Annotated in this window: 55 protein-coding genes, 1 tRNA gene and 2 pseudogenes (2 of these 58 cut by a window edge); 37 read left to right on the top strand and 21 right to left on the bottom strand. The window is 64.2% G+C overall.

Annotated elements, in window-relative coordinates; all coding sequences use genetic code 11:
- The 3 genes in view from LB545_RS02205 to LB545_RS02215 are tightly spaced (at most 36 nt apart) and all read left to right on the top strand, a layout consistent with a single transcriptional unit that may run on beyond the window.
- A protein-coding gene (locus tag LB545_RS02205; RefSeq protein WP_140513961.1) for a heme biosynthesis protein HemY crosses the window boundary here: on the top strand, positions 1–1,580 show its 3' portion. 22 nt of this gene lie to the left of the window's left edge; 1,580 of the gene's 1,602 nt are visible here — the last part of the coding sequence; the start codon falls outside the window, past its left edge; it ends in the stop codon at positions 1,578–1,580.
- Positions 1,581–1,616: 36 nt separating this feature from the next.
- On the top strand, positions 1,617–2,096 hold the full coding sequence (locus LB545_RS02210; protein WP_224704345.1) for a TerB family tellurite resistance protein: 480 nt from the start codon (positions 1,617–1,619) through the stop codon (positions 2,094–2,096).
- A 13-nt stretch (positions 2,097–2,109) separates the two neighbouring features.
- On the top strand, positions 2,110–2,847 hold the full coding sequence (locus tag LB545_RS02215) for a glutamine amidotransferase (protein WP_411961444.1): 738 nt from the start codon (positions 2,110–2,112) through the stop codon (positions 2,845–2,847).
- 21 nt (positions 2,848–2,868) lie between these two features.
- Here the strand turns inward: LB545_RS02215 and LB545_RS02220 are convergent, their stop codons facing one another.
- Both LB545_RS02220 and LB545_RS02225 read right to left on the bottom strand, forming a co-directional pair.
- Positions 2,869–3,099, bottom strand: a complete 231-nt coding sequence (locus LB545_RS02220; protein ID WP_140492627.1) for a hypothetical protein — start codon at positions 3,097–3,099, stop codon at positions 2,869–2,871.
- Between the two features lie 85 nt (positions 3,100–3,184).
- Entirely contained in the window at positions 3,185–4,423 is a 1,239-nt protein-coding gene (locus LB545_RS02225; RefSeq protein ID WP_140580174.1) for an MFS transporter, read from the bottom strand.
- 843 nt (positions 4,424–5,266) lie between these two features.
- Here LB545_RS02225 and LB545_RS02230 point away from each other — a divergent pair.
- The 3 genes from LB545_RS02230 to LB545_RS02240 all read left to right on the top strand — a co-directional run bounded on the left by LB545_RS02230 (position 5,267) and on the right by LB545_RS02240 (position 6,504).
- Positions 5,267–5,602 (top strand): hypothetical protein, encoded by a 336-nt coding sequence (locus LB545_RS02230; RefSeq protein WP_140625404.1) that lies wholly within the window; start codon positions 5,267–5,269, stop codon positions 5,600–5,602.
- Positions 5,603–5,682: 80 nt separating this feature from the next.
- On the top strand, positions 5,683–6,063 hold the full coding sequence (locus tag LB545_RS02235) for a hypothetical protein (RefSeq protein WP_224518940.1): 381 nt from the start codon (positions 5,683–5,685) through the stop codon (positions 6,061–6,063).
- Positions 6,064–6,096: 33 nt separating this feature from the next.
- Positions 6,097–6,504, top strand: a complete 408-nt coding sequence (locus tag LB545_RS02240) for a lysozyme inhibitor LprI family protein (RefSeq protein ID WP_140816392.1) — start codon at positions 6,097–6,099, stop codon at positions 6,502–6,504.
- 41 nt (positions 6,505–6,545) lie between these two features.
- Here LB545_RS02240 and LB545_RS02245 read toward each other — a convergent pair whose 3' ends face one another.
- The 6 genes from LB545_RS02245 to LB545_RS02270 form a co-directional block, all read right to left on the bottom strand.
- Positions 6,546–6,740, bottom strand: a complete 195-nt coding sequence (locus LB545_RS02245) for a hypothetical protein (protein ID WP_224618118.1) — start codon at positions 6,738–6,740, stop codon at positions 6,546–6,548.
- A 110-nt stretch (positions 6,741–6,850) separates the two neighbouring features.
- On the bottom strand, positions 6,851–7,312 hold the full coding sequence (locus tag LB545_RS02250) for a MucR family transcriptional regulator (RefSeq protein WP_140492615.1): 462 nt from the start codon (positions 7,310–7,312) through the stop codon (positions 6,851–6,853).
- Positions 7,313–7,528: 216 nt separating this feature from the next.
- On the bottom strand, positions 7,529–8,233 hold the full coding sequence (locus LB545_RS02255) for an ROK family protein (RefSeq protein WP_140492612.1): 705 nt from the start codon (positions 8,231–8,233) through the stop codon (positions 7,529–7,531).
- Between the two features lie 16 nt (positions 8,234–8,249).
- Complete coding sequence (gene zwf / locus LB545_RS02260; RefSeq protein WP_140492609.1) at positions 8,250–9,626, bottom strand: glucose-6-phosphate dehydrogenase; 1,377 nt, start codon at positions 9,624–9,626, stop codon at positions 8,250–8,252.
- 22 nt (positions 9,627–9,648) lie between these two features.
- Complete coding sequence (gnd, locus tag LB545_RS02265) at positions 9,649–10,665, bottom strand: phosphogluconate dehydrogenase (NAD(+)-dependent, decarboxylating) (RefSeq protein ID WP_140492606.1); 1,017 nt, start codon at positions 10,663–10,665, stop codon at positions 9,649–9,651.
- A gap of 42 nt (positions 10,666–10,707) precedes the next feature.
- The gene (locus LB545_RS02270) at positions 10,708–13,125 is read right to left on the bottom strand and encodes a glucan 1,4-alpha-glucosidase (protein ID WP_224704346.1); all 2,418 of its coding nucleotides are present in this window, start codon (positions 13,123–13,125) and stop codon (positions 10,708–10,710) included.
- A gap of 208 nt (positions 13,126–13,333) precedes the next feature.
- On the opposite strand from LB545_RS02270, the gene LB545_RS02275 reads away from it, so the two are divergent.
- From LB545_RS02275 to LB545_RS02295, 5 genes are all read left to right on the top strand, one after another.
- Positions 13,334–14,347, top strand: a complete 1,014-nt coding sequence (locus LB545_RS02275) for an ABC transporter substrate-binding protein (RefSeq protein ID WP_140492600.1) — start codon at positions 13,334–13,336, stop codon at positions 14,345–14,347.
- A 49-nt stretch (positions 14,348–14,396) separates the two neighbouring features.
- Positions 14,397–15,860 carry a sugar ABC transporter ATP-binding protein gene (locus LB545_RS02280; RefSeq protein WP_140580179.1) on the top strand — a complete coding sequence of 488 codons (1,464 nt, stop codon included), beginning with the start codon at positions 14,397–14,399 and terminating at the stop codon, positions 15,858–15,860.
- A gap of 1 nt (position 15,861) precedes the next feature.
- Positions 15,862–16,836: an ABC transporter permease gene (locus LB545_RS02285; protein ID WP_140513969.1), complete on the top strand. Its 975-nt coding sequence runs from the start codon at positions 15,862–15,864 to the stop codon at positions 16,834–16,836.
- A gap of 3 nt (positions 16,837–16,839) precedes the next feature.
- The gene (locus LB545_RS02290; protein WP_224704347.1) at positions 16,840–17,787 is read left to right on the top strand and encodes an ABC transporter permease; all 948 of its coding nucleotides are present in this window, start codon (positions 16,840–16,842) and stop codon (positions 17,785–17,787) included.
- Between the two features lie 145 nt (positions 17,788–17,932).
- Positions 17,933–20,005, top strand: coding sequence for a 3-hydroxyacyl-CoA dehydrogenase NAD-binding domain-containing protein (locus tag LB545_RS02295; RefSeq protein ID WP_224704348.1), 2,073 nt, complete (start codon positions 17,933–17,935; stop codon positions 20,003–20,005).
- 27 nt (positions 20,006–20,032) lie between these two features.
- Here LB545_RS02295 and LB545_RS02300 read toward each other — a convergent pair whose 3' ends face one another.
- Positions 20,033–20,839, bottom strand: a complete 807-nt coding sequence (locus tag LB545_RS02300; protein WP_140650136.1) for a helix-turn-helix transcriptional regulator — start codon at positions 20,837–20,839, stop codon at positions 20,033–20,035.
- 119 nt (positions 20,840–20,958) lie between these two features.
- Between LB545_RS02300 and LB545_RS02305 the strand changes: the two genes are divergently transcribed.
- From LB545_RS02305 to LB545_RS02330, 6 genes are all read left to right on the top strand, one after another.
- Positions 20,959–22,095, top strand: coding sequence for an ABC transporter ATP-binding protein (locus tag LB545_RS02305; protein ID WP_140513973.1), 1,137 nt, complete (start codon positions 20,959–20,961; stop codon positions 22,093–22,095).
- The gene (locus LB545_RS02310) at positions 22,076–23,239 is read left to right on the top strand and encodes a PotD/PotF family extracellular solute-binding protein (RefSeq protein WP_224704349.1); all 1,164 of its coding nucleotides are present in this window, start codon (positions 22,076–22,078) and stop codon (positions 23,237–23,239) included. The genes LB545_RS02305 and LB545_RS02310 overlap by 20 nt, the downstream gene beginning before the upstream one ends.
- 77 nt (positions 23,240–23,316) lie before the next feature.
- The gene (locus LB545_RS02315; RefSeq protein WP_140685395.1) at positions 23,317–24,174 is read left to right on the top strand and encodes an ABC transporter permease; all 858 of its coding nucleotides are present in this window, start codon (positions 23,317–23,319) and stop codon (positions 24,172–24,174) included.
- Positions 24,174–24,986 (top strand): ABC transporter permease, encoded by an 813-nt coding sequence (locus LB545_RS02320; protein ID WP_140673908.1) that lies wholly within the window; start codon positions 24,174–24,176, stop codon positions 24,984–24,986. The genes LB545_RS02315 and LB545_RS02320 overlap by 1 nt, the downstream gene beginning before the upstream one ends.
- Positions 24,987–24,996: 10 nt before the next feature.
- Positions 24,997–25,758, top strand: coding sequence for an SDR family NAD(P)-dependent oxidoreductase (locus LB545_RS02325; protein ID WP_140492572.1), 762 nt, complete (start codon positions 24,997–24,999; stop codon positions 25,756–25,758).
- A 323-nt stretch (positions 25,759–26,081) separates the two neighbouring features.
- Positions 26,082–26,786, top strand: a complete 705-nt coding sequence (locus LB545_RS02330; protein ID WP_140559247.1) for a hypothetical protein — start codon at positions 26,082–26,084, stop codon at positions 26,784–26,786.
- Positions 26,787–26,815: 29 nt separating this feature from the next.
- Here the strand turns inward: LB545_RS02330 and LB545_RS02335 are convergent, their stop codons facing one another.
- Positions 26,816–27,010, bottom strand: coding sequence for a hypothetical protein (locus LB545_RS02335; RefSeq protein ID WP_224704350.1), 195 nt, complete (start codon positions 27,008–27,010; stop codon positions 26,816–26,818).
- Between the two features lie 231 nt (positions 27,011–27,241).
- Between LB545_RS02335 and LB545_RS02340 the strand changes: the two are divergent.
- From LB545_RS02340 to LB545_RS02375, 8 genes and pseudogenes are all read left to right on the top strand, one after another.
- Positions 27,242–27,659: pseudogene (locus tag LB545_RS02340) on the top strand (glycosyltransferase); the annotation flags it as partial.
- A gap of 5 nt (positions 27,660–27,664) precedes the next feature.
- Complete coding sequence (locus tag LB545_RS02345) at positions 27,665–29,038, top strand: glutamine synthetase family protein (protein ID WP_140524685.1); 1,374 nt, start codon at positions 27,665–27,667, stop codon at positions 29,036–29,038.
- Between the two features lie 2 nt (positions 29,039–29,040).
- Complete coding sequence (locus LB545_RS02350) at positions 29,041–30,339, top strand: NAD(P)/FAD-dependent oxidoreductase (RefSeq protein WP_181165198.1); 1,299 nt, start codon at positions 29,041–29,043, stop codon at positions 30,337–30,339.
- Positions 30,340–30,537: 198 nt separating this feature from the next.
- Complete coding sequence (gene pcaF, locus LB545_RS02355; RefSeq protein ID WP_140628211.1) at positions 30,538–31,743, top strand: 3-oxoadipyl-CoA thiolase; 1,206 nt, start codon at positions 30,538–30,540, stop codon at positions 31,741–31,743.
- Positions 31,744–31,893: 150 nt separating this feature from the next.
- Positions 31,894–32,925, top strand: coding sequence for a BMP family protein (locus LB545_RS02360; protein WP_140492560.1), 1,032 nt, complete (start codon positions 31,894–31,896; stop codon positions 32,923–32,925).
- Positions 32,926–33,112: 187 nt separating this feature from the next.
- A pseudogene (locus LB545_RS02365) lies at positions 33,113–34,363 on the top strand (ABC transporter ATP-binding protein); the annotation flags it as partial.
- Positions 34,364–34,602: 239 nt separating this feature from the next.
- Positions 34,603–35,658: an ABC transporter permease gene (locus tag LB545_RS02370; RefSeq protein ID WP_140728673.1), complete on the top strand. Its 1,056-nt coding sequence runs from the start codon at positions 34,603–34,605 to the stop codon at positions 35,656–35,658.
- The gene (locus tag LB545_RS02375) at positions 35,655–36,599 is read left to right on the top strand and encodes an ABC transporter permease (protein WP_224704351.1); all 945 of its coding nucleotides are present in this window, start codon (positions 35,655–35,657) and stop codon (positions 36,597–36,599) included. Before LB545_RS02370 ends, LB545_RS02375 begins: the two co-directional genes overlap by 4 nt.
- A 43-nt stretch (positions 36,600–36,642) precedes the next feature.
- On the opposite strand, the gene LB545_RS02380 is transcribed toward LB545_RS02375, so the two are convergent.
- On the bottom strand, positions 36,643–37,410 hold the full coding sequence (locus tag LB545_RS02380) for an SDR family NAD(P)-dependent oxidoreductase (RefSeq protein WP_140492551.1): 768 nt from the start codon (positions 37,408–37,410) through the stop codon (positions 36,643–36,645).
- A gap of 292 nt (positions 37,411–37,702) precedes the next feature.
- On the opposite strand from LB545_RS02380, the gene LB545_RS02385 reads away from it, so the two are divergent.
- Both LB545_RS02385 and LB545_RS02390 read left to right on the top strand, forming a co-directional pair.
- Positions 37,703–37,858, top strand: coding sequence for a hypothetical protein (locus LB545_RS02385; protein ID WP_140492547.1), 156 nt, complete (start codon positions 37,703–37,705; stop codon positions 37,856–37,858).
- A 137-nt stretch (positions 37,859–37,995) separates the two neighbouring features.
- Positions 37,996–38,943, top strand: a complete 948-nt coding sequence (locus tag LB545_RS02390) for an LLM class flavin-dependent oxidoreductase (protein WP_140580189.1) — start codon at positions 37,996–37,998, stop codon at positions 38,941–38,943.
- A gap of 117 nt (positions 38,944–39,060) precedes the next feature.
- Here the strand turns inward: LB545_RS02390 and LB545_RS02395 are convergent, their stop codons facing one another.
- A complete protein-coding gene (locus LB545_RS02395) occupies positions 39,061–39,747 on the bottom strand; it encodes a cysteine hydrolase family protein (RefSeq protein WP_140625393.1) in 687 nt (228 codons plus the stop codon).
- Between the two features lie 185 nt (positions 39,748–39,932).
- On the opposite strand from LB545_RS02395, the gene LB545_RS02400 reads away from it, so the two are divergent.
- Genes LB545_RS02400 through LB545_RS02415 form a run of 4 tightly spaced genes read left to right on the top strand, consistent with a single transcriptional unit; the run spans position 39,933 to position 43,163 of the window.
- The gene (locus LB545_RS02400) at positions 39,933–40,757 is read left to right on the top strand and encodes an ATP-binding cassette domain-containing protein (protein ID WP_140513983.1); all 825 of its coding nucleotides are present in this window, start codon (positions 39,933–39,935) and stop codon (positions 40,755–40,757) included.
- 55 nt (positions 40,758–40,812) lie between these two features.
- Positions 40,813–41,733 (top strand): tonB-system energizer ExbB, encoded by a 921-nt coding sequence (gene exbB / locus LB545_RS02405; protein WP_140513984.1) that lies wholly within the window; start codon positions 40,813–40,815, stop codon positions 41,731–41,733.
- Positions 41,734–41,745: 12 nt separating this feature from the next.
- Positions 41,746–42,213 carry a TonB system transport protein ExbD gene (gene exbD, locus LB545_RS02410; protein ID WP_224704353.1) on the top strand — a complete coding sequence of 156 codons (468 nt, stop codon included), beginning with the start codon at positions 41,746–41,748 and terminating at the stop codon, positions 42,211–42,213.
- Positions 42,210–43,163 (top strand): energy transducer TonB, encoded by a 954-nt coding sequence (locus LB545_RS02415; protein WP_224704354.1) that lies wholly within the window; start codon positions 42,210–42,212, stop codon positions 43,161–43,163. The genes exbD and LB545_RS02415 overlap by 4 nt, the downstream gene beginning before the upstream one ends.
- A gap of 74 nt (positions 43,164–43,237) precedes the next feature.
- Here LB545_RS02415 and LB545_RS02420 read toward each other — a convergent pair whose 3' ends face one another.
- The 5 genes from LB545_RS02420 to LB545_RS02440 all read right to left on the bottom strand — a co-directional run bounded on the left by LB545_RS02420 (position 43,238) and on the right by LB545_RS02440 (position 46,777).
- Positions 43,238–43,561, bottom strand: a complete 324-nt coding sequence (locus LB545_RS02420; protein ID WP_224704355.1) for a hypothetical protein — start codon at positions 43,559–43,561, stop codon at positions 43,238–43,240.
- 250 nt (positions 43,562–43,811) lie between these two features.
- Complete coding sequence (locus LB545_RS02425) at positions 43,812–44,063, bottom strand: hypothetical protein (protein WP_224704356.1); 252 nt, start codon at positions 44,061–44,063, stop codon at positions 43,812–43,814.
- 69 nt (positions 44,064–44,132) lie between these two features.
- The gene (locus LB545_RS02430) at positions 44,133–45,227 is read right to left on the bottom strand and encodes a SagB/ThcOx family dehydrogenase (RefSeq protein WP_224655812.1); all 1,095 of its coding nucleotides are present in this window, start codon (positions 45,225–45,227) and stop codon (positions 44,133–44,135) included.
- 402 nt (positions 45,228–45,629) lie between these two features.
- On the bottom strand, positions 45,630–46,376 hold the full coding sequence (locus tag LB545_RS02435; protein ID WP_140524635.1) for a helix-turn-helix domain-containing protein: 747 nt from the start codon (positions 46,374–46,376) through the stop codon (positions 45,630–45,632).
- Positions 46,377–46,701: 325 nt separating this feature from the next.
- Positions 46,702–46,777 (bottom strand) — tRNA-Ala (locus tag LB545_RS02440).
- A gap of 136 nt (positions 46,778–46,913) precedes the next feature.
- Between LB545_RS02440 and LB545_RS02445 the strand changes: the two genes are divergently transcribed.
- Positions 46,914–47,204: a YggT family protein gene (locus LB545_RS02445; RefSeq protein ID WP_224704357.1), complete on the top strand. Its 291-nt coding sequence runs from the start codon at positions 46,914–46,916 to the stop codon at positions 47,202–47,204.
- Between the two features lie 13 nt (positions 47,205–47,217).
- Positions 47,218–47,535: a DUF167 family protein gene (locus LB545_RS02450; RefSeq protein ID WP_140654987.1), complete on the top strand. Its 318-nt coding sequence runs from the start codon at positions 47,218–47,220 to the stop codon at positions 47,533–47,535.
- 3 nt (positions 47,536–47,538) lie between these two features.
- On the opposite strand, the gene LB545_RS02455 is transcribed toward LB545_RS02450, so the two are convergent.
- Genes LB545_RS02455 through LB545_RS02465 form a run of 3 tightly spaced genes read right to left on the bottom strand, consistent with a single transcriptional unit; the run spans position 47,539 to position 50,285 of the window.
- A complete protein-coding gene (locus LB545_RS02455) occupies positions 47,539–48,420 on the bottom strand; it encodes a MurR/RpiR family transcriptional regulator (protein WP_140492512.1) in 882 nt (293 codons plus the stop codon).
- 24 nt (positions 48,421–48,444) lie between these two features.
- The gene (locus LB545_RS02460; RefSeq protein ID WP_224704358.1) at positions 48,445–49,512 is read right to left on the bottom strand and encodes an ABC transporter ATP-binding protein; all 1,068 of its coding nucleotides are present in this window, start codon (positions 49,510–49,512) and stop codon (positions 48,445–48,447) included.
- A 2-nt stretch (positions 49,513–49,514) separates the two neighbouring features.
- Complete coding sequence (locus tag LB545_RS02465) at positions 49,515–50,285, bottom strand: SDR family oxidoreductase (protein ID WP_224704359.1); 771 nt, start codon at positions 50,283–50,285, stop codon at positions 49,515–49,517.
- Between the two features lie 280 nt (positions 50,286–50,565).
- On the opposite strand from LB545_RS02465, the gene LB545_RS02470 reads away from it, so the two are divergent.
- The 4 genes from LB545_RS02470 to LB545_RS02485 all read left to right on the top strand — a co-directional run bounded on the left by LB545_RS02470 (position 50,566) and on the right by LB545_RS02485 (position 55,220).
- Complete coding sequence (locus LB545_RS02470; protein ID WP_140554802.1) at positions 50,566–51,798, top strand: ABC transporter substrate-binding protein; 1,233 nt, start codon at positions 50,566–50,568, stop codon at positions 51,796–51,798.
- Between the two features lie 126 nt (positions 51,799–51,924).
- On the top strand, positions 51,925–52,794 hold the full coding sequence (locus LB545_RS02475) for a carbohydrate ABC transporter permease (protein ID WP_224704360.1): 870 nt from the start codon (positions 51,925–51,927) through the stop codon (positions 52,792–52,794).
- Positions 52,791–53,615 carry a carbohydrate ABC transporter permease gene (locus LB545_RS02480; protein ID WP_140492497.1) on the top strand — a complete coding sequence of 275 codons (825 nt, stop codon included), beginning with the start codon at positions 52,791–52,793 and terminating at the stop codon, positions 53,613–53,615. The genes LB545_RS02475 and LB545_RS02480 overlap by 4 nt, the downstream gene beginning before the upstream one ends.
- Before the next feature lie 78 nt (positions 53,616–53,693).
- A complete protein-coding gene (locus LB545_RS02485) occupies positions 53,694–55,220 on the top strand; it encodes a M81 family metallopeptidase (protein ID WP_224704361.1) in 1,527 nt (508 codons plus the stop codon).
- A gap of 113 nt (positions 55,221–55,333) precedes the next feature.
- Here the strand turns inward: LB545_RS02485 and LB545_RS02490 are convergent, their stop codons facing one another.
- Positions 55,334–55,923, bottom strand: the 3' end of a protein-coding gene (locus tag LB545_RS02490; RefSeq protein WP_224704362.1) for a M3 family metallopeptidase. It continues 1,465 nt past the right edge of the window; only the last 590 of its 2,055 coding nucleotides appear in the window; its start codon lies off the right edge, out of view; it ends in the stop codon at positions 55,334–55,336.

Below are 55,923 nucleotides of genomic sequence, written 5' to 3' on the forward strand. Positions count from 1 at the left end.
TCGCCGTCGTCTTCGCGCTGGGCCTAGGCTTTGCCTGGCTGGCGGACCGGCCGGGCGACATGGTCATCACCTTCAACGGCTACCAGTATCAGGTCAGCCTGATGGTGGCGGCGGTGGCGGTGGTCGCTGTCGTCGCGGCGGTGATGATCCTGTGGTGGCTGATCAAGTCGGTCTGGAACAGCCCCTACACCATTTCGCGCTATTTCCGGGTGCGGCGCCGCGACCGCGGCTATCAGGCGCTGTCGACCGGCATGATCGCCGCCGGCGCCGGCGACGGCGCGCTGGCCCGCAAGAAGACCAAGGAAGCGGCCAAGCTGATCCGCTCCGACCAGGAGCCATTGATCCATCTGCTCGAGGCCCAGGCTTCGCTGCTCGAAGGCGACCACGAAGGCGCGCGCCAGAAATTCGAGAGCATGCTCGACGATCCCGAAATGCGGCTGCTCGGCCTGCGCGGGCTTTATCTCGAAGCCGAGCGCCTGGGGGACCGCAATGCCGCCAGGCACTATGCTGGGCGCGCCGCCGGCATGGCGCCGCAACTGGCCTGGGCGGCCGAATCGACGCTTGAAGAGCTGACCGGGCGCGGCGACTGGGACGGCGCGCTGAAGCTGGTCGAGGCGCAGAAGGCGACCCGCCAGATCGAACGTGACGCCGCCAACCGCCGACGAGCCGTGCTGTTGACCGCCAAGGCGCAGTCACTCGCCGACAGCGATCCCGCAGCTGCCCGCACGGCGGCGATAGAGGCCAATCGGCTGCAGCCGGAGTTCGCGCCGGCCGCGGTCGCGGCTGCGACGCTGCTGTTTCGCCAGAACGACGTGCGCAAGGGCTCGAAGATCCTCGAGACAGCCTGGAGGGCCGAACCGCATCCGGAGATAGCGGAGCTCTATACCCATGCCAGGCCGGGTGACGCCGTGCTCGATCGCCTCAACCGGGCGAGGAAATTGCAGGAGATGAAGAAGAACCACGCCGAATCCTCGATGACGGTGGCGCGCGCCGCGCTCGATGCACAGGATTTTGCGACTGCCCGCCGCGAAGCCGAGGCGGCGATCCGGATGGACCGCCGCGAGGGCGCCTATCTGCTTTTGGCCGACATCGAAGAAGCCGAGACGGGCGACCAAGGCAAGGTGCGACAGCTCTTGTCCAAGGCGGTGCGGGCGCCGCGCGACCCGGCCTGGGTCGCCGACGGCGTCGTCTCGGAGCGCTGGGCGCCGGTATCGCCGGTCACCGGCCGGCTTGACGCCTTCGAGTGGCGCGCCCCGATGGAGCGTCTCGGCCAGCTGATCGACAGCCGTGACGATGCGCCGGACGCCCCGGCGGTGGCGATCGAGGCGCCGGGCAGGCCGGCGCAGGAAGAGTCGGTCGAGGTGATCGATCACGCTGGCCCGGGCGGCGAGACGGCCGGCAAGCAGGCCGAGAACGATCAGGACCACGTCAGGCCGGTGACGGCGCAGGCTTTCGCCGCGGTGCCCGCCGATGCCGAGGCCGTCGAACCGGCGCAGGAACTGGCACGCCTGCCGGACGATCCCGGCGTCGATCCGGACGATGCGGCGGAAAAGTCGCCGCGCCGGTTCCGGTTGTTTTGAGTTGGCTGGGTGGCCCGGCCGTTTGGGAATGGATCGATGTTCGAACGCGTTTTGTCGTTTCTGAGGGATTTGCCGACCGGCACCGGCGCCAGCGCCAGCGCCGATGATCCGCGCGTGGCAGCCTCGGCGCTGCTCTACCACGTGATGAGCGCCGACGGCGTGCGCCAGGACGTCGAGTGGGAACGGTTCAAGGCAGTGCTGGCGCAGGCCTATTCGGTCAGCGGCAACGAGCTCGACGCGCTGGCCGCCGCCGGCGAGCGCGCCGACAACGAGGCGATCGACCTCTATGCCTTCACCAGCGTGCTGAAGCGCCACCTCGATGCCGAAGGCCGCAAGGCTTTCATCGGCCTGATGTGGGAGATCGTCTATGCCGATGGCGAGCTGCACGAGTTGGAAGACAACACGGTCTGGCGCGTTGCCGAGCTGATCGGCGTCGAACGCCAGGATCGCATCGAGGCGCGCCGCAAGGCGGCGGCCGCGGCGCCGGGGGCCCGTGGAACGTCGAGCGACGAATAGGATCCATCCGCCGATGCCGCCGATGCCGCCGCGTTCGAAGCCGAGAATCCTGATCGTGCTGCATCAGGAGAATTCGAGCCCCGGGCGCGTCGGCCACATGCTTCTCGAAGAGGGCTTCGATCTCGACATCCGCCGCCCGCCGCTTGGCGATCCCTTGCCAGAGACGCTCGACGGCCATGCCGGGGCCGTGGTGTTCGGCGGGCCGATGAGCGCCAATGACGAGGACGAGTTCGTCCGCCGCGAGACCGAGTGGCTTGAGGTTCCGCTGCGCGAGAACCGGCCGCTGCTGGGCATCTGCCTTGGCGCGCAGATGCTGGTCAACCATTTGGGCGGCAAGGTCGAGGGGCATGGCGAAGGGCTTGTCGAGATCGGCTGGTATCCGTTGAAGGCGACGGAAGCGGGCCAGAAACTGATGCGCTGGCCGGAAATGGTCTATCAGTTCCACCGCGAAGGTTTTTCGCTGCCCAGCGACGCGACCTTGCTGGCGACCGCCGAGACCTATCCCAACCAGGCTTTCCGCTACCGCGACAATGCCTGGGGCATCCAGTTCCACGGCGAATTGACCAGGCTGATGATGCAGCGCTGGGTGGTGCGCGGCGCGCACCGCTTCGAATTGCCGGGCGCCCAGCCCGGCCGCGACCATCTCGGCGGCAGGCTGATCTGGGACATGCACCTCAAGCGCTGGCTGGACGAGTTCCTGGTGCTGATTTTCGGCGGCCGACGGCGCGGTCGCGGCACAACCATCCCCTGATGGCGGGTCGTTTAACGCCTGCTAGTTCGAAAACGTCACGCTCACGCCGCGCTGACGAAAATAAGCCTGCATCAATTTGCGGCCCGAGCGGTTGTTCTGCGCCAGTTTGGTGGGATCGAACACCGCCTGCTTCATCCCCTCTCGTGCCAGCGCTGCCTTAAGCGTCGCGATATGGGCGTCGAGATCGGCATTGTCGGCCCGCAGCGACACATAGATACTCTCGGTTGCCTCAGCCACGGTCGGTTCGCTCACAGGTATCGTCCTTTGGTTGGTCGGGCGGCGGCTTAGCACGGATTCGCAGCCCGCCGATACCGGTGGACCTGAATTCGATGCCCCGTCAGTTTCGTCCATTGAGGTGCCGCACCCTTCGGAGCGCCGGGAACAGGTAGGCCCACAGGCCGGCAACGGCGATGGCGCCGACGCCGCCGATGACGACGGCCGGCACCGTGCCGATCAGCGCCGCCATGGTGCCGGCGCGGAATTCGCCGAGCTCGTTGGAGGCGCCGACGAAGACCTGATTGACGGCGTTGACGCGGCCGCGGACATGATCGGGGGTCCAGAGCTGGATCAAGGTTTCCCTGATGTAGACGCTGAACATGTCGGTGGCGCCGAGGAAGGCCAATGCCAGGATCGACAGCCAGGCGATGGTCGACAGGCCGAACAGCACCGTAAAGGCGCCGAACGCGGCCACGAAGCCGAGCATGATCAGGCCCGCGTGGTTGCGGATAGGATGACCAGCGAGCCAGATGGCGACACAGATGGCACCCACCCCTGGCGCCGAGCGCAGCAAACCAAGTCCCCAGGGACCGAGTTGCAATATGTCGCGGGCATAGATCGGCAGCAGCGCCGAGGCGCCGGACAGGAGCACGGCGAAGAGATCGAGCGAGATGGCGCCAAGCACGATCTTCTCGCCCCAGATGTAACCGAAGCCGGCGAACAGGGTCTGCATGGTCGGCTTGTCGGTCTCGCTGCGCTGTGCCGGCCTCGGTATGGTGAAGATCAGCAGCCCGGCGACGAGCATCAGCGCCGTGGCCGTGCCATAGGCCACCTCGGCCGATACGCCGTAGAGAAGGCCGCCGGCGACCGGCCCGACGATGGTCGCCGTCTGCCAGGCCGACGAGTTCCAGGCAATGGCGTTGGCGAAATCCCGGGGCGGCACCAGATTGGCGAACAGCGACGACGAGGCCGGTCCGAAGAAGGCGCGGGCGATGCCGAACATGGCGAGCACGATGAAGATTGGCAGCGGGCCACTGATGCCGCGCAGGGTCAGGATGAGCAGCGCGAGCGCGCAGATCGCCTCGAGCAGCACCGCCAGCGCCATGATCAGCCGGCGGCCGAAACGGTCGGCAACGACCCCCGTGACCAGCACCAGGAGCAGCGCAGGCAGGAACTGGACGATGCCGACAAGCCCGAGATCGAGCGGGTCGCGGGTCAGATCGTACATCTGCCAGCCGACCGCGACGGACACGATCATGGTGGCGAATGTGGTGAGGAAGCGCGCCGCCCAATAGCTCAGGAAGGAGCGATGGCGGAACGCGGCATAGCGCTGGTCCGGTGATATCTGTTCGGAGGTCATGGAACGAGGCCCCGTTAGAAGGATGGAGGCCGGCGGGGCACTTCCACGATGGACGCTGGTCCGGCCGGGGAGCCCTTTAGCCCAGTTCGACGTATGACGCGCGCAAAAAACAGGTTCTGGATCAAGGATTTTCTGACGTGTTCCATCGAACGCACACGAAACTCACCCGCCAAGACCCGGCGGGACAGGAAAGCCTATCGGGTGTCTCGAAGACCGCATGCCCCCCCATCGTGCACGCGATAACCTTGAAAGCCGATCCGTGAGCAGCATTCTTTCGGCCTGCCCACTGGCCTGGCCGAAACCTACCAATACATTGGGGTTCTGGCGATAATGTCGAGCGTAACTCCACCCTTATATATCGTCGTCCCTTGTGAATTGGAATAATAGACCATTTTATGCTGGAATAGTCGAAAAGCGTAGGCGTAACCCAGCAATCTTTTTGCTGGAGCCTTTCTGTCAATCATATTTAAGTACTTGCTAAATCAAGCAGGGTGCTTACTGGGTTATTAAGCATTCTCAAAACAGAACTCAAGATCTGGCAATTTTCCCTTGCTAGCCGGCGACATCGGCTACAACCTATGGATACATCAACCGCGCCGGCGGATCGTTGGCATGCTTGGGCGGATGGGCGCTAGGCATGGAGAGGGAAATGGACATTCGCCAAGGCGGCTCCCGCTGGGAGCGTTCCCCTCGACTTGAGGAATTGCGACAGCCGGCAGCAAAGTCGTCGAATGCCTGGACCACAGCCCGGGCGTTTCGTGGTCCGCGAAGCTTTTGTCCTCTTCGGATCGTCCCCCGATCGACGGATGAATCGCTGCCGCCGGGGAGCGAGGAGAATAAACCGTGAAACATATAGTCTATTCGGTCATCGCCAGTGTTTTACTGGCGGTCGCCGGCTGCACCACCGACGATCAGACCATCGACACCAGGCCGCAATACGACAAGCAAGGCAATCCCAATTTCGATACGCGAGGCAGATACATTGGCTGCCATGGGATCGGATGCAAAGTCGATGACCCTGGCGATGGGGATCAAAGCATCGACGACAGGCCGCAATACGACAGGCAAGGCAATCCAAACTTCGATACGCAGGGCAACTATCAGGGGTGCAATGGTATTGGCTGCCAGGTCGATGCGCCTGACGATGACAATTCATCGGGTGACGACGATTCCGACTGACAGCCACACTCCGCAAAGGAAGAGGAAAACCACCTATGTCTGAATTCGGCGACTTGGTTCGACGGCACGCCAAAATCGTCATGATCGGGCTGGCGGGGTTGATACCGACATCTGCTTTCGCGAACGATGCCTGCGACGGCGTCAAGGTCGAAGTGACGAAGGCGCGCAAACAGGAATATGCACCGCTCGTCGCTTCGGCGATGGACAATAAGTTCAAGCCCGCCCGCGCCAAGTTCATCACCATCTTGGAAAGCGGCAACTGGAGCGCCGCTTATGTCTCCACGCCTGTGAGCGATGACGGCGTGATGTTCTTCCAGACCGTCGACGGAAAGAAGCAGTTTCGTGACGTATGGGGCGGCTATGCCGATCCATCGGAAAAGCCTGGACTGGTATCCTGGGCGAAGAAGCTTGGAGCACCGGAAAAGCTGGCCAGGTGCTTCGCCGAAACCGTTACGGAATGACGATGCCGCTCACCTGCAAAGAGGACGAGACCAATGAAAACCGCAATTCTGACCACCGCCGTGGTTCTGGCCATGCCGGCTTTCGCTTTTGCCAAGGACAAGTGCGCCGGCGCCAAGGATCAGGCCACCATGAACCAGTGCGCCGATGCTTCGTTCAGGAAATCCGACAAGAAGCTCAACGAACTTTACAAGCAGATCGAAACCCGCCTGAAGGACGACGCGGATACCAAGAAGCTTCTTGTCCAAGCGCAGCAGGATTGGATCAAGTTCCGCGACGCTGAGTGCAATTTCCAGACCGCGGGAGCGGCCGGAGGCAGCGTGGTCCCCATGCTCCTCTCGATGTGCATGGATGGCCTGACGCAATCCCGGGTCAAGGATTTCGACGGTTACCTGAACTGCAAGGAAGGCGATCTGAGCTGTTCCGTTCCGGCAGCGAACTGAGCTTTCCTGCCTGCCTGCAGGCGGGGTGGAAAATCATTCCCTCAGCGCGGCGGAGATGGCGTCGAGCCCCCCTGCAATTGCGCGCTCGCCGTGGAAGAGCGCAAGATCGGGCAGCGACAGGCCGAGGTCGAATAGCTTCTGGTCGGCGATCGAATTTCGGAGAGATTGTAACGGATGCGGTCGTAGCCGTATTCCTGCGGCGCCTCTTTCTCGATCACCAGCCTGGTGTAGTTCATGGCTTTCCCAAGGCCTGTCTGCACATCCAAGCCACAAAAGCATGAAGCCTGCCAAGACGGACCGCCGGCAGGCCTCAATCAAACCATTGGCTCAGCGCCGGAATGCGCGCTCAGGCCGAGACCTTGGCTTTCCTGCCCCTGGCCGGCGCTTTCGGGGCGACGGCCTTGCGGCCGAGACCGATCGACTTAGCCAGTTCCGAACGCGAGGCCGCGTAATTGGGAGCGACCATCGGATAGTCCGACGGCAAGCCCCATTTGGCGCGGTAGGCGTCCGGCGTCAGGCCGAAATGCACGCCCAGATGACGCTTCAGCGATTTGAACTTCTTGCCGTCCTCCAGGCAGATGATGAAATCCGGCGTCACCGACTTCTTGGGATTGACCGCCGGCACGAGCGGCGCCGCCACGGGTACGGCCGGCTGGCCGAGCCCGCTGATCGAAGCGCTGACGCTGGCGATGAGGTCGGCCAGGCCGGAGGCGGGCAGGCGGTTCTTCTCGACGTAAGCCGACACGATATGGGCGGTCAGCTCGAGAAGGTCGATATCCTTGCGAGCGTCGTTGCTGTCGTCGGTCAATCTATTTTCCTCCGTCTATGGCGTATGGGGCCCGAAATCGGCACAGTTTCGGATGGGATGATGCGCAAAGTTAAAGTGCGGCGGCGTCTTTGCACGTCCCTCGCGGTTCGTCGCGATGTAGTGCGCCGGAATTCCTAGTCGGCAAATCTGCGCAATGCAACGACTTGGCCCCGCGTCACACATTATTTTGAATAACTATACTGAACTGTAATACTATCAGACGATCAGGGCCTTGTCTCGCCACAGACGAAATCCGCCTTCGAAGGCGCGTGTGTTGTCGCCGCGCCTGCTGTCGGCGGGCAAATCGCCGAGCTTGTCGACATTGCCGCCGCCGATGACGACATAATCGGGCTGCATGGCGGCGCGCAGCCGGTCGACGACGTCGAAAACGGATTTTCGCCATTTCTTCTTGCCGCGTTTTATCAGGCCGCGCTCACCGACATAGTCCTCGAAGCTCTTGCCCTTCTTATAGGGAAGATGGGCGAGTTCCATCGGTTGGGCGACGTTGTCGACGATCATCGCCGCACCCAGGCCGGTTCCCAACCCCAGGAACAGCATGCGACCGCCTTCATAGCTGCCGATGGCCTGCATCAGCGCGTCGTTGACCACCTTGACCGGTTTGCCGAACTGCGCGGCGAAGTCGAAGCCGGCCCAGCCCTTGCCGAGATTGGCGGGATCGAACAAGGGCCTGTTGTGATGCACCGGGCCGGGATAGCCCATCGAGATGACGTCGTAGGACAGTCCGTCGGCCAGCGCCTTCACCGCATCGATCATCTGCTGGGGCCTCAGGTCCGGCCCGGAATCGGCGCGGCGCTCAGCACCGCCTGAGCTGGTGAGGATCTTGACGTGCGAGCCGCCTATGTCGATCGACAGCACGATCGGATCGCCGCTCGCCGCTTTCGGCCTTGCCGTCCTGGCCATGCTGCCCTCTCCCAGCCTATTTCGATGGATTGATCCAGCCGTTCGGCGGCCCGAAGCCGTTCATGGCGGCTGCCGGCCCCCAGGTCTTCGGTTCATAAAGATGCGGCGGCGTGGTGTCGCCGAGGACCGGCCCGACGATGCGCCAGGCAAGTTCGCTGGCGTCCTGGCGGGTAAAAAGCTGGCCATTGCCGTTCATGGCATCGCCGATCAGCCGTTCATAGGGCGGCATATCGCCCTTGCTGTCGTCGAGCGCCGTCAGTTCGACCTGTTCGCCGACCATGTCGTCGCCCGCTGCCTTGCGCTGGGCGCCGATCGAGATCGCCACCTGCGGGTCGATGCGGAAGCGCACATAGTTGGCGTCGTTCGGCTTGATCGGGTCGAAGACATCGAGCGGCGGCCGCTTCAGCCGCACGATCACCTCCGTGGCATGCACCGGCATGTTCTTGCCGGCGCGGATGAAGAACGGCACGTCCCGCCAGCGCCAGGTGTCGACGAGGAAGCGCACCGCCGCGAAGGTTTCGACCGGCGAGTTGGGCGCCACGCCGGGCTCGGCGAGATAGCCGTCGAATTGGCCACGCACGATATCGTCCTTGGTCAGGGTGCGGATCGCGCGCAGCACCTGCACCTTCTCGTCGATCAGGTCGTCGGCGGAACGGCCGACCGGCGGTTCCATCGCCAGCAGCAGGAGGATGTTGAGCAGATGGTTCTCGATGACGTCCCTGACGCAGCCGACCTCGTCATAGAAGCGGCCGCGCCCATCGATGCCGAAATCCTCGGCCATGGTGATCTGCACGCTCTCGACGAAATTGCGGTTCCAGATCGGTTCCAGGAAGGAATTGGCGAAGCGGAAATAGAGCAGGTTCTGGATCGCCTCCTTGCCGAGATAGTGATCGATGCGGAAGATCGACTGTTCGTCGAACACCAGATGCAGCACTCGGTTCAGCCAGCGCGCCGATTGCAGGTCATGGCCGAAGGGCTTTTCCACCATCAGCCGCGCGCCGCGCGCCGTGCCCGATTGCTCCAGGCCCTGGACCACCGTCTCGAACATGGTCGGCGGCACCGCCATGTAGTGCAGCGGCCGCTGGGCGGTGCCCAGCGCGCTCTTCAGTTTCTCGAACGTGGCCGGGTCGCGATAGTCGCCGCTGACATAGCGCAGCAGCGAAGCGAGCTTGGCGAACACCTTCTCGTCGATCTTGCCGAGCGTATTGACGATGCCGTCGCGCGCGCGGTCCTGCAATTTCCTCAAATCCCAGGCGTCGAAGGCGACGCCGATCACCGGTTCGGTAAGCGTTCCCTTGGCGACCATGGCATAGAGGGAAGGAAATATCTTCTTGTGGGCGAGGTCGCCGGTCGCCCCGAAGAGCACCAGCGTATCGGACCGTTCCGGGCTCATGAGCGCGTCTCCCCTGCCGCCGTCACTTGCCGGCCTTCGGTTTTTCGACATGGCCGCCGAATGCATAGCGCATGGCCGACAAGAGCTTGTCGGCGAATTCGGATTCGCCTTGCGAGGAGAAGCGGTCGAAGAGGGCCGAGGACAGCACCGGCGCCGGCACGCCGGTGTCGATGGCCGCTTTCAGGGTCCAGCGGCCTTCGCCGGAATCGGACACCCGGCCGCCAAACTGGGTCAGGCCGGGATCGCTCTTCAACGCGCCGGCGGTGAGATCAAGCAGCCACGAGCCGATGACGCTGCCATGCCGCCAGACCTCGGCCACTTCGGCAAGGTCGATGTCAAACTGGTAGTATTCGGGGTTCTGCAACGGGCTGGTCTCGGCATCGGCCTCGCGCTTGACCTTGCCGGCATTGCCGGCCTTGAGAATATTCATGCCTTCGGCATAGGCGGCCATGACGCCATACTCGATGCCGTTATGGACCATCTTGACGAAGTGGCCGGCGCCGCTCGGGCCACAATGCAGATAGCCGAAGGGCGCCGTGCCGGCCGTCTTGTCGGGAGCGGGCGCACCGGCATCCGCGCCGGGCGCCAGCGTGGCGAAGACCGAATCGAGATGCCGGACCGCGTCATCGGGCCCGCCGATCATCAGGCAGTAGCCGCGATCCAGGCCCCAGACGCCGCCGCTGGTGCCGACATCGACATAGTTGAGGCCTTTGGCGGCGAGCTTGGCGGCCCGGTCGACGTCGTCGTGATAGTAGGAATTGCCGCCGTCGATGATGATGTCGCCGGGTTCCATCAGCGCCGCCACCTGATCGACGATCTTGCCGGTGATGGCCGCAGGCAGCATCAGCCACACGCAGCGCGGCTTGGCGAGCTTGCCGACGAATTCCGCCATCGATGCAGCCCCCGAGGCGCCGTCGCCGACCAGGGCCGCGACGCTTGCCGGGTTGATGTCGTAGACGACGCATTCGTGGCCGTCACGCATCAGGCGCCGGACCATGTTGGCGCCCATTCGGCCCAGTCCCATCATTCCGATCTGCATGGTCTCATCCTTGTGTCTTGAAGAGGATCTGTCGGGAAGGATCTACAGTCTGTCCTGTTCACCAATGATGACGGAGAAGTCGACATTCTCCCAATCGCCGCTGCCGGGCCAGAAAAAAGTGAAGATCAGCGTGCTCCCCTCGGGCAGGCCGGCGACCGGCAGATCAGCGAGGTGGATGCCGAAAGCATTCTCGCTGGTCGCGCTGTCATGCACGGCCGCCCAATTGTCGACGCTCCAATGGACGGTCGCCTTCGCCAAAAGCTCGAGGCGCATTGTCTTGCCGGCCGGCATGGAACGGATTTTGTTGTTGAAGCGCCATGTCCTGAACATCGAGACGATCTTTTTGTCGATGTAGCGTTCGACGCCTTGCGGCGGCATGTCGAACACCACGCCGTCGCGCAACGAGCGCAACAGCTTGATGTGCTCGGAATGCGCCCAGACCAGTGGCATGGCGCTGCCCGAGGGCTTGCCATGCAGCAGTTCGCGGTCGGGCAGGTCGGCACCGTCCCAGACCTGCTCCGGCAACAGGCCGCCCGGCCCGGCCGAGCCCTCCATTGCCGCAAGCAGCAAGGTCGCCTTGTCCTTGCGCCCAGCCGCCAACTCGTAATGGGCCCGTTCGCCGGCGAGCAGCGGCCAGGGGCGGCCTCGGCCGGTGCCGTCGAATGGCGCGCCGTCCTCGTGCTCGCCATAGCCGTCGCCGGTGTAGCGATACCAGAGCGGCCCCTGTGGCAGTTGGCGGCGCAGCTGCGCGTCGATGACCTTGACCGTGCCGACGATGCGCGGATCGTCGGCTGCCCTGAGGCCAAAGCGCACCAGCGCCAAGGCGTCCGGGCTGACGATTTCCTGCGCCGGCCGGTCGGCCTCGCCGGGCGGGCAGTTCTTGATCGGCACATAGCCGTCCTTCGGCGAACCGGCCTCGGCGCTGTCGGGCGGTGCGATGCGGACATAGTAACCCGCGACGCCGGCCGCCTCGCAACTTGCCGTGCCGGTGACATAGGTCCAGCGCTCGACCTGGTCATTCCAGCCGTCGGCGGTCTCGCGCAGATAGCTTGCTGCGTCCTGCTTGCCGCAGGCCTCCAGCATATCCGCGGCGGCAAGCAGCGCCGCGATCTCAACGGCGAGCGTGAACGGGCTGTAACCGGCGTCCTCTTCCCAGCGGTCCTCGCCGGTGACGGGTCCATTGCGCACGACATAGGCTGCGGCGCGCTCGATCATCGGCAGGAAGCCAGAGAGCATGGCGCGCGGCAAATGGCCCTGGCGCCGCAGCGCATCCGCCAGCAGCAGCGGAAAGGCGCATTCATCCATCTGGATGCCCGGCCAATAAGCTGTCCCATCGAGCCAGGCGTTCTGCGGCCAGTGGCCATCCGGCTGCTGGACGGAGCAGAGATAGTCGAGGGTTTGCAGGGCCGAAGCGGCATCGCCGGCGGCGAGAAAGCCGCCCGCCGTCTCGACCAGATCGCGCGGCCAGACCAGATGGTAACCGCCGAGATCGTCGTCGCCCTTGTCGAAGCCCCATGGGATAGACAGGCTGGCGACCGCCGCGCCCGGCATGAGCGATGACCGGTGCGTCGCCAGGACGGCGGTGGAGATCCTGTAGCTGTTCACTCCGGACGCGCCACGGCGGTCCAGCCGCAGCAGGCCAGCCTGCCATTCGCGCCATTGTTCGGCGTAGGACGTCGCCGCCGCCGCGAAACCCTGCCTGAGGCTGGCGAAGGCATTTCGAGCGGCCTCCTCGGACGTCGCCCCGAAGCCCAGCGCCAGCACGGCTTTGGAATTGTTGGCGGAAAACCCGATTTCGCCGGTCAGCGCGACATTGCCGTCCTCGGCTCCCTGAAAGGCTGGATCGAGCCGACCGGTGTTGCGCAGTTGCTGCCAGCCGTCGGAGACGCCGACATAGCCGGCCGAGCCGTTCCGCCAGGGCAGCGATGAGGCCAGCGCAAGGCAAGTGCCGCGGCCCGAGGCGAACAGCACAGGCTCTCCCTCATGGTCGCCGACCCAGGCGGTGTTGCCCATGCCGGCATTGACCAGATGCGGCGCCAGCAAGGCGTGGACGCGGTAGTCGCCCGGCGCGCCCTTGAGCGGCGTGAAGGTGATCTCCTGCAGCAAGGTGGGTCGTGCAGGGTCGGCCAGGATACGCTTCTCGATCCGGTAGGCGCCGTCATCAGCGGTGTTGACCAGCCTGTAGGCTGGCACGCCTTCTTCGAACGGTTCGATGCCATGCGCGGCATCACGTTTTTCTTCCGAGAAATATCCGTTCGGGCCGGTGACAATCAGGCCGAGGTCGCGGGTGCAGGCACTGTCGACACCGGGATAGTAGATCTCGTTCAGGATGCCATGGCTGACCGTGAACCAGACGCGGCTCGACGGCGAAAGCGCCGCGCCGACGCCGCTTTTGGCGCTTGACGTCCAGCGCGCCGGAATTCCCGGAGCCCCCGGGGGAACGATCGGCGTCACTGCCATGCGTCTGCGGCCTCCTGCCCGCATGCCTAGCCCATCCACCGAAGCCTTTTCAATCGTCGCACCGCAATGTGATCAGCGGCATCTTATGGATTGCAGTTGACAGCTCGCCGGCCTTCTGCACTTTTGTCTGACAATAGATAAAAAACAGGTACGCAAGCGCTATAGTCACCAGCAGCCATCAAGACCAGCAACTCGGGAGGAGTATGACATGAAGAAACTGTTCGTCCTGGGCACCCTTGCAGCGGTGCTCGCAGCCGGTACGGCGTTTGCCGACACCAGCGGCAAGAAGATCGCTTTCTCCAACAATTACGCCGGCAATTCGTGGCGGCAGGCGATGCTCGACAGCTACAACGCCGTCACCAAGAAGGCGGTGGCCGACAAGGTGGTCGGGGCCGCCGATGTCTTCACGACGGCCGACAAGGAAGTGCCGACCCAGGCAGCCCAGGTGCAAAACCTGATTCTACAGGGCTATGACGCCATCGTCATCAACGCCGCCTCGCCCGACGCGCTGAACGGTGCCATCAAGCAGGCCTGCGACGCCGGCATCGTGGTCGTTTCCTTCGACGGCATCGTCACCGAACCCTGCGCCTACCGCGTCGTCGTCGACTATAAGGACATGGGCAAGCAGGAAGTCGAGCATATGGCCAAGTTCCAGCCCAAGGGCGGCAACCTGCTCGAGATCCGTGGCCTCGCCGGCACCTCGATCGACGACGCCATCCATGCCGGCATCCTCGAAGGCGTGGCCGCCCATCCCGAGTTCAAGATCGTCGGCTCGGTGACCGGCGACTGGGACCAGACGACGGCGCAGAAGGCGGTGGCGACCATCCTGCCCTCGCTGCCCGAAATCGTCGGCATCGTCGACCAGGGCGGTGACGGCTATGGCGCCGCGCAAGCCTTCGCCGCCGCCGGCAAGCCGCGCCCGACCATCATCATGGGCAACCGCCAGGACGAGCTGAAATGGTGGAAGGAACAGAAGGAAAAGGACGGCTACCAGACCTGGTCGGCCTCGATCGCGCCCGGTGTCTCGACGCTCGCCTTCTGGGTGGCGCAGCAAGTGCTCGACGGCCGCAAGGACATTCCCCACGACCTGCTGGTGCCGTATCTCGCCTTCACTCAGGACGATTTCGAGGCCGCTCTGCCGAAGATCAAGGAGGGCGGTGTCGCCACGCACGAATACACACAGGAAGATGCCATCGCGGCCATCAAAGCCAATATCAAGTGAATGTCGCACACGCGTTGCCGTGCACATCGCCGACCGGATATCGTTGAGCATGCCTGAAGGGAACGCGGACATCATCAGACTGAGCGGCGCCGAAAAACACTTCGGCGCCGTTCGCGCGCTTGGCGGCGTCGACTTCACTGTCGGGCCCGGCGAGTGCGTCGGCCTCGTCGGCCACAACGGCGCCGGCAAATCGACGCTCATGCACATGGTGGCGGGCACGCTGACACCCGACAGCGGAACGATCGGCGTGCATGGTGAGGCCGAGGAGAACTACTCGGTGTCGCGGGCACAGCAGCTCGGCATACGCTGCGTGTTCCAGGAATTGTCGCTGTGCCCCAATCTCAGCGTCGCCGAGAACACGCGCATCAACCACGCCTCGCTCACCGGCTTCGGCTGGCGGCGCAAGGCGGCCGAGCTGATCACGGCCAAGCTGGACGAAATCTTTCCCGACCATGGCATTTCGGCGGCCGACATCGCCGGTGACCTTTCAATCGGACGGCGACAGATGGTGGAGGTGGCGCGCGCGTTCACGCTGACCCGCGAGCCGCTCCACCTGGTCATCCTCGACGAGCCGACGTCCTCGCTCGACGCGCACACGGCGGGTCAGCTGCTTGCCTTCGTGCGCCGCTTCGTCGCGTCGGGCGGCAGCTGCATTCTCATCTCGCATGTGCTGGGCGAAGTGCTGCAGAACGCCGATCGCATCGTCGTGATGCGCGACGGCAAGGTTGTCGGCGCCGACGCGGCGAACGCTTTCGACCGCGATAGGCTGGTCGCCACCATGGGCGGCGCCGAAGGACATCGGAGGACCGCCACCGAAATCCGGAAAGCCGAGGCCGGCCCGTTGCGCGTGCGCGCCCGGCCGGCGCGGCAGCAGGACGGCAAGGAGCTGGTGGCCCGCGCCGGCGAGATCATCGGACTTGCCGGCCTGGCCGGCCATGGCCAGACCGACCTGCTGCTGGCGATCTTCGCCGCGGCATCGCGCGCCAGGGCCGGCGTCGAGGTCACCGCACCGGTGGCGCTTGTGGCCGGCGACCGCCAGGCGGACGGCATCTTTCCGCAGTGGTCGATCGCTGAAAATATCGGCATCCGCTCGCTGGCTCGGCTGCGCAACGGGCTGCTGATCTCGCCGCGGCGAGAGGCCGAACTGGCCGGGTTCTGGCAAAAGAAGATCGGCATCCGCACGCCGGATATGAACAACAACATCTTTTCGCTGTCGGGCGGCAACCAGCAGAAGGCTTTGTTCGCCCGGGCTCTCGGCTCCGACGCCGGGATCGTGCTGATGGACGACCCGATGCGCGGCGTCGACATCGGCACCAAGCTCGAGGTTTACGATCTCGTGCGCGAGGAGGCCGGCAAGGGCCGCACCTTCCTCTGGTACACCACGGAAACGGAAGAACTCGACAATTGCGACCATGTCTATGTCTTCAAGAACGGCCGCATCGTCGCCAATCTGACGCGCGACGAGCTGACGGAAGAAAAGATCATCCAGTCCTCCTTCGGCGACGCGGCCTGAGATGACGGCCGTCTCTGTTCAACACGGTTCGAAGACCTTTGGGAGCGGGGCGGCACGCGCCCGCCTACTGCGTGGGCTGCTGCCGGCGCTGTCGCTGGTGCTGGTGCTGCTCGCCATCGCCTGGCTCAATCCGCGCGCCATCAGCTATTTCGGCTTCGGCCTGATGCTCAACCTGGCGATCCCGATCGCGCTGGCGACGATCGCGCAGATGTTCGTCATATCGGGCAACGAGCTCGACCTGTCGATCGGCACCTTTGTCGGTTTCGTCGGCTGCGTCACCGCGACCTGGTTGAAGGACGCACCGCTCATTGGGGTTCTCGTCCTGCTCGGATCGATCGGCATCTATGCGCTGCTCGGCGCGCTGATCCATCTGCGCAATTTGCCATCGATCGTGGTGACGCTGGGCATGAGTTTCGTCTGGCAGGGGCTGGCCATCCTGGTGCTGCCCAAGCCGGGCGGCAAGGCGCCGGACTGGCTGCTGGCGATCATGGCGTTCAAGCCGCCCTTTGTGCCCTTCCCGATCATCGCCGCGCTGCTGATTGGCCTCATCGTCCATTTCGGCCTGATGCGCACCTCCTATGGCGTCATCCTACGCGGCTCCGGCGGCAACCCGGCTGCGCTCAAACGTGCCGGCTGGTCGCTGCTCAAGACCAAGGTCGTGTTGTTCGCGCTGACGGGTCTGTTCGGCGTGCTGTCCGGCATGGCGCTGATCGGCATCACCACTTCGGCCGATGCCAATATCGGCAATGGCTACACGCTGCTTTCGATCGCCGGCGTCATCCTCGGCGGCGGCGAATTCGTCGGCGGCCGCGTGTCGCCGATCGGCGCGGTGATCGGCGCGCTGACGCTGGCGCTGGCGGCATCGCCGCTGCTCACCTTCATGCACATCCCGCCCGACTGGCAGGTGGCGGCCAACGGCGCCATCCTCATCATCGTGCTGGCGGCGCGGGTGCTGATCAGCCGCAAGGAGAGGTGAGCGATGATATTGCTGAGGTCGCTGACCGCCAAGCCCTGGATCTGGTCGTTCGTCGGCGCGCTTGTGGTGTGGCTGGCGACCATCGCTTTCACCGGCGGCTATGGCGCCGGCGGCATGGTCACCGCCGCGCTGTCGCTGGCCGTGTTCACCGTCATCGTCGGCGTCGGCCAGATGTTCGTCATCACGCTTGGGCCGGGCAATGTCGACCTGTCGCTGCCGGCCAATATCGGGCTCGCCAGCGCGGTGGCCATGAAGGTGATGGGCGGCAGCGATGCCATGATCGTGGTCGGGCTGCTGGCCGCGCTTGCCTGTGGTGCCGCGATCGGTGCCGTCAACTATCTGCTGATCTGGGCGCTGCGAATACCGCCGATCATCGCCACTTTGTCGGCGAGCTTCATCATCCAGTCGGTCGACATCAGCTATGGGCGCGGATTGCAGATCAAGCCGCCGCCGGGCTTTGCCGATTTCGCCAACCGGCAGGTTCTCGGCATTCCGGTGCTGGCGGTTCTCACCGTGCTGTTTACCATCGGTGCGGCCATCGCCTTGCAGCGCATGATCTATGGCCGCTCGGTGCTGGCGATAGGCCAGAACATCCGCGCCGCCTGGCTCGCCGGCGTCAATGTCGGCCGCGTCCGTTTCCTCACCTACACGCTGTCGGGCGCGCTCGGCGGCATCGACGGCGCGCTGCTCGCCGGTTATTTCCGCGGCGCCAATGTCGATATCGGCAACGAGTATTTGCTGGCTTCGATCGCCGTGGTGGTCATCGGCGGCACCTCGGTGGCCGGCGGCAAGGCCAATGTCCCCGGCGTCTGGGGCGCGGCGCTGTTCCTGGTGCTGCTTTTGACCATGCTCAACACATTCGGCGTCAGCGCCGGCGTGCGCCTGCTCTTGACCGGGCTGATCATCGTCGGCGTCATCACGGCGGCCGGCGGGGAGAAGGCGGTGCGGTGATATTCGCCTCACTTCAACCGCAACTCGCCAGCGTGCCGCCCTACAGCCTGTCCTGACAAGTCTTGTGCCAGTGCGACACGCGGTTCCCATTCGCGGCGCGGCCTAGTAAACCCTCCCGATCGCAGCCGGTCTCGGGAGGTTCAGCTTGTCCAATTTTGTCAGCGTCGCCAGGGACAACGACGTCGCCATCATCACCATCGACAACCCGCCGGTCAACGCGCTGAGCTTTCATGTCCGCGAACCACTGATGCAGGCGCTGGTTGCCTTGCGTGACGACGCATCCGTCGCGGTCATCGTCGTCGCATGCGCGGGCCGGACCTTCGTCGCCGGCGCCGACATCACCGAATTCGGCAAGCCCGTGCAGCAGCCCGAGCTGCGTGCCATCATTGGGACGCTGGAAACCATCGCCAAACCTACGGTCGCCGCCATCCACGGCACCGCGCTGGGCGGCGGGCTGGAGCTGGCGCTCGGCTGTCACTTCCGCGTTGCCGATGCCGACGCCAGGCTCGGCCTGCCCGAGGTGAAGCTTGGACTGCTGCCGGGCGGCGGCGGCACGGTGCGGCTGCCGCGCCTCGTCGGCGCGATCAAAGCGCTCAGGATGATCGTTTCCGGTGCGCTGGTCGGTGCTGATGAGGCGCATGAAGCCGGACTGGTCGATGCTGTGTTCGAGAGTAACGTGATCACGCATGCCGTGAACTTCGGCAGGGAGATCGCCCGCAAGGGCGGGCCGTTCACGCCGGTGCGCGATCGCGATGACGAGATCAAGAAAACCGAGCTGGCCGCTTTCGATGCCGAGGCGGCGGATCTCGCCAGGAAGGCGCGCGGCCTCGACGCACCGATCGCTTGCGCGCAAGCGGTGCGCAACACCGTCACGATGTCGTTCGAGGAAGCTCTGGCTGCCGAACGCGCGCTGTTCATGAAGCTGGTTGCCGGCGATCAGTCGCGGGCGCAGCGGCATCTGTTCTTCGCCGAGCGTGAAGCCGCAAAGATCCCGGGCAAGGACCTTGTCCGGTGCAGGATCGCCCGCGTCGGCGTCGTCGGCGCCGGCACGATGGGCGGCGGCATCGCCATGGCCTTCGCCAATGGCGGTTTTCCAGTCACCTTATTGGAGACCAGCGAGGAAGCCTTGCAGCGCGGGCTCGGCATGATCGACAAGAATTATGCCGTCTCCGTTTCGCGCGGCTCCTTGACCGAAGATGCCAGGCGCCAACGCCTCGCTCAATTCAAGGGCTCTACCGACTATTCCGACCTCGCCGATTGTGACCTGATCATCGAGGCGGTGTTCGAGGACATGGCGGTCAAGAAGGAGGTGTTCGGCAAGCTCAACGCCGCGGCCAAGCCGGGCGCCATCCTTGCCACCAACACCTCTTATCTCGATATCGACGAAATCGCCGCCTCGATCTCGCGCCCGCAGGACGTGCTCGGCCTGCACTTCTTCTCGCCGGCCAATGTCATGAAGCTGCTGGAAATCGTGCGGGCCGACAAGACCGCGCCGGACGCGCTGGCGACAGTTGTCGACATGGCGCGCAAGATCGGCAAGGTGGCCGTCGTCGTCGGCGTCTGCCATGGGTTCGTCGGCAACCGCATGCTGGCCGCGCGCGGCTCCGAATCGGAAGCCTTGCTGCTGGAAGGCGCGACGCCCAGCCAGATCGATAACGCCTTCACCGATTTCGGCTGGCCGATGGGGCCGTTCCAGATGGGCGATCTCGCCGGCCTCGACATTGGCTGGCGCAACCGCAAGGCGCGAGGCCAGACGGCCGTGATCGCCGACATGTTGTGCGAACAGGGGCGTTTCGGCCAGAAAACCGGCCGTGGGTTCTATCTCTACGAGAACGGGTCACGTATGCCGGTCCGGGACCCGCAGGTCGAGGCGCTGATCCGCAGTAAGGCAGCCGAGAAGGGCATCGCGCCGCGCGAAATCAGCGCGGAAGAAATCATCGAGCGCACGCACTACCCACTGATCAATGAAGGAGCGAAAATCCTCGAAGAAGGGATAGCCGCCCGCGCCTCCGACATCGATGTCATCTGGGTCAACGGCTATGGCTTTCCCATCGGCAAGGGCGGTCCGATGTTCTGGGCCGGCCTCGAAGGCGCGCCCAGGATCGTCGAGCGGCTCGAATATTGGCACCAGCGGACGGGCAAGGATGTTTTCAAGCCGGCGCGGCTGCTGAAACGGATGGCCGAGACCGGCTCCTGGGAGGCTGGCGCAAGACCTTGATCGAAAGGTGGTCGAAGGCCGTTGGACTTATCTTATCCGCGCGTCGATGATTTCGACAAAGCGGGCAAAAAGGCCGGCCTGCGACTTGATCTTGAGCTTGCGATAGATGTTGCGGCGATGGACCTTCACCGTCCCCGGCACGATGCGCATGGCCCGGGCGATTGATTCGGTGGAATGCCCTTGCAGCACTAGATCGACGACATGCTTTTCGCGCGGCGTCAGGGACAGGCTCTTCCAGATATGGGCGCGATCGAACTCGTTGACCGCCGCCAATGCATCGTCTTGCCTGGCCTCGGCCGGCTCGTCGGCGGGAAGGGCGGGCCAGCGCAATCGGGCGAAGGCGACCACCGCCGGCGCCATGTCGCGCAACAGTCTGGCGTCGGCGGTCCCGAACGGACCTGAAGCGCGCAGCCGCATCAGCGACATCACCAGCGCATCCTTGCCCGGCAGCGGCACGAAGAAGCCGACCTCCTCGGCCAGCCTGGTCTGGCTGTAGTAGGAGCGAAAATATTCGCTGGCGTAGAAGCGGTCGGGCGCCAGCTCGCGCATGCGCCAGAACCCTTCCTTGCGCTCGACCGCCGCGTGGTGGAACGGATCCAGCAGGTATGGGCCTTCCTGGTAAAGCGCAACGAAGACATGGCTCTCGGCCGACGAGAAGGTCTCGAACAGCAGCGGCGGGCGTGCAGCGCCACGATAGCCGAAGACCACGCAGTGGTCGAAGCCGACATGCTGCCGCAGCCAAGCGACCATCGCCTTGCCGAAGACGTCGCCGCTCGTCTCCCGCGTCGCCGCGACCAGCGTGGCGAGCTGGCTGTAGTCGTCGCTGCGGGACATCCAATACCCCCTCAAACAAGAAAATAGGTCAGATATACCACCTGCGAGGTATATACTAGCTGCCATTGGCTCTGGTAGCGTCTTGAAATCGCATCGTCCTGCCGCTGGAGCCCGCAGCCTTGACCGCAGTGCCCGACATCGAGTTTCGCGGCGTCACCAAGCGCTATGGCGCGGTGACCGCGGTCAGCGGCATCGATCTGGCCGTGCCGCCCTCCGCCTTCGTCGCCCTGCTCGGACCATCGGGCTGCGGCAAGACGACCTGCCTGCGCATGATCGGCGGCTTCGAACAGCCGAGCGAGGGCAAGGTGCTCATCCGCGGCCAGGACATGGCCGACACGCCGCCCTACAGGCGGCCTGTCAACATGGTGTTCCAGCAATATGCACTGTTCCCGCATCTGGACGTGAACGACAATGTCGCCTACGGGTTGCGCCAGGCACGACCGCGGCTGTCGTCGCGCGAGATCGGCCTGCGGGCAGGCAAAGCGCTGGAAATGGTGCGGCTCGCCGGTTATGGCGGCCGCAAGGTCCACGAACTGTCCGGCGGCCAGCAGCAGCGTGTCGCTCTCGCCCGCGCGCTGGTCAACAAACCGGCGGTGCTGCTGCTCGACGAGCCGCTGGCGGCGCTCGACAAGAAGCTGCGCACCGACATGCAGATCGAATTGCAGAACCTGCAACGCGAGATCGGCATCACCTTCGTGCTGGTGACCCACGACCAGGAGGAAGCGCTGTCGATGAGCGATTTCGTCTGCGTCATGAATGGCGGCCGCATCGTTCAGCTTGGGCAGCCGAGCGAGATTTATGACGAACCGGCCGACCTGTTCGTCGCCGATTTCGTCGGCAAGACCAATCTCTTGAGCGGCGCCGTCGCAGGGCATTCGGGCGATCTGGTGGATGTGAAGCTGGCCGATGGCACCGTCATCGCGGCGCGCAAGCGGGTGGATTTGCGGCAGGGCGAAACCGTTTCGGTCAGCCTGCGTCCTGAATCGCTCAGTCTCGGTGGCCCGACTAGCGGCCCGCTCAAGGGCATCGTCCGCAACCGGATCTTTCTGGGCTCCACGGCGGAATACGCAGTCGAGGTCCAGGGCATCGGAACGCTGCTGGCCAAGGCCGACCACATGATCGGCCAGGGCAATCTCTTCAAGCCGGGTGAACCCGTCGCCATCGGCTTTGCCGCCGGAACGCCGTTGGCGTTCGCGGATCCAAAGAACAACGGGACCAACCAGAGGGTAGAAAAACATGTCGAAATCATATCGTGACGGACTGCCGATAAGCCCCGAGAATTTCGTCGACCAGCTAATGCGCCTCAAGCGCGGCTCGATCGGCCGCCGCGACTTCCTTGGCCTCACCGGCCTCGGCATCGCGACGGCGGTGATGGCGCGCGAGATCGGCATCATGCCGACGCCGGCCTTTGCCGCCGAGAACCTCGGCGACCGCATGTCGATTGCCACCTGGCCCAACTATCACGACCCGCAGACCTTCGAGAATTTCAAGAAGGACACAGGCGTGGCCGTCGAGGTCAACGTGTTCGGCTCGAATGAGGAGATGCTGGCCAAATTGCAGGCCGGGGCGTCGGGCTGGAGCCTGTTCGTGCCGACCAATTACACCATCTCGACCTACAAGAAGCTCGGCATCATCGAGCCGTTGGACATGGCTAAGCTGCCGAATTTCGACGGCACGCAGGAAGACCCGCGCTTCACCTCGGAAAGCACGATCGACGGCACGATCTACGCCGTGCCGAAGAATTGGGGCACGACAGGATTTGCCGTCAACACCAAGAAGCTGACCAAGCCGATGACGAGCTGGAAGGAATTCTGGGACACCGCCATGACCGAGGGCGACGGCCGCACTATGGTGCACGACTATCAGCTGACCACCATCGGCAATGCGCTGAAATATTACGGCTACTCCTTCAACTCGCTGAAGCAGGACGAACTCGCCAAGGCCGAGGAATTGCTGCTCAAGGTCAAGCCGCATCTGTTCGCGGTGTCTTCCGACTACCAGCCTGGCATGCGCGCGGGCGATGCCTGGATGACAATGTGCTGGACCAATGACGGCGCGCAGCTTCATCGCGACATTCCGGAGATCGCCTATGTGCTGGGCAAGGAAGGCGGCGAGATCTGGACCGACTTCTACGCCATTCCGAAGGACGCGCCGAACAAGCCGGCCGGTTATGCCCTGCTCAACTACTTGATGAACCCGCAGGTCGCGGTCAAGGAACACCTCGCCAACGGCGCGCCTTCCACCGACGCCCGCGTCAACAAGCTGCTGCCCAAAGAAGTGCTGGACAATCCGATCCTCTATCCGGCCGCCGACCTGTTGACGCCGCTGGAGTTCGGCGCGGCGGCAACGCTGACCGATCCGGGCCGCGCCGAGCTGATGGCGCGCTTCAAGTCGGCTTGAGCCAGGCGGGCAACAAATCCCATTCGAGACAACTTGACCGGCGGGCCCAGACCCGCCGGCACCGGGGCAATCCTTCGATGCGCGGCATTCGCAAAAATCTGCTGACGGCCATGCTGCTCGGGCCGGCGGCCGCCTGGCTCGTCGTGTTCCTGGTGCTGCCGTTCATGGCCATCGCCGTCTTCAGCGTCGGCGAGCGGGCGCCGGAGGGCGGCTATCAGGCGGCCTTCACGCTGGCGCAATATGCCAATCTTCCGGCGCGGGCGACCGCGTTCTGGAACACGATGGTGCTGGCTCCGGTGGGCGCGCTCGCCTGTCTGCTCGTCGCCTATCCCGTCGCCTATTACCTCGCCCTGCGGGCGCCGCAGCGCTGGCGGCTGATCCTGCTCGCGCTGGTCGTCATACCGTTCTGGACCAGCCTTTTGATGCGGACCTATGCCTGGATGTACATTTTGGGCGGACGCGGCATCCCGGCGCTGCTCGCCTTTGTCGGGATCGAGGATGTCAGGCTCATCAACACGCCGGGCGCCGTCCTGCTCGGCATCGTCTATGGCTATCTGCCGCTGATGATCCTGCCGATCTATGTCAGCCTCGAGCGGCTCGATCGCCGCCTGCTGGAGGCCTCCGCCGATCTCGGCGCGACGCCGCTCTCCACTTTCCTGGGCGTGACCTTGAAACTGTCGCTGCCCGGCGTGATGACCGGCTTCTCGCTGGTGATGATCCTGCTGCTTGGCGAGTACCTGATTCCGACGCTGCTTGGCGGGGGCAAGGTGTTCTTCATCGGCAATGCGCTGGTCGACCTGTTCCTGCAGTCGCGCAACTGGCCGTTCGGATCGGCCATCGCGATCACGCTGGTGCTGGTTTCGGTTGTGGTGCTGATTTCCGCCAACCGCATCTCGACCCGCGTCTCGGGCGCCCGCCGGGTGGATCTGATCTGATGCGCGCCTTCGTCATTGCCGTCTTCGCCTTCCTCTACCTGCCGATCGCGCTGGTCGTGCTGTTTTCCTTCAACGCCGGTCACCACGCCAGCGAGTTCACCGGTTTTTCGGTGCAATGGTACGGCAAGGCGCTGGCGAACCCATTCCTGGTCGAGGCGCTGAAGAACAGCCTGTTCATCGCCACCACCAGCGCCTTGCTGGCGGCGGTGTTCGGCACGGCGGCCGCGCTCGGCCTGGCACGCGTCGGGGTGCGGACCCGCGCTGTCTTCGACGCCTTGCTTGGAGCCGCAATCGTCGTTCCCGGCGTCGTCATCGGCATTTCGACACTGGTCGCACTCGTCCAGCTGTTCGCCGTCATCAACCCGTTCCTCGCCTCGATCTGGCCGGACGATCAGCCGCCGCGCCTGTCGCTCGGCTATGGTTCGATCATCGCCGCGCACGGCCTGTTTTCGATGGCGCTGGTGACGATGATCGTCGGCACGCGGCTGGGCAGCCTTGATCGCAACTTGGTCGAGGCATCCAGCGATCTCTACGCCACGCCGCTGACGACGTTCCGCTCGATCGTCCTGCCGCAGATCATGCCGGCGGTGGTCGCCGGCTTCCTGCTCGCCTTCACCTTCTCCTTCGACGATTTCATCGTCGCCTTCTTCGTCGCCGGCGCGCAGACGACGCTGCCAATCTATGTCTTTGCGTCGATCCGGCGCGGGGTGACGCCGGAGATCAATGCCATCGCGACGATCGTGCTCGTCGCGTCCGTCCTGCTCGTGGTGCTTGCCCAATGGCAGCTGCGCCAGCGCAAGCTGTCAAACTGAAGGTCGCATCATGATCCTCGAAGACCGCATCGCCGTGGTGACAGGCGCCGGTTCCGGCATCGGGCGCGCCGGCGCCATGATCATGGCCAGGGAAGGCGCGGTGGTCGTCATCGCGGACAGGGATCGGACCAGCGGCGAGGCGACGGCTTCAGATATACGCGCCGCGGGCGGCCGGGCGGAGGCGGTCGCCACCGACGTCTCGGACGACAACGCGGTCGAGCAGCTCCTTGCCGGTACGCTCGACCGGCATGGGCGCATCGACATCCTGCACAATCACGCCGGCATCCAGGTCGGCGGCACGCTGACCGAGGTCGAGACCGGCGGCATGGACGCTTCCTGGCGGGTCAATGTGCGGGCGCAGTTCCTGGCGGCAAGGATCGTCATGCCATCGATGGTCGCACAGGGCGGCGGCGTCATCCTTAATACGGCTTCGAATTCAGGCGTGTTCTACGACCGCGAGATGATCGCCTATGCGACCTCGAAACATGCCGTGGTGGCGATGACCAGGCAGATGTCGCTCGACTATGCCCGCCACAATGTGCGCGTCAACGCGCTCTGCCCCGGCTGGGTCGACACGCCGTTCAATGGACCGTTCATCGCCCAGATGGGCGGACGCGAGGCAATCGAAGCCTATGTCCGCACCAAGATCCCGATGGGGCGCTGGGCCAGCGCCGAGGAGATCGCCGAGGCGATCCTCTTCCTCGTGTCCGATCGGTCATCCTTCATGACCGGCCAGGCGTTGGTGATCGACGGTGGCGAAAGCATCGGCTGAATCAGCCGTCTGGGCCTTCGGCCGATTGGTGAAAAGCGCCGTGGCCTGCGCGTTCTGGGCCAGAGCCGCGTCGCCGGCCGGCAGCGCCGAAATCAACTCTGACCGACAGTTCGGACCATGGTCCGACCGGCATGGGACTTCAGTACCGCAGCCGTTCAAAGACATAGGTTTCCTTTAAACATCAACAAGTTACTGTGCCGACAGGTTGCCCAGCTCTCTTATTGAGACAGTCTTTGTCCAAAGTTTACTGCGCATAATTAGCGGCTTCTCATACGAACTTACCATAGCAGCGGGCGCAGGGCGGCGTTTCCCGAGGAGACATCATGACAAACCGGAAAACTGTTTTCGCGGCGTTAGCCGCACTGGCGCTTCTGGCTTCTCCGGCGCTCGCCGAAGCCGGCGGCAACGGGCATAGCAATGGTGGTGGTCACAGCGGCGGCAACGGCAATGGCAATGGTGGCGCCCACGGCAACAGCGGCGCTGCGCACGGCAAGTCCTCGTCGGCCCGGGGGCAGGTAGCCAAGGCGACAACGGACACAATGACCACGGTCGATAAGAAGACAAAGGTCTCGTCCCTGCCCAAGGAAAAGAACCTCCACGCCAAGCTCGGCCGGCTGAACTCGCTCCAGCGCAACGTCAACGCCTATATGAATTCCAAGAGCAGGAAATTCGCTGCGCTTCAGGCCTTCGTGACGCAGTCGGCAAAAGCCAAGGTCGCACAAACTCAGCTGGATGCCCTGAATTCACAGCTGGACGCACTGACATCGCTGACGCCGGACCAGATCGCCGCGATGACCCCCGAGGAGCAGGCGGCCCTGCCTGGACAGATATCGGCTCTGCAGGACCAGATCGCCGCCCAGCAGGAAGTGGTCGACGCGGCGGCGGTCGGTACCGACCCGGCCACGCTCGATGCGGCGTTGACCGATATGGCCAACAAGCCCGTCGACGCCGAGGTCACCGCTTGGGCCCAAGGCGTCCTTGCCGGCAAGATCGACGAGACGGCCGCTGCCATGCAACCGACGCCGTAGCATCGCCAGCGACAACGGGGCAGCCGGCCTCACACGCGTTTGCGGCCAATCGCTTCGTGGCCGATGCCTTGTCCGATCACCTTAAGCTGCGGCGGCTGCCGGCATCTATGCCGGTGGCCGCCAATGTCTTTCGGCTGCGGCAATCGCTGCGCGAACATCTGAAACCACTCGACCAGCTCGAAAGCCGGCAGTATTAGGTTACTGCCGATCTGCTTCGCGTCCATCTGCGGCTCTCGCAAACTGCGACCGCAAGCGGCCGGCCGCGGCGCTCCCGCGCCGTTCGGCATGATCAGCCGGCCGGAATGAAGAGGAAATAATTGACGCGTAAAGCCAGCCCGACCATCGCGCTGTTCCCCGAAGCAGGCTTCGGCGCGGCGCTGAATTGCGTCGGCATCGCGCGGGCCGTGCGGGGCCCCGCCTTCATCTTCCATGCCGGCCTTTCCGGCGTCTTTGCCGACAAGCTGCCGGCGCGCTTCATCGTCAATGTCGGCGGCCTGCGCGACGCTTACCGAGCGGTGCCCGACAATGTCTATCTCGGCGCCTGGTTTCCGCAGTCCTCGGCGGTGGCGAAGTTGGATTTGTTCATCCACCACGGCGGCAACACCGGCTTTTGCGAGGCGCTGCGCTTCTGTGTGGCGTCGCTGATCATGCCCTATTGCCGGGACGGCCACGACAATGCACCTCGCGCCGAAGAGACCGGCACCGGCGACCATATCGGCCGTGACGGCTGGACCGAAGGAGGATTGGAGAGAGCCATTCCCGGCCTGCTGGCCGACGACGCCATGCGCGCCCGCCTCAAGGGAAATGCAGCCAGATGGCGCTGACACCCAGAACGTGGCCGCGCAAGCCATACTCTCTCTAATACGGACTTGAACGAAATGCTTGAGAAGAACACGAATACCGCGCCCTTCAGCGATCCCAAGGCATGGTTGGCGCAGCACGGCATCAACGAGGTCGAATGCCTGGTGCCCGACATGAACGGCGTGCTGCGCGGCAAGGCGCTGCCGACGGCAAAATTCCTCACGGCGCTGGAAGACCGCGCGCTTTATCTGCCGAGCAGCGCCTTCCTGGTCAGCATAGACGGGCGCTATTCCGGTTCCATCGACGAGGGTTTTGCGTATTCGGACCCCGACATGCGCATGGTGCCCGATGTCTCGACGCTTTGCCTGGCGCCGGGCGCCGGCGCTGGCAAGGCCTACGTCTTCGCCGACGCCTTCCACATGGACGGCCGGCCATGGATGGCCTCGCCGCGCCATGTTCTGCGCGCCGTGCTCGATCTCTACCGGCAGCGCGGCTGGCGGGCGGTAGTGGCGCCGGAGCTCGAATTCTACCTGACCGCGCCCAATCCCGATCCCGACAAGCCGCTGACCGCGCCGACCGGCGGCAATGGCCGCGCCGAGGCCGTGCAGCATCCCTATGACATGGCGGCGCTCGAGGAATATGAACCGGTGGTCCGGCGCGTCTATGACTATGCGGAGGCGGCCGGACTGCCGCTCGACACGCTGATTCATGAATCGGGACCGGGGCAGTTGGAGATCAACTTCCTGCATGGCGACGCGCTGCCGCTGGCCGACAAGGTGCTGCTGTTCAAACGGCTGACGCGCCAGGCCGCCCAGCAAGACGGCATGTATGCGACCTTCATGGCCAAGCCGATCGCCGCACAGGCCGGCAGCTCGATGCATCTGCACATGTCAGTCATCGACGAGGCCGGCAACACGTTGTTTGCCGGCAGCGATGATGCCGATACCGCGATGTTCGGTTATTTCATCGGCGGCCTGCAAAAATACATTCCCGAAATCATGCCGCTGTTCGCGCCCAACGTGAATTCGTTCCGACGCGTTAGACCAAACCACAGCGCGCCGGCCAACATCGAATGGTCGCATGACAACCGTTCCTGCGGCCTGCGCGTGCCGGCCGGCGGGCGCGCCGCGCGGCGGGTGGAGAACCGGCTGCCGGGTGCCGATTGCAATCCGTATCTGGCGATCGCCGGCTCGCTTCTGGCCGGCTATCTGGGCGTCGAACAGAAGCTGGCGCGCTCGGCGGAAGCATCCGGAAATGCCTACAAGATCAAGAGCACGCTGCCGAAAACGATGGAGGAGGCGCTGGATCGTTTCGAGGCCTGTGAACCGGTGCGCAAACTGCTCGGCGAGGACTTCTTCCAGACCTATCTGCGCGTGAAAAGCGTCGAGCTCGACCTGTTCCAGAGCGTGGTGACGAGCTGGGAACGCGACCACCTGCTGCTGAAGGTGTGATCATGGCATCTTCAACGGGTTTCAATTCCGGTCTCGACATCGGCAAGTCCTACTATGTCGCCACCGCCAATCCGGCGCCGGACCATCCGGCACTTATCGGCGATGTCGAGGCCGACCTGGTGGTCGTCGGCGGCGGCTGCACCGGTCTGTCGGCCGCTCTTCACGCCGCCGAACGCGGCTTGAAGGTGGTGCTGCTGGAAGGCGGCAAGATTGGCTGGGGCGCTTCGGGCCGCAATGGCGGCCAGATGATCCCCGGCCTGCGCAAGGGCGCCAAGGGCCTGGTCAAGCTTTATGGGCCTGAACGGGCAAAGGCGCTGTTCGATCTCGCCTTCGAGGCGCGCAGCCTGGTGCTCGACATTATCGAGCGCCATACGATCGACTGCGATCTCAGGCTGACCGGCCATCTGGTCGGCGCGGTCAACGGCTCCGATCTCAGGGATTTGGAGGAAGAGGCGAAATGCCTCGAGAGCGTGATGAAATTCCGCGACCTCGAGATCCTGTCGGCGGCGCAGGCCCGGGCCAAGGTCGACACGCCCTATCACGGCGCGATGTACGAGCCGCTCGGCGGCCACATGCATCCCTTGAATTACACGCTCGGGCTTGCCCGCGCTGCAAGCGCGGCCGGCGTCGTCATCCACGAGAATTCGGTGGCCGTGCGGCTTGAGCGCGAGCCTTCGATCCGGGTCTCGACGTCAAAAGGATCGGTGCGCGCAAAGCATGTCGTGCTGGCTGGCGACGCGCTGCTCAATGGGCTGGAGCCGCGCGTCAACAGCCGCATCATGCCGGTCGGCAACTACATCGTCGCCACCGAGCCGCTGGAGGGCTCCCGCAACGTCATTCCTGCCAATGTCGCGGTGTCGGACACGCGCTTCGTCGTCAACTATTACCGCATGTCGGCCGACGGTCGCCTGCTGTTCGGCGGCGGCGAGCGCTACACGCCGTCGCCGCCGGCCGATATTGCCGGTTTCGTGCGGCCGCACATGGAAGGCACCTTCCCGCAGCTCAAGGGCTGCCGGATCGACCATGCCTGGGGTGGGCTGGTGTCGGTGACGACGTCGCGACTGCCGCATGTCGGGCACTATGGCGAGGTCTATTACGCGCACGGCTATTCCGGCAAGGGCGTCATCCTGTCGACGCTGTCGGGCAAGCTGCTCGCCGAAGCCATCACCGGCGACGCCTCGCGGCTGGACCTGTTCTCGACGCTGACCCCGATGCCCTTCCCCGGAGGCACGGCGCTGCGGGGGCCGCTCTATGTGCTGGGAATGCTGTGGTATGCGATGAGGGATCGGATGAAGCATTGAGCTCGCGGCCAACCCGCTGATCGTGGCGCTGCATCCAAGCGTGATTCGCCAGCAGGGCAGGAGAGCTGTGGCTGGGTGGTTAAGTTCGCGCAGGCGCTTGACGAAATGCCGGCGCCAAGCGAACCGAGCTACGACATTGCGCGACCTGCACGCGTCGCACCAAGGCGGCGCATGAGGGAAACGGGAGAGCTGACTGACATGGCCGAAGCCTATATCTGCGACTATATCCGCACGCCGATCGGCCGCTTTGGCGGCTCGCTGTCCTCGGTACGCGCCGACGACCTCGGTGCCATTCCGCTGAAGGCACTGATCGAGCGCAATGCCGGCGTCGACTGGCAGGCGGTCGACGACGTTGTCTACGGTTGCGCCAACCAGGCCGGCGAGGACAACCGCAACGTGGCGCGCATGGCGCTGCTGCTGGCCGGCCTGCCGAAGGAAATCCCCGGCTCGACCGTCAACCGCCTGTGCGGCTCGGGCATGGATGCGCTGACCATCGCCGCCCGTGCAATCAAGGCCGGCGAGGCCGAGCTGATGATCGCGGGCGGCGTCGAATCGATGAGCCGGGCGCCCTTCGTCATGCCCAAGGCCGAGACGGCGTTTTCACGCAATGCCGAGATCTACGACACCACGATCGGCTGGCGCTTCGTCAACCCGCTGATGAAGAGTCAGTATGGCGTCGATTCCATGCCGGAGACGGGCGAAAATGTCGCCGAGGATTTTTCGGTTTCCCGCGCGGACCAGGACGCTTTCGCGGTGCGCAGCCAGGACAAGGCCGTCGCCGCGCAGTCCAATGGCCGGCTGGCCAAGGAAATAACCGCGGTGACCATTCCGCAGCGCAAGGGCGATCCGGTTGTCGTCTCGAAGGACGAGCACCCCCGCGCTGGCACCACGATAGAGGCCTTGGCCAAGCTGCCGACGCCGTTCCGGCAAGGCGGCACGGTGACCGCCGGCAATGCCTCGGGCGTCAATGACGGGGCGGCGGCGCTGATCGTCGCTTCGGAAGCGGCGGCCAGGAAATACGGCCTGACGCCGATCGCCCGCATCCTCGGCGGGGCCGCCGTCGGCGTCGCCCCGCGCATCATGGGCATCGGCCCGGCGACGGCGACGCAAAAACTGTGCACACGGCTTGGCCTGACGCCAAAACAGTTCGATGTCATCGAGCTCAACGAAGCCTTCGCCTCGCAAGGCATCGCAGTGCTGCGCCAGCTCGGCATCGCGGTGGATGCGCCGCACGTCAACCCGAATGGCGGCGCCATAGCGCTCGGCCACCCCTTGGGCATGTCGGGCGCGCGCATCTCCGGCACGGCGGCGCTGGAGCTGCGCGAACGCGGCGGCCGCTATGCGCTGGCGACCATGTGCATCGGCGTCGGCCAAGGCATCGCCATCGTGCTCGAACGGGTCTGAACAACCGCTCTCCCGGCTAGTCCAGGAGAGTGGATATGATCGATCTGCCAAATTTGACCATGTGGACAAAAGTCCGGACCCGTTCCATAGTTCCTCGTCTGATTTTTAGAACGGCCGGCTCGACACGGCTGTCGAACAGAGGGGACTGCAATGGAAAACCGGAAGAACAAATCTCATTCAACGCGCGAAGGCCTTTCGCGGCGCAACGTGCTGGAACTGGGCGCGCTTGGCCTGGCCGCGGCGATGCTGCCGGGCGCCGCCTTCGCCAAGGACAAGAAGCTGAAAGTAGCGGCGATCTTCGCCACGCCCATCGAGGAGCCGTGGGACAACCAGATCCATGTCGCTTTGCAGAAGGCCGAGAAGGAACTCGGCATCGAGTATAAATGGTCGGAGAAGGTGCAGACCGCCGACTTCAGCCGCGTCATGCGCGAATATGCACAGGGCGGCTATGAACTGGTGCTGGGCGATGCCTTCGCCGCCGAGCGTGAATCGCGCCGCACCGCCAAGCAGTTCCCGAAGACTGCCTGGCTGTTCGGCTCCGGCGCCGGGCCGGCGGAGCCCAATTTCGGCGTCTTCGACAATTGGATCCACGAGCCCGCCTATCTCTCCGGCATGATCGCCGGCAAGATGTCGAAGTCGGGCACGGTCGGCGCCGTCGCGGCGATGGGCATTCCGGAAGTGAACCGGCTGGTCAACGCCTTCTTCGCCGGCGCCAAGGAGGTCAATCCGAACATCAAGAAGAAGGTCGCCTTCATCGGTTCCTTCTTTGATCCGCCCAAGGCCAAGGAAGCGGCGGTGGCGCAGATCGACGCCGGCGTCGACGTCATCTATGCCGAGCGTTTCGGGGTCATCGAAGCGGCGGTGGAGAAAAAGATCTACGCCATCTCCAACATGTCCGACCAGTCGAGCCTTGGCCCCGACACCGTCATTACCGGCCCGGTCTGGGATATGTATCCCACCGTCGAACAAGCCATAAAACTGGTCAAGGCCGGCGTCTTCACGGCGCAGGACTATGGCGATTTCTCGCGCATGGCCAAGGGCGGTTCTCACCTGGCGCCTTACCATAAGTTCGACAAGACGCTGCCGGCCGAGGTCAAGGACATGGTCGAGAAGAAGAAGGCCGAAATCCTCGAAGGCAATTTCCGCGTCGACGTGGACGAGAACACACCGGTTTCGGATTGAGTTCCTTAACCCTCCCCATTGTGGGGAGGGTCGATCCGCGAAGCGGAGCGGGTTGGGGTCGGCGCCGCACCCCACCCCGTCTTACGATCTTCGCTTCGCTGCGATCGCAAGCCGACCCTCCCCACAAGGGGGAGGGTGAAGCAGAGCCATCTCCGCAGGAGCGCCCTTGCCCGCCCCCCTCATCGAAATGCGTGGCATCACCAAGAGTTTCGGCGCCGTCAAGGCGAACGAAGCCGTCGACCTCAGCGTGGCGCCCGGCGAGATCCTCGGCTTGCTGGGCGAGAACGGCGCCGGCAAGACGACGCTGATGAACGTGCTGTTCGGCGCCTATGCGCCCGACGCCGGCGAGATCCTCATCCAGGGCCGGAAGGTGCGGATCACCAGTTCGGCCGATGCGCTGGCCGCCGGCATCGGCATGGTGCACCAGCATTTTCACCTGGCGCCACGGCTCACGGTACTGGAAAACCTGCTTATCGGCATACCGGGCAAATCCGGGCGGATCGACCGCGCCGGCGGACTGGCGCGGTTGGTTGAAATCAGCCGCCAGCACGGGCTGACACTCGATCCCAGCCTGCCGGTCTCGGCGCTGTCTGTCGGAGAGCAGCAACGTCTCGAGATCGTCAAGGCGCTGTTTCGCGGCGCAAAACTGCTGATTCTCGACGAGCCGACCGCGGTGCTTGCGCCGAGCGAAGTCGACGGGCTGTTTTCGGCCTTGCGGTCGATGGCGGCGCAGGGTCTGGGCATCATCTTCATCTCGCACAAGCTCAACGAGGTGCGCGCGCTCACCCATCGCTGCACGGTGCTGCGGCATGGCCGCGTCGCCGGCCGCGTCGACGATCCGGCCAACACCACATCGGCGGAAATGGCGCGACTGATGTGCGGCCACGAGATCGTGCCGCCGGCCAAGGGGCCGTCGACGCCGGGGGCAGCGGTGCTCACTCTCGACGGCATTTCCACCTCGAGCCATTCGGGCACGCCGCTGCGCGATGTGTCGCTTTCCGTGCGCGCCGGCGAGATCCTCGGCATTGCCGGTGTCTCCGGCAATGGCCAGCGGGCACTGGCGGAGGTGATCTCGGGTGTGCGAGCCCCGGATGCCGGTCTGATGACGATTGCGGGGCAGAAAGTGTCTCGCTTCTCGCCGCGCGAGGTGCAGGCGCTGGGCCTTGGCCGCATCCCGGAAGATCGCATGACGACGGGACTGGTCACCAACTTGCCGCTCGCCGATTCCATGGTGCTGCCGCGCATTGGCACCGCCGCTTTCAGCAGCAAGGGCCTGCTCAAGCCGGATGCGATCCGCGCCTTCGCCGAGGCGCAGATCAAGGCCTATGATATCAGATGCCCCGGGCCGATGACGCGCGCCGGCGCCCTGTCCGGCGGCAATCTGCAGAAGGCGCTTTTGGCGCGCGAGCTCGCCTTCGATCCGAAGGTGCTTGTCGTTTCGCAGCCGACGCGCGGCCTCGACATCGGAGCCGCGCGCTTCATCCATGAAAAATTCCTCGACATGCGCGCCAAGGGCTGCGGCATCATCGTCATCGGCGAGGATCTGGAAGAGTTGCTCGTGCTCTGCGACCGCATCGCGGTGATGTATGAGGGCCGCATCGCCGGCACGCTTCCCAGCGCCGATGCGACGATCGCACGGCTGGGGCTGCTGATGACCGGAGCGGAGGGCCATAGCTGATGTTTCGCCTCGAAGTCCGCAGCTCGACGCCCGCCTGGTTCAACCTGGCTCTGCCGTTGCTGGCGATCGGTGCCGCGCTTGTGCTGTGCAGCGGCCTGATCGCGCTGGCCGGCGCCGGCGTGCTCGAATCCTACGGCGTTATGTTCACGGCGTCGCTCGGCGACAGCTATGCGATCACCGAAACGCTGGTGCGCGCCGCGCCCATGATCTTCACCGGGCTGGCGGTGGCTGTCGCCTTCCGCGCCAAATTCTGGAACATCGGCGCCGAAGGGCAACTGCTTGCCGGCGCGGTGGCGAGCTGCTTCGTCGGCGCGATCCCGATGCCGGGACCGCTCGCCATGCTTTTGATGGCAGTGGCAGGCGCCGCGGCCGGTGCAGCCGTCGCGCTCGTGCCGGCAACGCTGCGGGTGAAATTCAAGGTCGACGACGTCGTCAGTTCGCTGCTGCTCAATTCGGTCATCTATTACGCGCTGATGGCGCTGATCGAAGGGCCATGGAAGGATAGTTTCAGTGGCTATCCGATCTCGCCTCCGATTGAGGATTCGGCCAATTTTCCGGTGCTGATCGAGGGCACGCGGCTGCATCTCGGCGTCATCGTGGCGCTTATCGCGGCACCGCTGATCTGGTTCCTGATCGTGCGCACCACGCTCGGCTTCCAGATCCGGGTCACCGGCGAAAATCCGGAAGCGGCCAGATATGGCGGCATCAATGTCCAGCGGGTGCTGCTCTCGACGGCGTTGCTGTCCGGGGCGCTAGCCGGGCTCGCCGGCGTCGGCGAGGTTGGCGGCGTGCATTTTCAGGTGATGAGCGACATCTCGCCGGGCTACGGTTATTCCGGCATCGTCGTTGCAATGCTGGCGCGGCTCAACCCGCTCGGCGTGGTGCCGGCGGCAATCTTCCTGGCTGCCGTGATGACCGGCGCCGAGGCGATGTCGCGCGCGACCGGCGTGCCGGCCTTCCTCAGCGATGTCATCCAGGGCACGGCACTGCTTGCCATGCTGGTGGCGCTGCTGTTCACCGCCTATCGCATCCGCCGCGTCGGAGCCGCCCAATGAGCGCGGTGTTCGAACAGATCTTCCAGGTCGGCTTCTTGGCCGCCATCGTCCGCATCGCCACGCCCTTGGCTTTCGCCACGCTTGGCGAAATGTTCTCCGAGCGCGCCGGCGTGCTCAATCTCGGCATCGAAGGCATCATGCTGTTGTCGGCAATGGCCGGCTTCACCGCCGCCAGCCTCAGCGGCAACCTATGGCTGGGCGTCCTGGCGGCGGTGCTGACCGGCATGCTGATGGGGGCGCTGCATGCGCTGTTCACGGTGGCGCTGGGCTTAAGCCAGCATGTCTGCGGCATCGGCGTGACGCTGCTTGCGTCGGGTCTGGCCTATTTCCTCTACCGGCTGATCTTCGGCCAGCAATCGGTGCCGCCGAGCATCAAGGGTTTTCAGACGCTGCCGATCCCGGTCCTCTCCGAGATTCCCGTGCTTGGGCCGGCGGTGTTCAACCAGTTCGCGCTGGTCTACATGGCGATCCTGGCCATCCCGATCGCCGCCTTCGTGCTCTACCGCACGCCATGGGGGCTGTCGGTGCGCATGGTCGGCGAAAACCCGCGCGCCGCCGACTCCGCCGGCGTCAGCGTCATTGTCACCCGCTTCCAGGCGGTCATTCTCGGCGGGGCGCTGATGGGGCTGGCCGGCGCCTTTCTGTCGATGGCGCAGTTCAACGCCTTCACCTTCGGCGTCGTCTCCGGGCGCGGCTGGGTGGCGATCGCCCTGGTCGTGTTCGGCCGCTGGGACCCGTGGCGCTCGGCGAGGGCCGCATTGCTGTTCGCCTTTGTCGATGCCTTGCAGTTGCGCATGCAGGCGAGCGGCCTCGGGCATATCCCCTACGAGGCGTTCCTGATGCTGCCCTTCATCTTCACCATCGTCGCCATGGCGGTGATGTCGCGCAATGCGGTGGCGCCGTCGGCGCTGCTGAAACCGTTTCGCCGGGAAGAACGATAGACGAGTAGGGCTTGGGACGAAGACCCTGGACCTTTGGGACACCTCACATCGCGGTAAAACCATTGTCGACGAACAGATGGGCCCCGTTGACGAAGCTCGATTCGTCGCTGGCGAGGTACAGCGCCGCCTTTGCCACCTCTTCCGGTTCGCCGATCCGCCCCTGCTGCGCAGCCAGCGCCGCGTCGGAGACATCGACGCCGAGCTTGCCCAGATCGGCGACCTCGCGCAGCCCATGCGGTGTGCGGATGAAGCCGGGGCAGACGGCGTTGCAGCGGATGTTGCGGTCGCGGAATTCCACGGCGATGGCGCGCGCGAACATGTGACAGGCGCCCTTGGTGGTGTCATAGAGCACTTCGTTCGGCGTCGCCGCCACCGCCGAGATCGACGAGGTGCAGACGATCGAGCCGCCGCCGGCCGCGATCATGCCGGGCAGCACGGCGCGGGTCATCAGGAACATCGAGCGCACGTTGACGGCATGCAGCCAGTCCCATTCCTGCACGCTGGTCTCCAGGAACGGCTTTATCACGATGGTGCCGGCATGATTGAACAGGACGGTAACCGCGCCGAACTTCTCGGCCGCGCCCTTCACGGCCGCCTCGACCTGCGCCTCGTCGGAAACGTCGGCGACAAAATGCTCCGCGATTTGGCCGCGCGCCCGGATCGCCGCGGCGGTGGCTGCCGCCGCTTCGCCATTGCGGTCGATGATCGCCACCTTTGCGCCTTCCGCCGCGAACAGTTCCGAGGCCGCCCCGCCCATTCCCGTCGCGCCGCCCGAAACGATGGCGACCTTGCCGGCCAGTCTTGCTCCCATTTCCTTGCTCCTCCCAAATGTCCTTTGGACGATCTCGCATTGTCGCTCTGCCGCGATGCTATCCTGCCCGCGCGGGGCGGCCAATGCACGAATGGATCGGCAAGTGAAGTGCCGTCGAGCGCCGGAAGTGAAACCGACGCTGCCATGTCCGTCGATCACGCCGATGCCGCTCTGCAGCAACTCAGCGCCAGTTCTCACGGCGCTGTTAGAAAAAAATTCTGCGCATGGCCGAAAAATAGCAATCGACAAAGTCTACAACTTTTATAGATTAACCGGCGAGACGGAGGTCGATATGTCCTATATGCAGAACACCGAGACCCGCAGCAGCGGCCAGAGGCTGGCCAATGCCCAGAGCTTCCGCCCGGCCTATGCCGGTGCTTTCGCCTATGTCGTCTTTGCCCTTGCGTTCGTGTTCACCGGGGCTGTTGTTCTGGGCCTCATTCCCTGAGCCGTGGTCCGGCCAGGCTGACGACCCACCGCCTTCAGGCAATCGGAGTTGAATGAACAGGATCGCGGTGCGCTTTCGCGTGCGCCATTGATTCGTATTTGACCGCATCCGTGATTCCAGAGATGGAGGAGATGGCAATGCCGATCGAATTCACGCATGTGCCCGGCAAGACCCATCCTGCCGATAGCGCAGTTTCCTTTTTCTACGACTTTGCCGAGACGGCGACCAGGCTGGCGCTGATCGAGGATGGCGGTTTCCGCAACCTCGTCGTCGACGATCCGGCCGGCCTGCTGACCAATATGGATCTTGCCGCCCAGGTGCTGGACCGCAGCTCGTCGCTGGAAGTGGTCCTCACCCATTGGGCCGGCGTGGTCGAACCGACCGTGGCGGCGCGGCAACTTGCCTCGATCGACGCCCGCAGCGGCGGCCGCCTGGCGCTCAGGATGATCAGCGAGCCGTTAAGCGACGACGATGCCGAAGCGCGTCCGGTCGGACACGGTGTCCTCTGGCAGCGCATCGACGAATATCTGGTTCTGTTGAAGCGGCTATGGTCGAACGAGCAGCCTTTCGACCATGAAGGCGCGTTCTACAGCATCAAGGGCGGCTATGTTCCGCGCAAGGGGCCTCATGGTGCCGACCTCGTCATCCGCATGGGCGGGCAGTCCGGCACGGCACTGAAAGTGGCCGGCCGGCATGCCGACGTCTTCGAACTGGCGCCCGGTTCGATCGACGATGTCAGGCAGTTGATGGAGCGTGTGCGCGGCGCCGCCGCCGAACATGGCCGGGCCGCCAGACTACGCTTCGCCCTTCCGGTCCGCATCCACCGGGGAATTTCCTCGGCAGGGCACAAGGCGGTCGATGTCTCCGGTCCGCCGGCCCAGGCCGCCCTGTCGCTGCTTGCTTACGCGGCTCTCGGCATCGATGAATTCATGATCGTCGGTGTCGACACGCCGCGCGAGATCGCGACAGTCGGCCGCGAGACGATCGCGCTGCTGCGCAATTCGCTGGCGCGGCGTGAAAGCGGCGAGTTCCAGCATGGGGCTTTCGCGCAGCGCACGGGACTGGAAACACGGGCAACGGGCTGAACTGCGAAAACGAAATTTTTATTTCGGAGTGATCGGTCCCATCACTTGTCGCCCACGGACGAGGTGCTGTCCGTTCGAGTCGATGATCTGCGCGCCTTGCTGCTTTGCGCTACGCTATCAATCCTGATCCTTTAGCGCCTTGCTACCCAGCCGTGACAGGCCTTCAATGACTGCACCAGAATCCGCCAGCACGCCGAAGACGCCGTCTTCGACCGTCACCATGTGAAGGGCCGCCTCATGTGCCCGTCCGTCGCCGCTGGCGCAGGCGTCGGAGATCGTCAGGCACTGGAAGTTGCGGTCGCAGGCTTCGCGCAGCGTCGTGTGCACGCAGACATCCGTCGTGCATCCGCAAAACAGAAGATGCGTGATGCCTCGCGCGCGCAGCACGAGCTCGAAATCCGTATAGGTGAAGGCGCCGTTGCAGGTCTTGTCGACGATGATGTCCTGCGGCGCGACGTCGATCTCCGGAGCGATCTGAAAACCCGGACCCGAACGAAGCAGGATCTCGGTGCCGTCGAGGCCGGCCCGCCTGCGGCGCCATTTCTCGTAAGGCGTCATGTCGGCCATGTCGGCCCGGTAGCCCTGCCTTGTATGGACGATGCTGACGCCCGCCTCGCGGGCAGCGGCGATCAGCCGGCTCACCGCGGGCAGGATCGCTCTCAACGGCGAGGGATCATATCCCTTCCTGGCGAAGTAACCCGTCGTCGACAGGAAATCCTGCTGCAGGTCGATCACGACCAGCGCGGTGTTCTCGGCCACCAGCCTGCCGTCATAGGGAAAGTCGAAGGGTGTCGCCTTGATCATGCGCGGTTTCCTGTTTCAGCGAAGACCTTAGAGCGGTTCATCGCTTCACGGAAACGCTTCCTTGCCTGAAATTCGAAGCGGCATCAGGCGTCACGATGTTTGTTGATGCAAAAACCCAACTTCATTGTTGACTATTAAAGTCATGTTTCATAGTCAACCGGGCACGGTTGCCGAAAACCGGATTGATGACATGCCCGCAGCCGTACTGGAGACGGACCTTGACCGGAACTGACACCCAGACTGCTTTCCACATCGACGCGGTGCGCTTTGCCGTGGGCGAGCGGACGCTGCTCGGTCCGGTTTCGCTCGAATTGCAGTGCGCGCGCGTCTACGGGCTGATCGGCCACAACGGGTCCGGCAAGTCGACGCTGGTCAAGCTTTTGGCGCGCCAGCAGCCGGCAAGCTCTGGCGCCATCACCTTCGCCAGGCGGCCTTTGGCCCAGTGGGGTGCGCGCGAACTGGCGCGGGCGCTTGCCTATCTGCCGCAGACGACGCCGGCGGCGACCAGCTTGACCGTGCGCGAGCTGGCGGCGCTCGGACGTTATCCGTGGCATGGCGCGCTCGGCCGCTTCGGCCAGGACGACAGACGGCATGTCGAGGAAGCGCTGGCCCTGACCGACATGGCCGGCTTTGCCGACCGGCTGGTCGACGAGCTGTCGGGCGGCGAGCGCCAGCGCGCCTGGCTCGCCATGCTGGTGGCGCAGAATGCCGGCGTCATGCTGCTCGATGAGCCTATCTCGGCACTCGACATCTCCCATCAGGTCGAGGTGCTGGGGTTGGTCAGGGATCTCAGCCGCAAGCGCGATCTTTGCGTCGTCGTGGTGCTGCACGATCCCAACATGGCGGCGCGCTATTGCGACGAGCTGATTGCCCTGAAGGACGGCAGGCTGCTGACGCGCGGCACGCCCGGCGAAATCATGCAAGGCGATGTGCTCAAGGGCATTTTCGGAGTGGAGATGGGCGTGTTCGCGCACCCCGTCACAGGCCAGCCCGTCGGCTACGTCCAGTGACGCTTCAGCGCCACGGCGGGGAAGACTGGCGGCTGTGAGAACGAGGAAGAAGACGATGTCGAGAACCGGTTTTGTCGCAGCGCTGTTTGCATCCGCCATGCTGGCGGCCGCCAGCGCGCCGGCGCAGGAGCAGCCGGCAAGCGGCACGCCCGCCACCATTACGGCGCCAGCACCATCGCCGGCCGCGCCCGCCGCTCCCGTGGGAGCCCTAGCGCCTGCACAGCCGCAAGCCGGGGCCGGTACCGCGGCCGAGCCCTCGCCGGCGCTGAGCTTGCCGCACGATTTGTCGCCATGGGGCATGTTCATGGCTGCCGACATCATCGTCAAGGCGGTGATGATCGGGCTGGCCTTCGCCTCGCTCGTCACCTGGACGATATGGCTGGCCAAGTCGCTGGAAGTGCTTGCCGGCAAGCTTGGCGCTCGTCGCGCCGCGCGGGCCATCGGCAATGCCGCGACGCTGAAGCAGGCGAGCCGCGCGCTCGACCGCAACGGCGGCACCGGCGCCCTGCTGGTGCGGGCGGCGGAGGAAGAAGCGGCACTTTCGGCCGGCGCGCTCGACCATGCCGGCGGCGACGGGCTGAAGGAACGGGTCGCCTCGCGCCTGACACGCATCGAGGCGGCGGCGGCGCGACGCATGTCGCGCGGCACCGGCCTGCTGGCGACGATCGGCTCGACCGCGCCTTTCGTCGGTCTGTTCGGCACGGTATGGGGCATCATGAACGCCTTCATCGGCATTTCGCAGGCACAGACCACCAATCTGGCGGTGGTGGCGCCGGGCATTGCCGAAGCCCTTCTCGCCACCGCAATGGGGCTCGTCGCCGCGATACCGGCCGTCGTCATCTACAACGTCTTTGCGCGCTCGATAGCCGGCTACCGGCAGATCCTCGCCGACGCCTCGGCTGGCGTCGAGCGGCTGGTCAGCCGCGACCTCGATTTCCGCACGGTGGCGCCGGCAACGGCGCTGGCGGCGCAGTAGCGGGGCAAGACCATGGGCAGCCGCATCCGTCAGACCATGGACGACGATCTCGAGGAAAGCCACGAGATCAATGTCACGCCCTTCATCGACGTCATCCTGGTGCTGCTGATCATCTTCATGGTCGCAGCGCCCTTGGCGACGGTGGATGTCAATGTCGACCTGCCGGGCTCGACCGCGACGCCGGCGCCGCGGCCGGAGACGCCGCTGTTCCTGACGTTGAAGGATGACCTCTCGCTAGCGATCGGCAACGACACCGTGCCGCGCCAGGTTTTCGCCGCCGCGCTTGACGGCAGGACCAAAGGCGACAAGCAGGCGCGCATCTTCCTTCGCGCCGACAAGGCGGTTGCCTATGGCGACCTGATGGAGGCGATGAACCTGCTGCGCGGCGCCGGCTACCTGAAGATCGCCCTGGTCGGCCTGGAGGCTGCGCACGCCGGCGATGCTCCCGCAGTGGCGCCAAGCGGAGCCGCTGGTCCATGACCGGGCAAGCGGCCGCCTCGCCAACGGTGGAGCTGTCGCGCCTCGGCTGGCGCGACCTCGGCCTGTGGGCGGTTGCGGCCGCGCTGGTGCTTGGGGCGCATGTTGCGGTCGCCTATGCGGTGCAGAGCTTCAGCCCGGTCGACCCGGCGGATGGCGGGCCGCCGTCGGCGCTGGCGATCGAGATGGCGCCGATGGTGGTGACGCCGGCCGTGCCCGAGCAGGCCGCGACGCTGGACGCCGCTGTGCCCGACCAGGCCGAGCCGGTCGAGGAGACCGAAAAGGCGCCCGAAGCCGAGCCCGAGAAAGTGGCCGAGCAAACGGAGCCCGTTGCCGAGCCGGATGCGCCGCCGCCTGATGCAACCGAACCGACTGAGACGATGCGGACTGAGCCGGTTGACCAACCACCGCTCGAAGAGGTCGTTCCAGATATCGCCGAGACGGTCGCGCCCGACGTCGTCGTGCCGCTGCCACAGCCGAAGCCGAAGCCGGTCGAGACGCCCAAGGAAAAGAATCCCGTCCAGGCCAAGGTGAAAAAGCCCGTCGAGAAACCCAAGCCGAAGAAGGATAAGGCGCCGCCGCCGAAGACGGTAACCGCCGCGAGCGCGGAGGCAAAGCCCGCCACCAGGACGGCGGCGCCGAAATCGGCGTCCGGGGCGTCCGGCGTCAGCCCGGCCAAGTGGGAATCGCGGCTGCTGTCATGGATCAAACGGCATACGCGCTATCCGAGCACCGCGAAATCGCGACGCTCGCAAGGCAATGCGAACGTCACCTTCACGGTGGACGCCTCAGGCCGGGTGACGTCGGCGCGCGTCGTCCGCTCCTCGGGCGATCCCGACCTCGACCGCGCCGCGCTCGCCGTGCTGCAGGGCGCCACCGTGCCGCCGCCGCCGCCGGAGCTGGGTTCGCGCGTCAGCCGCACGGCGCCATTCGTATTCAGCCTTCGGAACTGATGCATGCCGCCCAAAACTGAGCCCGGTTCGGGAGAAACGACATACACGGATCAAAGCAAGGTCGAACGGTCGGCCTACCGATAGCTCATCGACAGACACAGAGCCTCGACCTGTTCGAGGTAGAAGCGGCATCTCATGCGCAGGATCCTGAGGTTCGGATCGTCGGCGCCGTTGACCTCGATGGTCTGCATCATGAAGTCGAAATGGGCATGGAAGGCATCCACCGCCCCCCAGAGACTGTCGGCGTGCCAGGTGTCGGCTATCGCCGTGGAAACCAGTTGGCGCGCTTGAAGGCGCGCCGCATCCGGCGATGCCGGCCGGCTGGCGATCAGGGCATGGAGGCGGCTGAAGACACTTTCACCGGCATCGGCGCTTTTGATGGCTGCGATCATGTTCATTTGTGTTCCCCTCAGGTCGTCGTGCATAAAGGCCGGTTCGGCGGGCTGCGGGCGATCATTGCAGCGATCGCGGCGACATCGGCCGGCCGGCCTTGGATGATGTTGCCTCTGCGCCCGCGTGTTCCAACCAAACCAATAGGCCATCTCGATGCGGTCAAGCCGACGGCGGCCTTCCTCAAGGACGGCAGCAGGCCTTGCCGCGCACGTCCCGGGGCACGCCATTGCGCACCGAGATGATGGCCGGATCTGGCTATGCTCTCCTCGGCTGGACGCGATTGTCTTTCGCCTGCGTCCTGGGGTGCATCGAATTGCCGCTGAGCTGCGGATGCCTCGCCGGCCGGGCGCCGCGAAGGACGTCGAAAGCCTCGGCATAAGCCATGCCCAGCAGATAGGACATCACGGGGAAACGGCTTGCTTCGGCCATCTGCACCAGCTCATTGGCCATCGACGCGATATATTGGAGACTGTCGATCTCGGACTGGCGTAGGGATTGGTTGGCCACTTGCTGCTCCTGTGATGTGGTGGAATTCAGGGGACCCCCTCACCGGGCACTCTGAACATAATCAATCGGCTAATTGATCGACCCCGCTGCCGGGCGCGGATCGGTTTCCGGGATAGACAGTGTCAAGGCGTAGATGGGCGCGTCGGTGAGCCGGTCGAGGCCGAGCAGGCGCTTGATCGCCGAGTGGCTGAGCGCCGCGGTCGGGCAGGCCGACAGGCCGTGCCTGGTCGCTGCAAGCATCATGTTCTGGCCGATATGGCCAGCTTCGATCAGCACGACACGATAGGCGTTGGCGTCCTCATACTTCCACATGGTGCGGTCGAGCCTTGCGCAGAGCAGGACCAGGCAGGGCATGGGGTCGGCCCATTCCTGTCCGCCGACCAGCTCGGAGACTTTCGGCAGGTGGTTCGCCGAAATCCTTTCAAGATCGTGTCCGACAGCCGAGTAGTGATAGACGCCGGGCTCCAGCCCTTCCACCGCCGGCGCGACCACATAGGCTTCGTAGGGGTTTCTCGCGCCGCCGGAAGGGGTCATGCCCAGCGGCAGGGCGCCAACGCAGTTGCTGGTCTCGCCGGTGATGCCCATGCCCGCGAACAGACAGTCGGAAAGCTGTTTCGCGGTGATGGTGGGCGCCGCCGCCGTTCGGTTCGTGCGACGCTGCGCCATCAGGGCAATGAGTTCATTGTCGTCCAGCGCGTCCGGCAGCCGGATGGCCGCCGCGGAATTCCTGAGCACGAGGTCGGGCTGCACGGTGTGACCGGCGCGTTCGATCTGCCGTGCCTCCGCCTGTTCGATGGTCATGAACTCGCTGTCCTGGACGCAGAAATGCATCAGCGCGGTCGGAATGCCCCAGTTCCATTGTCCCGAGAATTGGCTCTCCTGTTCGGCCAGTTGCGACCCGGCGGTCACCAGTGCGGAAAAATCGAGCAATTGGGGGATGACGGCATCCAGCTCTGATCGCGACCATCCGTGGTCCCGCGCGATCTCCGCGGCGGATGCCCATTTGTCCCAGGATGCGAGAAGACCGATCACCTCGGAACTGCATTCGAAGACGCTTCTGGTCAGGAAATTGCACGCCGTGACCTTGTTGGCGCCGGGGTAGAAGACAAGCGTTTTTGCGGAGCGCATTTTCATGATGCCGAAAGCCGAATGCAGAAATGTCATTGCGAAGGCGAGGCGCCGACGAACAACCGTCGCCGGCGCCTCGGGCAGCTCAGCGCTTGTTGTAGTGCATGCCCTGCGAAAAGAAGACGGTCTGGGTGCCTGCGGCAATCGTCAGCTTCGGAGCAGTGTTCACTTTCTTCGCCATTTTCATCCCTTCCTGACCCCCAAATGGGATCTGTTGAAAAGATCCCCAAAAACGGGATCCACGGGCGGAAGGTAAGATCGAAAGAGTTAATGGTTTGTTAAAATGGTAGTAAAACTGCATTAATCTAAATTATCTTTCTTAGCCCTAAAGTACAAAAAAATCGATTTTACTCACATACGGAGTAGATGACTGCCGGCATACGCTATTTCCGGATAGAGTTATTCTTATTTAGCGTAAAAGGGAAGATTCTGACGCGATCAGTCCAGCCCCTCCCGAGCGAGGCTGACCACGAGCTGGTCGAGGCTCGGGTCGTCGAGCTTGACGACGTGCGCCATGCGGATCGCCTGCCGCGGGCCGATGGATACGTCCTGCCGCATGATGACCGACACGAAGGCCGGCCCGGCTTCCGTCAGAAGCATGGCCTTGCCAATCAGTACCGGTTCCGAGATGGGAGCCCACTGCACCGAGATCAGCGATGGTTCACCGGTCTGGCGGCGATTGACGCCGCTGAAGTAGATCCAGTTCAGGCGCGAGATCGCCACGCCGTAATGATTGCCGCGCGCCCGCGCCCATGTCGTTCCCCGGCGCTCCGACCATCCGGTAACCCTTCGGAACGTCACCAGCTCGGCGTCGCGCCGCACGAAGGTCACCGACCGCATCAACAGGTCGGGGCGGGCCGGGATCGAAAAATAGGTGAAGTAGGTGCCGCCCGCGATCGACGGGGCGGGCGGCCGGATCATTTGGTTGAACAGGCTTTCGGAAATCGGTGGCAGGCCACGAACCGCAGGCTTCGGCGCGCCCGGTTCCCGGTACAATTCGGCTTCGTCGATGCGGAAATAGTCGCAGATCAGCTTGGCTGTCGCCTTGTTCGGAACGGTCTGTCCCTGAAGGTAGCGTTCGAACTGCGTGCGATTGATGCCCAGTTCCCGGCATACCGCGCTTACCGAGGCATGCTCCTTACAGAGCCGTCTGAGATTTGCAGCGAGATACTCGCGAATTGACACGTTTTGCTTCCGCGGGCGGGTTCTTCATATCGACTTCCAAATCCGTATAGCGCCGTCAGCCGCCCCCACCGAAACGCCTTGCTACAACACACAGAAAAAACTGATTTGGTAATGTCACTCTAATGGGGTGGATTCCAAAAAAAATAGCGCGATTCCATAGCGATCACCGCCATAAGTCCAATTGACAGGCGTTTGCCCCGGAAGGCTCTCGCAATCCTTCATGATGGACGGAAAAGGGCGCCAGTGTCGTGACATTTCGCACCGTAGCCACCGACGTGGGTTCGGCTGTTGCAATGCAGCGAAGAGAAGAAAACGACTATCCCGCTGGTGGAGCTGAGGGGGATCGAACCCCTGACCTCGTCATTGCGAACGACGCGCTCTCCCAGCTGAGCTACAGCCCCGTCCAGCGGATGGCGCATTTATCGGGCACGGCAGTTTTCTGTCAAGGCGACGTTTTGCCGAAATCCTGGCGGCCGAAGCCTGCCCTTGCCGGTTTCGCGCGCAATGGCTACATGTCGGCAACAATTGGAGACCGGCATGCTCGCCCTCATTCAAACAATCGTCATGGCGCTCGACCTCTATTGGTGGGTCATCATCATCTCGGCGATCTTTTCCTGGCTCTATGCCTTCAACGTCGTCAACTCGCGCAACCACTTTGTCGGCAGCATCGGCAATATGCTCTACCGGCTGACCGAACCGGCGCTCAGGCCGATCCGACGTTTCATGCCGGACCTTGGCGGTATCGACATCTCGCCGATCATCCTGCTGCTGATCCTGTTCTTCCTCAGGCAGTTCCTGCTCACCACCGTGGCACCGCTGGTGCTGTGAACCCGATGCTCGCATGAGTGCCCCGTTCCGCATCCGCGAGAACGGCATCGAATTGTTCGTCCGGCTGACACCGAAGTCTTCCATGGACAGGTTCGAAGGCATAGAGAGATCGGCTGATGGGCGAAGCCATTTGAAGGCACGGGTCCGCGCCGTGCCCGAAAACGGCGCCGCCAATCAAGCGCTGGAGAAGCTGGCCGCCAAGACGCTTGGAGTGCCGGCCTCGGCCGTTTCGGTTGTCGTCGGCGGCACGGCACGGCTCAAGACGCTGCGCGTGACGGGTGAACCCCAGGTGCTGATGCAGCGTATCGAGGCGCTCAGTGCTTCGGCCTGAAGTTCAATCGCCCAGCGGCAAACGCGGATCGTCGACCTTCAGCGTGTTCACGCTCTGCTTGATGCGGCGCAAATTCTCCAGCACCTTCGGGCCGCGCGTCTCGGCCACCGACGTGACGATCATGTCGACGATCGCCAGCAGCGCATAGCGCGACGATGTCGGCTTGTAGATGTTGCCGTCCTCGAGCGGCTGCAAATGGATGACGGTGTCGGCGGCCCTGGCCAATGCCGAGTCCGGCGCGGTGACGGCGACCGTTGTGGCGCCATATTGCTGCGCGACCTGCACCGCCTCGATGACCGACCGTGCATAGCCGGAAACCGAGAAGGCGACCAGCGTGGTGTCGGGCGTGGCCACGGCGGCGTACATGCGCTGCAATTGCCCGTCGATCTGCGCCAGCACCGGCAGGCCCAGCCTGAACAGCCGGTTCTGCATCTCGGTCGCCATCATCGAGGAAATGCCGCCGGAGCCGACACACAGCACGTTGCCTGACGTGGCAATGCGCGCGGCGACATCGACCAGCGTCGTCATGTCGAGGTTTTCGCTGGCGCGCTGGATGGCCGATATTGCCGCCTCGGTGATGGCCGATGCGATGCGCTGCTCGCGGGCGTCGCGGCTCAGCGGCTCGGGCGACAGATACTGTCCGCCAATGGCGATCGCCTGCGCCAGATAGAACTTGAAGTCGCGCAGGCCTTCGCAGCCGAGATTGCGGCAGAAGCGGGTCACCGTCGGCTCGCTGACGCCGACGCGCGCGGCGATCTCCGAGATCGCCGCCTTGGAGGCGAAATCGAGATCGGACAGGACCAGGCCCGCCAGCCGGCGATCCGACTTGGTGCCGTCCTGCGACATCAGCTGCAACCGGGTGATGATGTCGGCCGGTGTCTTCATGCTGGTGTCTTCACGCTTGTGCTTTCATAGAGGCAGGCCCGTCGCCTTGTCGAAAAGATGGACGTTGCGCGGCTCGACCGAGACCGGCAGGCGGTCGCCCGGCTTCACCTGCATCCGGTCGCGGAAGACGACGCGCACCGTATCGCTGCCAATGGCGCCGTAGACATGCGTTTCGGAGCCCGTCGGCTCGACGACGTCCACCTTGATGGTCATGGCGTCGGCAGCTTCGCCGATGACAAAATGTTCGGGCCGGATGCCGGCCTCCACCGCGCCGCCTGTCCGCACCTCTTTGCCGGCAAGCGCAAGCTTTCCGCCGCCGGTCGATTCGAACCAGCTGTTCGTGGCCGTCGTCTTGAGGGACCCGGAAACGAAACTCATCGAGGGCGAGCCGAGAAAGCCGGCAACGAACTTGTTGGCCGGCCGGTCATAGAGCTCCAGTGGCGGCCCGACCTGCTGGATCCGGCCGCGATCCATCACCACGATGCGGTCGGCCATGGTCATGGCCTCGATCTGATCGTGGGTGACATAGACGACCGTCGATCTCAGTCTCTGGTGCAGCGCCTTGATCTCGGTGCGCATCTGCACCCGCAATTGCGCGTCGAGGTTGGATAGCGGTTCGTCGAACAGGAAGACCGAGGGCTCGCGCACGATGGCGCGGCCCATGGCGACGCGCTGGCGCTGACCGCCCGACAATTGCCGGGGGTAACGGTCGAGATAGGAGAACAGGTTGAGGACGCCGGATGCCTTCTTGACCTTGTCCTCGACCGCGGCGCGGCTCTCGCCGCGGATTTTTGGCCCGAAGCCGATATTGTCGGAGGCCTTGAGATGCGGAAACAGCGCATAGGACTGGAAGACCATGGCGATGTTGCGCTGCTGCGGCGGCAGGTCGTTGGCGCGCACGCCGCCAATGACGAGATCGCCCGAGCTTATCGTTTCCAGTCCGGCCAGCATGCGCAGCAAGGTCGACTTGCCGCAGCCGGACGGGCCGACCAGCACGACGAATTCGCCGCTCTCGATGTCGAGGTCGATATTCTCGAGGATGCTGTGCTGGCCGAAGGATTTCGAAAGGCCGCGGAACTGGACGTCGGTCATGGTCACGCTCCCACTATGTCGTCGATGAACGGCAGGCAGCCGGCGGTCAGGCCGGCATCCACCGGCATCACCACGCCCGTTACGCCGGACGCCCGGTCGGAGGCAAGAAACGCCACGGCTTCCGCCACCTCCGAGGCATTGACGATGCGGCCGAGCGGATAGAGCCGCTGGAGCTTGCCGAGAATGTCGGGGTTCTTGGCCAGGCGATGATCCCAGGCGGCGGTACGGATCGATCCCGGACAGACGACATTGGCGCGAACGCCGCTGCGGCCGAGCTCGACGGCGATCGCCTTGGCATAGGCGTTGATGCCGGCCTTGGCGGCGGCATAGGCAGGATTGCCGAAATGGGCGATGGCGTTGACGGAAGAAATGAAGACGACGCTGCCCGAACCGCGCGCCGCCATCGCCTTCACCAGCGGGTCGGCAAAAGTCATCACGCCGGTCAGGTTGAGGTCGAGTTCCTGCCCTATCCTGTCGGCCGTCAATGCGCCGAGCGTCTCCGCGCGCGTCCAGCCGGCATTGTTGATCAGGATGTCGGGCACGCCGTCCTTGTCGAGCACGGCCGCGACGGCTGCCTCGACCGAAACCCGGTCGAGAAGGTTGAAGACATGGCGCGAGGCGAGGTGCGGGCTTGCCAGCGCCTCCTCCGATTGATCGCAACCGACCACTCGCGCACCTCTTCCGGCCAGCAACGCGACGATCGCTGTGCCAAGGCCGCCGCCGGCGCCCGTGACAACGACAGTGCGGCCTTCGAACTCGGCTTTCGAAACCACGGCGCTTGCTCCTCCGGCAGTTCGAGCAATTCCAGGAAAGTGTATACGGTTTTCGGTCCGGAATTGCGTCAAAACAAAGAGTTAGAGTGGTTCTCCGTTTCCTTGAAACGGTGAACTGCTCTAGGCAGATGTCGGCAGGCTAGTGAATGGAATGTAATTAAGCAACACGATAATCTGCTTGCGTGGGGCCAGATCCTCGATAATGTAGGAAAGTCACATAATCCTGCGCCAACATCGGCGTGAGGAGCGCAAAAGCGCGGAACAAAATGGGAGAGATCGGATGAGCATTGCGAAATGGACTGTCGGCTTGATGGCCGGAATGAGCATGCTGGCCTTCGCGGCACAGGCGCAAGCCGGCGAGGTGCGCGTCACCGTCGCCGAATACAGCGCCAAGACCGGCCCCTACTTCGAGGAGGTCAAGAAGGAGTTCGAGGCAAAGAACCCCGGCATCACGGTCAAGTTCGAAGTGGTGCCGTGGGATGTGCTCTTGCAGAAGCTGACCACCGACATCACCGCCGGCACCAATGCGGATCTCTCGATCATCGGCACGCGCTGGCTGATCGACTTCGTGCAGCAGGACGTCGCCGAGCCGCTCGACAGCTACATCACGCCAGACTTCAAGGGCCGCTTCATCGACACGTTCCTGTCGCCCTCGATCATGGACGGCAAGACCTACGGCCTGCCGATCGCCGCTTCGGCGCGCGCCATGTATTACAACAAGGAGCTGTTCGAGAAAGCAGGCATCGCCAAGCCGCCGGCCAATTGGACCGAGCTGCAGGAGGACGCCCGCAAGATCAAGGCGCTGGGGTCCGGCACATTCGGCTTCGGCCTGCAGGGCAAGGAGATCGAGACCGACGTCTACTATTACTATGCGATGTGGTCATACGGCACCGAGATCCTCAACAAGGACGGCACATCGGGCTTGAGCACGCCTGGCGCGCTCGAAGCCGCCAAGCTCTACAAGTCGATGATCGACGAGGGCCTGACGGAGCCCGGCGTCACCTCCAACAACCGTGAGGACGTCCAGAACCTGTTCAAGCAGGGCAAGGTCGGCATGATGATCACCGCACCCTTCCTGTCCAACCAGATCAAGGACGAGGCGCCGAGCCTCAAATACGGCGTGGCGGCTATACCCGCCGGCCCGACGGGCGCGCGCGGCACCTACGGCGTCACCGATTCCATCATCATGTTCAAGAACTCCAAGAACAAGGACGAGGCCTGGAAGCTGCTCGACTTCCTGTTCACCACGGAGCAGCGCGCCAAGTTCACGCAAGGCGAAGGCTTCCTGCCGGTGAACAAGGAAGAGGCCAAGATGGACTATTACGTCAACAATGCCGACCTCGCCGCCTTCACCGCGCTGTTGCCCGATGCGCGCTTCGCGCCGGTCATTCCGGGCTGGGAGGAGATCGCCCAGATCACGTCGGATGCGATCCAGAAGATATACCTCGGCGGCGACCCGGAGGCGGGTTTGAAGGATGCGGCGGCGAAGGCCAACGCCGTGCTGAAGAAATAGGGCGTATCTCCCTGCGCCCGTGGCGCGCCCCACTCAGGCGGGGCGCGCCACATCTTTGGTCTCCCGATCCGAAATCCGCATAAGCAGAACCTTCCGATCCCGTGCGCCGAGGTTACAGGCCAGCCGATGCAAAATCGCTTCTTGCCCTATCTGCTGACCTTGCCCAGCCTGTTCCTGGCGGCAATCGTGATCTTCTGGCCGGTCTGGGACCTGATCCAGATCGCCACGCATGACGTCAACCGTTTCGGCCAGCTGCGCGAATTCAGCGGTCTTGCCAATTTCGCCGCCCTCACCGCCGATCCCGATTTCGTCGCCGCACTGTGGCGCACGGGGATATGGACCGTGCTGGTGGTTGGCGGCGCGCTGCTTCTGTCGATCCCGGTCGCCATCATCCTCAACACCGATTTTTACGGCCGCGGCATTGCCCGCGTCATCATCATGCTGCCCTGGGCGGTGTCGCTGACCATGACGGCGGTGGTCTGGCGCTGGGCGCTGAGCGGCGAAAGCGGCATGCTGAATTCGGCGCTGCTCGGGCTCGGCCTTATCGATCACAACATCCAGTGGCTGGCGCAGGCCGAGACGGCGTTCCCGATGCAGGTGCTGATCGGCATATTGGTGACGGTGCCGTTCACCACGACGATCTTCCTTGGCGGCCTGTCTTCGATTCCGGACGATCTCTACGAGGCCGCTGCGCTCGAAGGAGCGACGCCGGCACAGCAGTTCCGCGAAATCACCTTTCCGCTCCTGAAACCGTTCATCAACATCGCCATCGTGCTCAACACCATCTACGTCTTCAATTCCTTCCCGATCATCTGGGTAATGACGCAGGGCGGGCCGGCCAACTCGACCGACATCCTGGTCACTCACCTCTACAAGCTTGCCTTCCGCATCGGCAAACTGGGGGAGGCTTCCGCCGTGTCGCTGGTGATGTTCGCCATATTGCTGGTCTTCACCATGATCTATGTGCGCCTCGCCATGCGGGAGCAGCGCGCATGAGGAGCAAGCTGAAGCGTACCGTCATCGCCTGGCTGCTGCTGGCGCCTTTGATCGTGGTGACGATCTTTCCCTTCGCGGTGATGTTCCTGACCGCGGTCAAGCCGCGGCAGGAGGTGCTGTCGCCGACATGGTGGCCGAGCGAATTCCGCTGGTCGAATTTTGCCGACATGTGGGTGGCGACCGGCTTCGGCCGGGCGCTCGCCAATTCGCTCTATGTCTCGGTTATCGCCACCGTCGGAGCTATCCTGATCTCCGTGCCGGCGGCCTATGCCATGTCGCGCTTTCGTTTTGCCGGCTACAGCGCCTTCCGCCAGTTCCTGCTGATCTCGCAGATGATCTCGCCGATCGTGCTGGTGCTCGGCCTGTTCCGGTTGATGGCCGCCTGGGGGCTGGTCGAATCGACGACCGCGCTCGGCTTCATCTACATGGCCTTCAACGTCGCCTTCACCGTGTGGATGCTGCAGAGCTATTTCGACACCATCCCGCGCGATCTCGAGGAGGCGGCCTGGATGGAAGGCGCCGGCCGCTGGCTGACGCTGCGCAAAGTGTTTCTGCCGCTCTGCCTGCCGGCCATTGCCGTCACCGCCATCTTCACCTTCATCAACGCCTGGAACGAATTCGTCGTGGCGCTCACCATGCTGCGCAGCCAGGAGAGCTATACGCTGCCGATCCAGGTGTTCTCGCTGGTCGCCGGGCGCTACACCATCGAATGGCATCACGTCATGGCCGCCACGCTGCTGGCGACGCTGCCAGTGGCGATCCTGTTCATCTGGCTGCAGCGCTACCTCGTGCGGGGGCTGGCGCTCGGGGCCGTCAAATAGCAATTCCATTGAAAAAGTGTGTGGCGGTTTTCCGTCCGGAATTGCGAGAACGAAGAGTAACCTGTCCACGGAGCTTTCATGCGCATCTTCACCGCCTCGCTGGCGACGGAAACCAACACCTTTTCGCCGGTGCCGACCGACAGGGCATCGTTCGAGATGGCCTTCTATGCCGGGCCGGGCAAGCATCCGGAGACGCCGACGCTGTGCTCCTCGCCGATCGTCGCGCTGCGCCGGCGCGCGGCCGCAGAGGGATTGACCGTCATCGAGGGCACCGCCACCTGGGCCGAACCCGGCGGCCTGGTGCAGCGGCAGACATACGAGGCGCTGCGCGACGAGATTCTGGGCCAGCTCAGGGCGGCGCTGCCGGTCGAGGCCGTCATTCTCGGCCTGCATGGCGCCATGGTGGCGCAAGGCTACGACGATTGCGAGGGCGACCTGCTCGAACGGGTGCGCGAGGTCGTCGGGCCTGGCGTGGTGATCGCTTGCGAGTTCGATCCGCACAGCCATCTCACGCCCAAACGCGTGGCGGCCTGTAATGTCATGGCCTACTTCCTCGAATTCCCGCACACCGACTTCTATGAGCGCGGCGAACATGTCGTCGAGCTTGGCCTCGCCGCGGCGCGCGGGGAGATCAAGCCCGTCATCTCGACCTTCGACTGCCGCATGATCCAGGTGCTGCCGACCAGCCGCGAACCGATGCGCTCCTTCGTCGACCGTATCAAGGCGCTGCACGGCAGGGACGGCGTGCTGTCGGTTTCGGTCATCCATGGCTTCATGGCGGCGGATGTGCCCGAAATGGGCACGCGTATCCTCGTCGTCACCGACAATGACAAGGCCAAGGGCGACGCGCTGGCCGAAACGCTGGGACGCGAGCTCTACGCGATGCGCCAAAAGACGGCGATGACGATGCTGAGCGCCGGCGATGGCATCGATCGGGCGCTGGCGGTGCACGCTGAAAAGCGCGGCAGGCCGGTGGTCATCGCCGACATCTGGGACAATCCGGGCGGCGGCGTGCCGGGTGACGGCACCATCGTGCTGCGGGAGCTTTTGGCCCGCGGCATCGACAATGTCGGCGTGGCGACGATCTGGGATCCGGTCGCCGTGACCTTCTGCCGGGCCGCGGGCGAGGGCGCCGTCATCGACCTGCGTTTCGGCGGCAAGGCCGGTCCCCAGGCCGGCGAGCCGATCGACGCCCGCGTCATGGTGCTGAAAGTTCTCGCCGAAGGTTGGCAGAGCTTCGGGCCGAGCCGGGTGACGCTCGGGCCCGCCGCGTTGATCCGCATCGAGGGCACCGAGGTCGACATCATCCTCAACACCAACCGCACGCAGACCTTCGAGCCGGACATTTTTTCCAACATCGGCGTCGATCCGCTGGCCAAGGACATGCTGCTGATCAAATCGACCAACCATTTCTACGCCGGCTTCGAACCGATCGCCGCCGAGATCATCTATCTCTCGGCGCCGAGCGCGTATCCCAGCAATCCGGCGGTGACGGATTACAGGAAACTGAAGCGGGCGATCTGGCCAAGGGTGGCGGATCCGTGGAAGGACAAGGCTCCCCCTTCTTCCCTTGTGGGAGAAGGTGTCGCCGAAGGCGACGGATGAGGGGCGTTCCAGGGAACACCCACGCCTCACACCGCTGGAACACCCCTCAACCGTCTCGGCGCTGCGCGCCGATCCACCTTCTCCCACAACAAGGGGAGAAGGGAAGGCTCGCCCTACACCAGCCCCCGCTTCACCATCATGGCTTCCGGCGACGGCATCTTGCCGCGAAACGCGGTGTAGAGTTCTTCCGGATCCTTCGAGCCGCCGGCGGCATAGATGTTCTTTCTCAGCCGCTCGGCCAGCGAGGGATTGAAGGGGTCGCCCGTCTCCTCGAAAGCGGCGAAGGCGTCGGCGTCGAGTACTTCCGACCACATGTAGGAATAGTAGCCGGCCGAATAGCCCTCGCCGGCAAAGACATGGCCGAAATGCGGCGTGCGGTGGCGCATCGCGATGGTGTCGGGCATGTCGAGTTTTTCGAGCGTTTCGGCCTCGAAACGAAGTGGCTCCTCAGGCGCGTCGGGCCTTGCATGGAAGGCCATGTCGATCAGCGCCGAGGCGGTGAATTCCACCGTGGCAAAGCCAGCCCCGAAAGTGCGTGCCGCCAGCATCTTGTCGAGCAGAGCCTTCGGCATCGGCTTGCCGGTCTTGACATGCAAAGCGTGCTTTTCCAGCACCGCCGGCACGGTCAGCCAGTGTTCGTAGAGCTGCGAGGGCAGTTCGACGAAATCGCGGCTGACGGAAGTGCCCGACACCGAAGGCCAGG

Source organism: Mesorhizobium sp. BR1-1-6 (genome assembly GCF_020165355.1).
GTDB lineage: Bacteria > Pseudomonadota > Alphaproteobacteria > Rhizobiales > Rhizobiaceae > Mesorhizobium.

What these genes read in the sequence shown, in the direction of transcription:
- LB545_RS02210 (WP_224704345.1), top strand. Translation starts at nt 1,617, where the DNA reads ATGTTCGAACGCGTTTTGTCGTTTCTGAGGGATTTGCCGACCGGCACC.
- LB545_RS02215 (WP_411961444.1), top strand. Translation starts at nt 2,110, where the DNA reads ATGCCGCCGATGCCGCCGCGTTCGAAGCCGAGAATCCTGATCGTGCTG.
- LB545_RS02225 (WP_140580174.1), bottom strand. Translation starts at nt 4,423, where the DNA reads ATGACCTCCGAACAGATATCACCGGACCAGCGCTATGCCGCGTTCCGC.
- LB545_RS02235 (WP_224518940.1), top strand. Translation starts at nt 5,683, where the DNA reads ATGATCGGGCTGGCGGGGTTGATACCGACATCTGCTTTCGCGAACGAT.
- LB545_RS02240 (WP_140816392.1), top strand. Translation starts at nt 6,097, where the DNA reads ATGAAAACCGCAATTCTGACCACCGCCGTGGTTCTGGCCATGCCGGCT.
- LB545_RS02245 (WP_224618118.1), bottom strand. Translation starts at nt 6,740, where the DNA reads ATGAACTACACCAGGCTGGTGATCGAGAAAGAGGCGCCGCAGGAATAC.
- LB545_RS02255 (WP_140492612.1), bottom strand. Translation starts at nt 8,233, where the DNA reads ATGGCCAGGACGGCAAGGCCGAAAGCGGCGAGCGGCGATCCGATCGTG.
- zwf (WP_140492609.1), bottom strand. Translation starts at nt 9,626, where the DNA reads ATGAGCCCGGAACGGTCCGATACGCTGGTGCTCTTCGGGGCGACCGGC.
- gnd (WP_140492606.1), bottom strand. Translation starts at nt 10,665, where the DNA reads ATGCAGATCGGAATGATGGGACTGGGCCGAATGGGCGCCAACATGGTC.
- LB545_RS02270 (WP_224704346.1), bottom strand. Translation starts at nt 13,125, where the DNA reads ATGGCAGTGACGCCGATCGTTCCCCCGGGGGCTCCGGGAATTCCGGCG.
- LB545_RS02275 (WP_140492600.1), top strand. Translation starts at nt 13,334, where the DNA reads ATGAAGAAACTGTTCGTCCTGGGCACCCTTGCAGCGGTGCTCGCAGCC.
- LB545_RS02280 (WP_140580179.1), top strand. Translation starts at nt 14,397, where the DNA reads ATGCCTGAAGGGAACGCGGACATCATCAGACTGAGCGGCGCCGAAAAA.
- LB545_RS02285 (WP_140513969.1), top strand. Translation starts at nt 15,862, where the DNA reads ATGACGGCCGTCTCTGTTCAACACGGTTCGAAGACCTTTGGGAGCGGG.
- LB545_RS02290 (WP_224704347.1), top strand. Translation starts at nt 16,840, where the DNA reads ATGATATTGCTGAGGTCGCTGACCGCCAAGCCCTGGATCTGGTCGTTC.
- LB545_RS02300 (WP_140650136.1), bottom strand. Translation starts at nt 20,839, where the DNA reads ATGTCCCGCAGCGACGACTACAGCCAGCTCGCCACGCTGGTCGCGGCG.
- LB545_RS02310 (WP_224704349.1), top strand. Translation starts at nt 22,076, where the DNA reads ATGTCGAAATCATATCGTGACGGACTGCCGATAAGCCCCGAGAATTTC.
- LB545_RS02315 (WP_140685395.1), top strand. Translation starts at nt 23,317, where the DNA reads ATGCGCGGCATTCGCAAAAATCTGCTGACGGCCATGCTGCTCGGGCCG.
- LB545_RS02320 (WP_140673908.1), top strand. Translation starts at nt 24,174, where the DNA reads ATGCGCGCCTTCGTCATTGCCGTCTTCGCCTTCCTCTACCTGCCGATC.
- LB545_RS02325 (WP_140492572.1), top strand. Translation starts at nt 24,997, where the DNA reads ATGATCCTCGAAGACCGCATCGCCGTGGTGACAGGCGCCGGTTCCGGC.
- LB545_RS02330 (WP_140559247.1), top strand. Translation starts at nt 26,082, where the DNA reads ATGACAAACCGGAAAACTGTTTTCGCGGCGTTAGCCGCACTGGCGCTT.
- LB545_RS02335 (WP_224704350.1), bottom strand. Translation starts at nt 27,010, where the DNA reads ATGGACGCGAAGCAGATCGGCAGTAACCTAATACTGCCGGCTTTCGAG.
- LB545_RS02345 (WP_140524685.1), top strand. Translation starts at nt 27,665, where the DNA reads ATGCTTGAGAAGAACACGAATACCGCGCCCTTCAGCGATCCCAAGGCA.
- LB545_RS02350 (WP_181165198.1), top strand. Translation starts at nt 29,041, where the DNA reads ATGGCATCTTCAACGGGTTTCAATTCCGGTCTCGACATCGGCAAGTCC.
- pcaF (WP_140628211.1), top strand. Translation starts at nt 30,538, where the DNA reads ATGGCCGAAGCCTATATCTGCGACTATATCCGCACGCCGATCGGCCGC.
- LB545_RS02360 (WP_140492560.1), top strand. Translation starts at nt 31,894, where the DNA reads ATGGAAAACCGGAAGAACAAATCTCATTCAACGCGCGAAGGCCTTTCG.
- LB545_RS02370 (WP_140728673.1), top strand. Translation starts at nt 34,603, where the DNA reads ATGTTTCGCCTCGAAGTCCGCAGCTCGACGCCCGCCTGGTTCAACCTG.
- LB545_RS02375 (WP_224704351.1), top strand. Translation starts at nt 35,655, where the DNA reads ATGAGCGCGGTGTTCGAACAGATCTTCCAGGTCGGCTTCTTGGCCGCC.
- LB545_RS02380 (WP_140492551.1), bottom strand. Translation starts at nt 37,410, where the DNA reads ATGGGAGCAAGACTGGCCGGCAAGGTCGCCATCGTTTCGGGCGGCGCG.
- LB545_RS02385 (WP_140492547.1), top strand. Translation starts at nt 37,703, where the DNA reads ATGTCCTATATGCAGAACACCGAGACCCGCAGCAGCGGCCAGAGGCTG.
- LB545_RS02390 (WP_140580189.1), top strand. Translation starts at nt 37,996, where the DNA reads ATGCCGATCGAATTCACGCATGTGCCCGGCAAGACCCATCCTGCCGAT.
- LB545_RS02395 (WP_140625393.1), bottom strand. Translation starts at nt 39,747, where the DNA reads ATGATCAAGGCGACACCCTTCGACTTTCCCTATGACGGCAGGCTGGTG.
- LB545_RS02400 (WP_140513983.1), top strand. Translation starts at nt 39,933, where the DNA reads ATGACATGCCCGCAGCCGTACTGGAGACGGACCTTGACCGGAACTGAC.
- exbB (WP_140513984.1), top strand. Translation starts at nt 40,813, where the DNA reads ATGTCGAGAACCGGTTTTGTCGCAGCGCTGTTTGCATCCGCCATGCTG.
- exbD (WP_224704353.1), top strand. Translation starts at nt 41,746, where the DNA reads ATGGGCAGCCGCATCCGTCAGACCATGGACGACGATCTCGAGGAAAGC.
- LB545_RS02415 (WP_224704354.1), top strand. Translation starts at nt 42,210, where the DNA reads ATGACCGGGCAAGCGGCCGCCTCGCCAACGGTGGAGCTGTCGCGCCTC.
- LB545_RS02420 (WP_224704355.1), bottom strand. Translation starts at nt 43,561, where the DNA reads ATGAACATGATCGCAGCCATCAAAAGCGCCGATGCCGGTGAAAGTGTC.
- LB545_RS02430 (WP_224655812.1), bottom strand. Translation starts at nt 45,227, where the DNA reads ATGACATTTCTGCATTCGGCTTTCGGCATCATGAAAATGCGCTCCGCA.
- LB545_RS02445 (WP_224704357.1), top strand. Translation starts at nt 46,914, where the DNA reads ATGCTCGCCCTCATTCAAACAATCGTCATGGCGCTCGACCTCTATTGG.
- LB545_RS02450 (WP_140654987.1), top strand. Translation starts at nt 47,218, where the DNA reads ATGAGTGCCCCGTTCCGCATCCGCGAGAACGGCATCGAATTGTTCGTC.
- LB545_RS02455 (WP_140492512.1), bottom strand. Translation starts at nt 48,420, where the DNA reads ATGAAGACACCGGCCGACATCATCACCCGGTTGCAGCTGATGTCGCAG.
- LB545_RS02460 (WP_224704358.1), bottom strand. Translation starts at nt 49,512, where the DNA reads ATGACCGACGTCCAGTTCCGCGGCCTTTCGAAATCCTTCGGCCAGCAC.
- LB545_RS02470 (WP_140554802.1), top strand. Translation starts at nt 50,566, where the DNA reads ATGAGCATTGCGAAATGGACTGTCGGCTTGATGGCCGGAATGAGCATG.
- LB545_RS02475 (WP_224704360.1), top strand. Translation starts at nt 51,925, where the DNA reads ATGCAAAATCGCTTCTTGCCCTATCTGCTGACCTTGCCCAGCCTGTTC.
- LB545_RS02480 (WP_140492497.1), top strand. Translation starts at nt 52,791, where the DNA reads ATGAGGAGCAAGCTGAAGCGTACCGTCATCGCCTGGCTGCTGCTGGCG.
- LB545_RS02485 (WP_224704361.1), top strand. Translation starts at nt 53,694, where the DNA reads ATGCGCATCTTCACCGCCTCGCTGGCGACGGAAACCAACACCTTTTCG.